This is a genomic window from Butyricimonas sp. RTP31003st1_G1_RTP31003_210430, from assembly GCF_040920905.1.
GTDB classification, from domain to species: domain Bacteria; phylum Bacteroidota; class Bacteroidia; order Bacteroidales; family Marinifilaceae; genus Butyricimonas; species Butyricimonas paravirosa.
This window is the reverse complement of the sequence record NZ_JBCOSQ010000032.1, coordinates 7,650-52,678: the sequence shown is the minus strand read 5'-3', so window position 1 is coordinate 52,678 and position 45,029 is coordinate 7,650. Positions and strand designations below refer to the sequence as shown.

33 protein-coding genes are annotated in these 45,029 nt (G+C 43.3%); 27 read left to right on the top strand and 6 right to left on the bottom strand.

The window, feature by feature from the left end:
• From AB5542_RS11440 to AB5542_RS11380, 13 genes are all read left to right on the top strand, one after another.
• Positions 1 to 2,859, top strand: a 2,859-nt coding sequence (locus AB5542_RS11440) for a SusC/RagA family TonB-linked outer membrane protein (RefSeq protein ID WP_368243066.1), incomplete at its 5' end; no start/stop codon positions are given.
• Between the two features lie 20 nt (positions 2,860 to 2,879).
• A complete protein-coding gene (locus tag AB5542_RS11435; protein WP_087420888.1) occupies positions 2,880 to 4,304 on the top strand; it encodes a SusD/RagB family nutrient-binding outer membrane lipoprotein in 1,425 nt (474 codons plus the stop codon).
• 9 nt (positions 4,305 to 4,313) lie between these two features.
• Entirely contained in the window at positions 4,314 to 4,847 is a 534-nt protein-coding gene (locus AB5542_RS11430) for a hypothetical protein (protein ID WP_087420889.1), read from the top strand.
• A 38-nt stretch (positions 4,848 to 4,885) separates the two neighbouring features.
• Complete coding sequence (locus tag AB5542_RS11425) at positions 4,886 to 6,283, top strand: calcineurin-like phosphoesterase C-terminal domain-containing protein (protein ID WP_368243065.1); 1,398 nt, start codon at positions 4,886 to 4,888, stop codon at positions 6,281 to 6,283.
• A gap of 361 nt (positions 6,284 to 6,644) precedes the next feature.
• A complete protein-coding gene (locus tag AB5542_RS11420; protein ID WP_279037606.1) occupies positions 6,645 to 7,226 on the top strand; it encodes an RNA polymerase sigma-70 factor in 582 nt (193 codons plus the stop codon).
• 129 nt (positions 7,227 to 7,355) lie between these two features.
• On the top strand, positions 7,356 to 8,483 hold the full coding sequence (locus AB5542_RS11415; RefSeq protein WP_279037608.1) for a FecR family protein: 1,128 nt from the start codon (positions 7,356 to 7,358) through the stop codon (positions 8,481 to 8,483).
• A gap of 158 nt (positions 8,484 to 8,641) precedes the next feature.
• Complete coding sequence (locus AB5542_RS11410; protein ID WP_279037609.1) at positions 8,642 to 11,977, top strand: SusC/RagA family TonB-linked outer membrane protein; 3,336 nt, start codon at positions 8,642 to 8,644, stop codon at positions 11,975 to 11,977.
• Between the two features lie 16 nt (positions 11,978 to 11,993).
• The gene (locus AB5542_RS11405; RefSeq protein ID WP_158572037.1) at positions 11,994 to 13,475 is read left to right on the top strand and encodes a RagB/SusD family nutrient uptake outer membrane protein; all 1,482 of its coding nucleotides are present in this window, start codon (positions 11,994 to 11,996) and stop codon (positions 13,473 to 13,475) included.
• The gene (locus AB5542_RS11400) at positions 13,472 to 14,227 is read left to right on the top strand and encodes a DUF4843 domain-containing protein (RefSeq protein ID WP_279037612.1); all 756 of its coding nucleotides are present in this window, start codon (positions 13,472 to 13,474) and stop codon (positions 14,225 to 14,227) included. Before AB5542_RS11405 ends, AB5542_RS11400 begins: the two co-directional genes overlap by 4 nt.
• A 20-nt stretch (positions 14,228 to 14,247) precedes the next feature.
• A complete protein-coding gene (locus tag AB5542_RS11395) occupies positions 14,248 to 15,807 on the top strand; it encodes a PKD-like family lipoprotein (protein WP_279037614.1) in 1,560 nt (519 codons plus the stop codon).
• A gap of 66 nt (positions 15,808 to 15,873) precedes the next feature.
• Complete coding sequence (locus AB5542_RS11390; protein WP_279037615.1) at positions 15,874 to 17,313, top strand: peroxiredoxin family protein; 1,440 nt, start codon at positions 15,874 to 15,876, stop codon at positions 17,311 to 17,313.
• 27 nt (positions 17,314 to 17,340) lie between these two features.
• A complete protein-coding gene (locus AB5542_RS11385) occupies positions 17,341 to 18,546 on the top strand; it encodes a TlpA disulfide reductase family protein (RefSeq protein ID WP_279037617.1) in 1,206 nt (401 codons plus the stop codon).
• A gap of 9 nt (positions 18,547 to 18,555) precedes the next feature.
• A complete protein-coding gene (locus AB5542_RS11380; protein ID WP_279037620.1) occupies positions 18,556 to 20,385 on the top strand; it encodes a protein-disulfide reductase DsbD domain-containing protein in 1,830 nt (609 codons plus the stop codon).
• Between the two features lie 76 nt (positions 20,386 to 20,461).
• On the opposite strand, the gene AB5542_RS11375 is transcribed toward AB5542_RS11380, so the two are convergent.
• The gene (locus AB5542_RS11375; RefSeq protein WP_279037623.1) at positions 20,462 to 22,009 is read right to left on the bottom strand and encodes an ATP-binding protein; all 1,548 of its coding nucleotides are present in this window, start codon (positions 22,007 to 22,009) and stop codon (positions 20,462 to 20,464) included.
• 155 nt (positions 22,010 to 22,164) lie between these two features.
• On the opposite strand from AB5542_RS11375, the gene AB5542_RS11370 reads away from it, so the two are divergent.
• Positions 22,165 to 22,677 carry a DUF4494 domain-containing protein gene (locus AB5542_RS11370; protein WP_087421295.1) on the top strand — a complete coding sequence of 171 codons (513 nt, stop codon included), beginning with the start codon at positions 22,165 to 22,167 and terminating at the stop codon, positions 22,675 to 22,677.
• Positions 22,678 to 22,970: 293 nt separating this feature from the next.
• Here AB5542_RS11370 and AB5542_RS11365 read toward each other — a convergent pair whose 3' ends face one another.
• Positions 22,971 to 23,948 carry a hypothetical protein gene (locus tag AB5542_RS11365; protein ID WP_087420901.1) on the bottom strand — a complete coding sequence of 326 codons (978 nt, stop codon included), beginning with the start codon at positions 23,946 to 23,948 and terminating at the stop codon, positions 22,971 to 22,973.
• A 351-nt stretch (positions 23,949 to 24,299) separates the two neighbouring features.
• Between AB5542_RS11365 and AB5542_RS11360 the strand changes: the two genes are divergently transcribed.
• The 7 genes from AB5542_RS11360 (at position 24,300) to AB5542_RS11330 (ending at position 34,615) form a co-directional block, all read left to right on the top strand.
• Positions 24,300 to 25,895, top strand: a complete 1,596-nt coding sequence (locus AB5542_RS11360; RefSeq protein WP_279037627.1) for an Mfa1 family fimbria major subunit — start codon at positions 24,300 to 24,302, stop codon at positions 25,893 to 25,895.
• Between the two features lie 36 nt (positions 25,896 to 25,931).
• On the top strand, positions 25,932 to 26,948 hold the full coding sequence (locus tag AB5542_RS11355; protein WP_279037629.1) for a FimB/Mfa2 family fimbrial subunit: 1,017 nt from the start codon (positions 25,932 to 25,934) through the stop codon (positions 26,946 to 26,948).
• 3 nt (positions 26,949 to 26,951) lie between these two features.
• The gene (locus tag AB5542_RS11350) at positions 26,952 to 28,367 is read left to right on the top strand and encodes a hypothetical protein (RefSeq protein WP_279037631.1); all 1,416 of its coding nucleotides are present in this window, start codon (positions 26,952 to 26,954) and stop codon (positions 28,365 to 28,367) included.
• 20 nt (positions 28,368 to 28,387) lie between these two features.
• Positions 28,388 to 30,706: an FISUMP domain-containing protein gene (locus tag AB5542_RS11345; RefSeq protein WP_279037633.1), complete on the top strand. Its 2,319-nt coding sequence runs from the start codon at positions 28,388 to 28,390 to the stop codon at positions 30,704 to 30,706.
• A 21-nt stretch (positions 30,707 to 30,727) separates the two neighbouring features.
• Positions 30,728 to 32,365 (top strand): hypothetical protein, encoded by a 1,638-nt coding sequence (locus AB5542_RS11340; protein WP_279037635.1) that lies wholly within the window; start codon positions 30,728 to 30,730, stop codon positions 32,363 to 32,365.
• Positions 32,366 to 32,649: 284 nt separating this feature from the next.
• The gene (gene aspA, locus AB5542_RS11335; RefSeq protein WP_279037636.1) at positions 32,650 to 34,062 is read left to right on the top strand and encodes an aspartate ammonia-lyase; all 1,413 of its coding nucleotides are present in this window, start codon (positions 32,650 to 32,652) and stop codon (positions 34,060 to 34,062) included.
• Between the two features lie 70 nt (positions 34,063 to 34,132).
• Positions 34,133 to 34,615: a DUF3332 domain-containing protein gene (locus AB5542_RS11330; RefSeq protein ID WP_087420910.1), complete on the top strand. Its 483-nt coding sequence runs from the start codon at positions 34,133 to 34,135 to the stop codon at positions 34,613 to 34,615.
• A gap of 451 nt (positions 34,616 to 35,066) precedes the next feature.
• On the opposite strand, the gene recG is transcribed toward AB5542_RS11330, so the two are convergent.
• Positions 35,067 to 37,169 carry an ATP-dependent DNA helicase RecG gene (gene recG / locus AB5542_RS11325; protein WP_279037886.1) on the bottom strand — a complete coding sequence of 701 codons (2,103 nt, stop codon included), beginning with the start codon at positions 37,167 to 37,169 and terminating at the stop codon, positions 35,067 to 35,069.
• A 123-nt stretch (positions 37,170 to 37,292) separates the two neighbouring features.
• On the opposite strand from recG, the gene AB5542_RS11320 reads away from it, so the two are divergent.
• The 4 genes from AB5542_RS11320 (at position 37,293) to AB5542_RS11305 (ending at position 39,540) form a co-directional block, all read left to right on the top strand.
• Positions 37,293 to 37,913: a hypothetical protein gene (locus tag AB5542_RS11320; RefSeq protein WP_279037638.1), complete on the top strand. Its 621-nt coding sequence runs from the start codon at positions 37,293 to 37,295 to the stop codon at positions 37,911 to 37,913.
• Between the two features lie 90 nt (positions 37,914 to 38,003).
• A complete protein-coding gene (locus tag AB5542_RS11315; protein WP_087420913.1) occupies positions 38,004 to 38,555 on the top strand; it encodes a cob(I)yrinic acid a,c-diamide adenosyltransferase in 552 nt (183 codons plus the stop codon).
• Between the two features lie 23 nt (positions 38,556 to 38,578).
• Positions 38,579 to 39,268, top strand: a complete 690-nt coding sequence (locus AB5542_RS11310) for a DUF2461 domain-containing protein (protein WP_279037641.1) — start codon at positions 38,579 to 38,581, stop codon at positions 39,266 to 39,268.
• A gap of 98 nt (positions 39,269 to 39,366) precedes the next feature.
• Positions 39,367 to 39,540: a hypothetical protein gene (locus AB5542_RS11305; RefSeq protein ID WP_162613761.1), complete on the top strand. Its 174-nt coding sequence runs from the start codon at positions 39,367 to 39,369 to the stop codon at positions 39,538 to 39,540.
• On the opposite strand, the gene AB5542_RS11300 is transcribed toward AB5542_RS11305, so the two are convergent.
• On the bottom strand, positions 39,521 to 40,096 hold the full coding sequence (locus AB5542_RS11300; protein WP_087420914.1) for a Fic/DOC family protein: 576 nt from the start codon (positions 40,094 to 40,096) through the stop codon (positions 39,521 to 39,523). The two genes, AB5542_RS11305 and AB5542_RS11300, sit on opposite strands and share 20 nt — an antisense overlap.
• Positions 40,097 to 40,325: 229 nt before the next feature.
• Between AB5542_RS11300 and purD the strand changes: the two genes are divergently transcribed.
• Together purD and AB5542_RS11290 are read left to right on the top strand one after the other, a co-directional pair.
• Positions 40,326 to 41,594: a phosphoribosylamine--glycine ligase gene (gene purD / locus AB5542_RS11295; RefSeq protein WP_279037645.1), complete on the top strand. Its 1,269-nt coding sequence runs from the start codon at positions 40,326 to 40,328 to the stop codon at positions 41,592 to 41,594.
• An 8-nt stretch (positions 41,595 to 41,602) separates the two neighbouring features.
• Positions 41,603 to 42,577 (top strand): hypothetical protein, encoded by a 975-nt coding sequence (locus tag AB5542_RS11290; RefSeq protein WP_140402579.1) that lies wholly within the window; start codon positions 41,603 to 41,605, stop codon positions 42,575 to 42,577.
• Position 42,578: 1 nt separating this feature from the next.
• Here the strand turns inward: AB5542_RS11290 and AB5542_RS11285 are convergent, their stop codons facing one another.
• The gene (locus tag AB5542_RS11285; protein ID WP_279037647.1) at positions 42,579 to 43,910 is read right to left on the bottom strand and encodes a dihydroorotase; all 1,332 of its coding nucleotides are present in this window, start codon (positions 43,908 to 43,910) and stop codon (positions 42,579 to 42,581) included.
• Between the two features lie 174 nt (positions 43,911 to 44,084).
• Positions 44,085 to 44,840 carry a polyprenol monophosphomannose synthase gene (locus AB5542_RS11280; RefSeq protein ID WP_087420918.1) on the bottom strand — a complete coding sequence of 252 codons (756 nt, stop codon included), beginning with the start codon at positions 44,838 to 44,840 and terminating at the stop codon, positions 44,085 to 44,087.
• Positions 44,841 to 45,029: the final 189 nt, after the last annotated feature.

Here is a 45,029-nt window from a genome sequence, read left to right as displayed (position 1 = left end):
AATGAAGTCATGCGTGCGGTTTCTTCTAACTGGTCACAAGGTTTGGTTGGAAAGGTGGCCGGGCTTAGTATTAATTCTTCGGGAGGACCATTAGGATCTACGAGAATAGCATTGCGCGGGGATGTTTCGTTGAATCAAGGGGGAAACAATGCATTGATTGTCGTGGACGGGGTTCCCATGAGTGCCCCCATGATTAACACGGGAAATGCGCAAAGTGCATCCGGAGAAGCCTCAATAGATTTTGGAAATGGTTTTTCAGACTTGAATCCGGAGGATATTGAGAGTATCCAGATTTTGAAAGGAGCCAGTGCAACCGCTTTATATGGTTCCCGTGCAGCTAATGGGGTGATAATGGTTACCACCAAAAATGGAAATGAACAGGAAAAAAGATTAGGAGTTACTTTCACGTCAAACACGAGTGTTGAAAATGTGTTAATGTGGCCGGATTATCAATATGAATTCGGACAAGGACAACCAAGTAATATAGGGCCAGAAGGTAGCGTTTACGAGGGACAACAATACTATTCCTACGGGGATTTCCCAGATGGTTCAATCAGTGGAACAAGCGGGACAAGTAGCGCTTACGGGCCGAGATTTGAAAATCAGTTGTTTTATCAGTATGATAAGGGAAAACAAGACCGAGGAGATAATGCAACTCCGTGGAGAGCTTATAAAGATAACCGCAAGGACCTATTCCGTTTGGGGTATACGACCACGAATTCTCTCGCCGTTTCGGGGAAAAATGATAGGGGATCACTGAGGGCATCTTTAACATATATGAAAAATAACTGGATTCTTCCTAACACGGGATTTGAACGTGTTACGGCAACAATCTCCGGTATGCAAAAGGTTTCCAGGTTGTTGAGCGTTAATTACCGGACCAGTTATACGTGGCGGCAGAGTGATAATCTTCCGGCATTAGGTTATAGTAGTAATTCGATCTCTTATTTTTTGATTTTTCAGAATCCCAATGTTAATTTGGATTGGTATCGCCCGATGTGGAAAAAGGGAGAGGAAAATGTTACTCAATTACAACCTTTCAGCAAGCTTATCGGGAATCCATACGTGACTTTGTACGAGTCGTTGAACCCGACGGAAAAGCATGCGACTATATCCATGATTTCAGCTAATTTGAAACTTAGTAATCATTTTGATTTTATGGTTCGTTCGGCTTTGCAGATGGAGATAGATATGCGTGAACAGCACCGTCCGATGAGTGATGTGATTTATCCCAAAGGGTATTTTAAAAAGCAAAATATATTCAATTATGAATTGAATAGTGATATTTTATTGACGTATCACAATAGTTTCCTTGATGGAGTTACGCTGAATGCTGCTGTGGGAGGTAACATGATGACCTCTAAATTGGATATGTTATCTAATGCTGCCAACGGGTTAATCACCCCTGGTGTTTATAAACTTGCGAATGCGATTTCAGCCATTGAATTTAATCAGAAGATTCTTAATAAAAGGGTGAATAGTGTTTATTTCACGGCTAATCTTGCTTATAAAAATAAGTTATTCTTGGATATTAGTGGACGGAACGATTGGTCTTCGACTTTACCGGAAAGGAATAATTCTTTTTTCTATTCTTCTGTTTCGGCAAGTGTTTTATTTAATGAATGGTTTAATATGCCTCGGGAAATTAACTTGTTGAAGTTAAGAGCTTCATGGGCACAGGTCGGAAATGATACTGATCCTTATAAAACTTCTCGGTATTACGAGACGACTAATTTTGCCGGTTCTGTAAAACTCCCGACGACTTTGTTTAATGCTGATTTTAAACCTGAGATTTCAACCAATTATGAGGTTGGAATGGATATAAGGACATTTGGAAACCGTTTGAATGTAGACTTCGCGTATTATTACAACCGGACAAAGAATCAGATTTTGGATGCCCCTATGGACCCGACAACCGGTTATTCCAAAGCGACAATAAATTCGGGAACCGTGCAGAATATGGGATTCGAAGTGGCATTAAATTTTATTCCTGTGATTACAAATGATTTCAGATGGACGAGTAGGGTCAACTGGTCGAAGAATAAAAATAAGATCTTGTCTTTATCAAAAAGTGCAGATGAAAACCAGTTGATCAGTAAGATCGGAGGAGCTTCTATTATCGGGAGAGTTGGCGGAACGATTGGTGATATTTGGGGATATAAATTGAAAAGGACGACGGATGGACAGGTGATTGTCGATGCTTCCGGACTTCCTGTAACAACGGATGAGATTGAGTATGTAGGTTGTGCTTATCCCGGTTGGAAGGCTGGTTGGTACAACGAGTTCAAGTATAAAAATTTCACTCTTGGTATATTACTTGACGGACAACATGGAGGAAAAATATATTCAACAACAAATGCAAAATTAGGTATTCAAGGGAAAAGTAAAGCTACTTTGAACGGGCGTTTACCTGGCACACCTCTTTATATTTCCGGTGATGATTCCCGTTTAGCTCAAGCTGGTTTGCTACCGATGGGTGGAACGTATATCATTGCCCCGGGCGTGGTCGCAAATTCGGATGGATCTTATACCCCGAACACGAAACCTGTTACGGCACAAGTGTATTATGGCGAGTATTATAAAGTGGAGAACGTGGAAACGAACTTGTTTGATGCTTCATTTTTAAAAATTCGGGAAGTTCGTTTGGAATATGTTTTTACGAAAAGACAACTGCGAAAAACGCCGTTAAGTTCAGCATCGATCGCTTTGTACGGGAGAAATCTTTTCTGTTTTACGGATTACCCGGTATTCGATCCGGAAACTGGGGCTCTGAATGGTGGAAATATCGTGCCTGGTGTTGAGGCTGGTTCTTTACCCACGACCCGTTCAATGGGTGTAAGTTTAAATGTGAGTTTTTAATCTGACAAAATAATACGTACATGAAAAAAAGTATTCGGAATATTTTATTGGGAGGAATTTTTATAGGAGGACTGTTTTCAGCATGTACTCCATTCGAGAAGTTGAACACGGACCCGACTCGACTTAATGAAGCTAATCCTGGTTCGTTTCTCGATCCGATCTTGTATAATGTATCTTCTTTTAGCTGGAAACGTTTTAATAACTATACTTACGAGTTGATGGGAAACATTATTTCTTATCGTAATACGAATGATATAGGCTGGTGGTATGTTTCTGATAGTGAAGGTGACGGTAGCTGGAGTACTTATTATCAATGGTTGGCAAATGCGAAAGCTATGGAAAAAGAGGCTGAAAAACTTGGAGAGGTCAATTATCAGGCTGTGTCTAAAGTATTACAAAGTTATATGTTTGATGTGTTAGTTTCTGCTTTCGGGGATGTACCGATGGAGGAGGCATGTCGCGGAGACGAGCAATTATATTATCCGGTTTTCGATAAACAACTGGCCATATATAAAAATATATTACAAGAATTGGAAACGGCTAATATTTTGTTTGATGTATCTGGTAGTCTGAAGTATAATACTTCGGGAGATATGCTTTACAAGACGGTCGACGGCGAGGGGATTCTCAAATGGAAAAAGTTTTGTAATTCGTTGCGCTTGCGTGTTCTTCTGAAAATGTTGAATGTTGCGGAATATGATGCTAGAAGTGAAATACAAAAAATGATCAATACCCCTGAAATGTATCCTGTATTTGAGTCTAATAGCGATGCGGCATTAGTTGAGATTTCCGGGGTTTATCCCCAGGAGGCTCCTCTTAATAGGGCTAATGATTTTACTTCTTATCGGGCTTGTTCGGAATTTCTTGTTAACACGTTGAAATCATGGAATGATCCGAGACTTCCTTTGTTCGTGTCTAAACAGAAGGATGACTACATCGGGTGGCCTGCGGGTTTTGCTATACAACCGGCAGGAAAGGCTTCGACTCCCAATAAGGCACTGGCCGTTGCCCCGATGAAATTACCATTAATGTCTTATGCAGAGTTGGAATTGATTAAGGCCGAATTGGCCCAGAAAGGCATCGTAACATTAGATGAACGGATAGCTTATGAAAACGGGGTAAGAGCTTCTATCGAACAGTGGGGAGGTGAAATTCCGGAAGGGTATTTTAATAATCCGGTAGCAGGCTATGACGGGACTTTGGAAAGAATTATGCTGCAAAAATATTTCGCCTTGTATTTTTGTGATTATCAGCAATGGTTTGAATATAATCGAACGGGTTTACCCGCAATTCCTAAGGGGGACGGTATTCCCAAAGATCAGGAAATTCCCCGTCGTTTTAAATATCCGTCTGTTTTACAGAGAACAAATATGAAAAATTATCAGGCTGCGAAAGAGTCTATGGGAGGCGATGATTTGACGATAAAACTTATTTGGCAACAATAAAAATAGAATATGAATACAAGAGTGATTATTATTTGTGTTTTAGGATTGTTATATCCTTATTGTGGTTTTGGGCAGGCGTTAAATGCGATTTCAGGAAAGGAATCCCTTGTACATACCGGGGCTGGTTCTGAGAAAACTGAAAAAGAAAAATACGTGTATCATGTATATGAAACGACGAGTAAGGTAGCATTTGAAATACCTCATTATTTGGGAGAGCCTTGTACGGAAAAGTGGAGTAGATTTCAAGCTAATTACACTCGTACATACGATCAGAATGTCGGTTTTTCCAGCACAACAGTAGAATTTGCCAAGCCAGCTATTTATCATGCTGTTAATAAGATAAATAAATATATCGTGAAAGCAGTCAAGAAAAAAAATGTAACGAGAGAGGAAGCCATTCGTTTACTGAGTCACGTGCTGGACTGTGCGAACACGCTTTTATATGAAGACGATACAACTCAATTGGAGAAAAGTCTGGCTTCAACAAAAGAACCGGAACTGTTAATTAAAATATTCAAGCAAATCAAGCTTGTTAAAGCGTAATAAGTGATAGATTGTTATATAACGTAATAAGTTTTAGAATGATGAAAACATTGAAATTATTATTGTTCTCTTGGATCAGTATGTTTAGTTTTTGTGCTGTTGGTCAGACGGAAGTAAACATAAAGGGTAAAGTGATGGATTTACAACATCGTCCTATTCCGGGGGTTATTGTAAATAATGGTATAAATTTTACGATTACCGATCAAAAAGGGGCATATCATTTGCTTACCGATACTGCTAAATGCCGTTATGTCAGGATTACCGTGCCTTCTAATTGTCATGTACCGGTTAACGAGCTTAATTTGATAGAATTTTACAAGCCAATTGAAAAGCAAAATTTGTCTACTTCGTATGATTTTATTTTGAAAAAAAGGGAACAGGCTACGGGGAAATTCACGTATCTGGTTTTTTCTGATCCCCAACCTAAAGATGATTTTCATTTTGTTCGTTTTTTCACGGAGACAGTACCCGACGTGAAAAAATTTTTGAGTACAATAAAAGGAGAGGTTTATGGTTTTGTCGAGGGGGATATCGTGAGTGATGCATTACATTTATACCCGTTGTATACCAGTGCCGTTGCGTCATGGAATATTCCGATGATGCATGTTATAGGGAATCATGATTTTGATAAACGGTATGCAGAGGCTGGCCGGACTCTTGATAAAACGAAAGGTTATGGCGAACAAACGTACGAGGCTTTCTTTGGACCGACTGATTATTCTTTGAATATCGGGAATATTCATGTTATTTGTATGAAAGATATTGAGTATTTAGGGGATAAAAAGTATTATACACAATTGACGGCAGAACAGTTGGAATGGCTGAAGAAAGATTTGAGTTACGTGAAAACCGGAACGACTGTATTTTTAAACGTACATGCTCCTATATTTAATATTGCAAATTCCAAGCAAGTATTGGATGTCCTCAAAGATTATAATGTACATATTTTCTCCGGCCATACGCATTTTCATAAAAATGAGATTCTGGCGGAAAATATTTACGAGCATAATGTGGGGGCAGTATGTGGATTCCACTGGCAGGGAAATGCGAGTCGATGTGGAACCCCGAATGGATTTATGAGTGTTGAGGTTGACGGGAATAATGTCCAATGGCATTTTAAATCAACCGGGCATGATTTAGATTATCAATTTAAGGTGTACAGGCCTGGTGAGTTCGATTCTCAACCTGAATATGTCGTTGCCAATGTTTGGGATTGGGATAATTCCTATAAAGTGAGATGGTATGAAGACGGTGTTTTAAAGGGAGATATGGAACAATTTTCGGATATAGATCAGGATTTTCTGGATTCTGGTAGAGTGAAGGTTTATAGAACTGATCATTTATTCCGGGTCAAACCTTCGGTTACGGCAAAAAAGATTAAAGTTGAAGTTATCAACAGATTCGGGGAAACTTATGTGAAAATGGTTAATTTGTAGCTTGAGTTTAGTTGAATTTTGAAAAGGTCGTGCTTTATTTTGGGGAAAGCACGACCTTTTGTTTTTCGACAATCTGGAGAATGTTTTTGCCATCTGAAACGATTCATTATGAAAATCTTTTGATATTGGAGAAGAAGTTGACAGATCGCCTTTTCAATATGCTCTTGAAGTTCTGATTTTGTATAATGTACCTAGGTGAACAACTTGGTAATTTTGTAGGATCTGTTCTTGGAGTTTGTTACGTGTGTCTAGTTGTGCCAAATAATTATTCTAGTGGATATCGTATATTCGTGATATTATTTTGGATTATTTTTTCCATCTGATTGTTCGAGAATCCGGATTTTTATATAAGTTTGTCTCCATGAGTGGTGAGAATTGTATCATGGAAGAAGTTTTCGCTAAAATAAAGAATGGAGACCAAGGGGCATTTGAACAAGTGTTTAGAATGTTCTATATGCCATTGTGCGATTATGCAGTCATGATTCTTGGTGATCAGGCGGAGGCAGAAGACGTGGTGCAGGATCTTTTCACGTATCTCTGGAGAAGTCGGCAGGAGGTTCAGGTGCAGGAGTCCGTGAAATCTTATCTTTTTACTTCGGTACGTTTCCGGGCTTTAAATGTGTTGAAACATAAAATGATAGAGCGAAAACATGGGGCGTCATTGATGGCGTTTATTGAAGATCTACAAAATTCCGGTTACTCGGAAGAGGAGATGCAACGTGTGGAGCAAATAAAAGAGGTTCTGCAAACTTTACCTGCGCAATGTCGGACGGTATTCACAATGAGTTGTTTAGACGGGAAAAAATACAAGGAGATTGCGGATGAATTGGGAATATCGGTGAATACCGTGAAGTCTCACGTGATGAAAGCGTATCGGGATATTCGAGCTAGGGTAGGTGGGGAACATTCTCCCGTGTTGCTTTTTATAGCTTTGCAAGGATAAGGATTGATGAGAGATATTACTCTTGATAATCAGATTGTTTTTTTTATGTGTGATATTTTTTTGAAAAAAGTTCATTTTTAACTCACCTTCTTTTGAAGGATGATTGTCGTATAGGAAAATAGATACGAAATGAACGATTTTCTGGAAAATAATTGGGAGCGTTTGACTTCTCTGTGGCGAAGGCCGGAGGAAGGAGAGCTATCTCAGGAGGAAAAAAAGATATTGCAACAACAATTCGAGATCCGGCAGGCCATGCACGGATTGGAGTCCCATCGTTATGACGTGGATAACGCTTGGCGGAAAATACAACCGAAAAGGGGTAGAAAATGGATGTTGTCGGTTTGTAAATATGCAGCCATGTTTGTATTGGGTGTTTCTTTGGTTTATGTCGTTACCCGTCCGGAGCCGGAGGAAAAAATTGTACGTGCTGAAGTGATAAAACCCGGTAGGTTACAGGCGGAATTGCGTTTGGGAACGGGAGTACGGTTAGCGTTAAACGAGCATCAAGGAGTTTATTCCTCGGAAAATGCGGGCGTGGAGATTGTGAATGACACGGTGGCGGGGAAAGTTTCCTATCATGTAAATAAGACAGGAATGGAAGATTCTTTGGTTTTTAATACCTTGATTGTTCCGAAAGGTGGGGAGTATTCTTTAGAATTACCAGATGGAACGGTGGTTTGGGTTAATTCTGAATCTTCTTTACGTTTTCCGGAGAAATTTACTTCCAACCGACGAGAGGTATTTTTGGAAGGAGAGGCTTATTTCGAGGTGAAAAAAGATGCGAACAGACCTTTCTATGTACACACGGAGGCTGGAAAAGTTCGGGTATTAGGGACAGCTTTCAACGTGTGTGCGTATTCGAATGATCGTTTTTGGCAGACTACTTTGGTTGAAGGTTCCGTGATGATTAATCAAGAGGAAAAAGAAGTTTTACTGAAACCGAACGAGCAATACCAGATTGATGTAAGAACCGGAAAAGCTGGACTGAGAGAAGTTTTGCCGGAATTGTACACGTCTTGGCGAGATGGGAAATTCTATTTTAAAGCATACACGTTTGAAGAATTGGTCGAGAAATTAGAGCGGTGGTATGATTTTAAAATGTTTTACATGAACGAGGAGATTAAAACTCGACGTTTTTCGGGAGTGGTCAACAAGTACCAACCTTTAGAAGAAATGTTTAAATTCCTTCAGATGACTTCAGATGTACAATTTAACGTGAAAGGAAATGTGGTAACGGCAAGTTTGAAAAATAGATAAACATATACGAGATCAAAAGAACGAGAGATTGCGGCTCCCGTTCTTATCTTAACCCGTATGGATTAATAAATATTTAATGTAACTACAAATTTATGGAAAAAAATGAGGATGTAGGTTTATTTTACTGGAAAAGTAGAATAAAAAAAATGTTATTGCTTATGAAGCTGATTTGTTTTTGGATTCTAGTCGGGTTGATGCAAGTGCATGCAACCGCTTATGGTCAGGCCGAGAGTGTGGCTTTCGAGAAGAAGAGTCTGACGATTGATCAAGTGTTTAGTACGATAACCACGCAGTTGAAATACGACATTTTCTACAGCGATGATGAGATTGACGTGGCTAAGGTGGTTCGGCTCCCAAATTTAACAGTGAATGTGGAAGACGTTTTACGTTTGGTTCTTGGGGAACATTTTACCTATCAATTTGTCGGTAAGACTATCGTGATAGCTCCAAAAACTGAAATCCCACAGAATCAAAAGGGACTTCAACTTAGAGGTTTTGTATCAGACACGAAAAAACAACCTATGCCGGGCGTGACGGTTAAGTTAGTTGGAACTTCTATCGGGACAGCAACTAACATGGACGGATGGTTTCAATTGCCGGATATTCCTGCGAATGCGGGAACTTTAGAGTTTTCTTTTGTTGGTTATAAATCACAAAAAGTAGATTTTACAGCCAACACGAGAGATACTTTACGGATTGTGATGGAAGAAGATGTTACAGAAGTTGATGAGGTCGTGGTTACCGGTATGTTTACGCGCAAAGCGAATAGTTTTACCGGTGCAGCCCAATCGTTTTCTCGGGAGGAAATTCGTCGGGTAGGAAATACGAATGTATTGCAGAGTATCAAGAATCTTGATCCTTCCTTTCGTATCGCTGAAAGTCTTGCGAACGGTTCGAATCCGAATCAGCAATACGAGATCACGATGCGTGGGCAGTCCGGTTTCCCGGATTTGAAAGGAGAATATTCATCGAATCCTAATAATCCGTTATTTATTGTTGACGGTTTTGAGCAATCGCTAACTTATGTGATGGATATGGATATGAATCGTGTGGCTAGCGTGACACTTTTGAAAGATGCCGCGGCCAAGGCCATATACGGATCGAAAGCTGCCAATGGGGTGGTAGTTATTGAAACGTTACAGCCGGAAAAGGGAAAATTGAGAGTGAGTTACACGGGCACAATGAACGTTCAACTTCCTGATTTGACCAGTTATGATCTTTGTAATGCAGCAGAAAAATTGGAAGTAGAATTCAATGCAGGGAAATATACCTATTTCAGGGATAACGGTTCGTCTATATGGGGAAATCCGGTTGAACAATATTCATGGGATCAGGTCTATAACGGACTGATGAAAGAGGTGATTGCCGGGGTTAATACTGATTGGAAGTCGATACCGTTACGAAATGGTATTGGGCAGAAACATGCTATCTACCTTGAAGGAGGGGATGATTTTTTCCGGTATGGTCTGGATGTTTCATATAATAATGTGGTTGGTGTGATGAAAGGTTCTAATCGGAACACGTTTTCTGGAGGTGTGACACTTTCATACCGGTATAATAATATCATGCTAAAGAATAGTTTTTCAGTAACCTATAATAAGGGAGAGAATTCTCCGTATGGTTCATTTAGTGAATATACCTCGATGAATCCTTATTATCGTTGTTGGGATGATGATGGTAACGTTATAAAAATACTTGGAGAACGTCTTGGTACATATCAAAATACGAATGTTTATAATCCTGTATGGAACGCCACGATCAACACGAAGGACTTTTCCGAATACACGCAGTTTGTAAATAATTTCTACGTGGAATGGACGCCTGCACGAGGATTTAAATTTACCGGACGGGTGAGTTTGAACAAGAGCGATACGGGTAGTGAAATATTTCATCCTGCATCACACACGGATTTTATCGGTTGGGAAGAGGATGAAGAAAAGATTTATCGACGCGGCAGCTATATCTATGGTGACGGAAAATCTTTTGCGGTGTCTGCAGACGTGCTGGCAAACTATTCCGTGCAGCTAGGTGAAAGACACATGATTTTTGCTAACGTGGGATGGAGTTTGAATAATTCTACATCGGAGTCGGTGACCTTTAAAGCAGAAGGATTTTCTAATGATAAACTTGATAATTTAGCTTTTGCACGACAGTATTATAAAGATGGACGTCCCTCTGCTTCCGAATCTACTACTCGTGATATTGGTTTTGTCGGTGCTGCGAACTACTCTTACGATAATCGGTATCTTTTTGATGCGTCGTTTCGTTTGTCCGGTTCATCTCAATTCGGTAGTGATAATCGTTGGGGTACATTCTGGTCGTTAGGCTTAGGATGGAATCTGCATCAAGAAAAATTCTTTCATTCATTGACGGATTCAGGTATCCTTTCACAGTTGAAACTTCGTGGTTCTTTGGGATACACGGGTTCACAAAATTTCAATTCGTACCAGTCGATTGCAACTTATTCCTACTACACGTCCAGTGCTTACAACGGTAATATCGGAGCTGTATTGGCTGGGATGCCCAATTCTCGTTTGAAGTGGCAAAGAAAATATGATCGGAATTTCGGGGTTGATTTTGGTGTGTTTAACGGGAGGTTACAGGGGCGTTTTGATTACTATTCGACAGTTACAGACGATTTATTAACCGATGTAACGATTCCTTCTTCTACTGGATTTACTTCATATAAAGAGAATTTGGGAAAAGTGGAGAATATTGGTTATGAAATCAGTCTTAAATACCGGGTTTGGCAGGAGCAGTCGAAGGATGCTTTCCTGAATATATTTGTGGCCGCATCACATAATAAAAATACGATCAAACAGATTTCTAACTTTTTGCAGACGTATAACGATACCCAAACGTCCTCTGTTTCCAATAAACCGATTACTCGTTATGAGGAAGGGCAGTCTATGTCAGCGATTTGGGCGGTGAAATCAATGGGGATCGATCCTGCGTGTGGAGATGAACTTTTTATTACATCGGAAGGAACACGCACGTATGAATGGGATTCCGATAATCTTCAGATTTGTGGGGATACAGAACCGACACTTCAAGGGAACCTTGGATTTAATTTTGATTACAAGGGAATTAGTTTGAATGTGACTGCCCGTTATCAGTTCGGAGGACAAGTGTATAACCAGACATTGGTTGATAAGGTAGAAAATGCGAACTTGGAAAACAACGTTGATCGTCGAATTTTTTCCGATCGTTGGGTAAAAAAGGGAGACGTGAGTTTGTATAAAAATATAAAGAATGAAGAGACAACTCAAGCAACTTCCCGCTTTGTCGAGGATGATGATCAGTTTGTGATTTCATCTCTTAATCTTTCTTACGAGTTGACGAGAATTGAGGCGATTAAACGTATCGGGATGGAACGTCTTAGACTTTCGTTTGATATGACTGATTTCGGACGAATGCAGTCCGTGAAAATAGAACGAGGAACTTCCTATCCGTTTGCACGTACGTTCTCGTTTTCGCTTCAGGTAATGTTTTAATTAAAACCGCATGACAATGAAAACAATAAAAATTATTCTTTCTTTTATCATCATCTCGCTTTTCTCTATTTCATGCGATGATTGGCTTGATGTGAAACCTAAAACTCAGGTTGAGTCGTCGGAGTTACTGAAAGATGAAGCCGGTTATAAAGATGCTCTTTGGGGTGTTTACACGTTGATGGTACAGAAATCAATGTACGGGTTAAACATGACGGTGTCATTGGATGCCATGGCAAAAATTTATTCCCGTGTCGGGACGTCGGCTACTCAATATCCTCTCAGTACGTATAGTTATACGAGTACGAAGGCCAAATCATTGATTAACGATGTTTGGCAAAAGACTTACACGACAATAGCTAACGTGAATAATATCATCGGTAATATTCGAGAGGCAGATCCGGCCATGTTTTCAAGAGACAATTATAACGTTATTTATGGTGAGGCTTTGGGTTTGAGGGCATTTCTTCATTTTGATTTACTGAGGCTTTTTGCTCCCGCGTATGCAGATGATCCGGAGGCCCAAGGGATTCCTTACGTGGATCGTTTTGATTATAATATCACGGAGGTACAGACTGTTAGCAAGACTATAGATCTTATACTGAAAGATTTGGAAGATGCTGCAGCTCTTTTAAAAGTGGCGGATCCGCTTTGTACCGGACGAGCGATCACGACTTCCGATGATAATGGTTATTTGCTTGATCGTACGTTTAGATTTAATTATTATGCCGTGGTGGCGACGATGGCGAGGGTGTATATGTGGAAGGGGGATAAGGTTAATGCAGCATTAAAAGCAAAAGAGGTTATTTCGGATAGTGATTGTAAGTGGACTTCGATTGATGATATTGCGATAGCCGAGGAAAAGCGGGATCATACATTTACTCCGGAACATATTTTCAGATTGAGGGTTGAGGAGATGGAAAAGAATATTGAATACGTATTTTCGATTACAATGGCATGGGCTACCGGGTATTCATTTTCAGTGATGGATCGGGATGCGGCAATAATCTACCCGCATGCGACAGATTGGCGCGGTTGGAATACCCGTTACGGTTGGAGTGAGGATTTGGGACTGAGTTCTTCCTCTATTTATCGTTTGCCGAATAAGTTTTGGCAATATGAGGATATGCCTGCCGAGTTCAAAAATTTGATGCCGATCATCCGGTTCCCGGAAATGAAACTGATTGTGGCCGAATGTAATCCTACCACTGAAGGTGCTGAGATTATTAATGAGATACGTTCTCACCGGGGAATTACGGAAGAATTTTCAGCAACTTCAACTGAAACACAGGTGTTGGATGAGATTTTAAACGAGTATCGACGGGAGTTTTATGGCGAAGGACTCATGTGGTATTATTATAAAAGGCTGAATAAGAAAAGTATTCCTTATTTAAGTTATGGATATTCGTATTCGATGGCCATGGATCAGGCTAAATATGTATGGCCCATGCCGGAAGAAGAAATTGAGTTTGGAAATAGAAATAAAGAAAATGAGTTATGAAAATATTTAAATATGTAATTCTTGGTGCGATATTGATGGCTCTGTTCGCTTGCGAGAATGAGAAAAATACTTTCAGCGATAATCCGTCAATTTACATCGGAGGTGATAAAGAACAGAATGCAACGGCAGACTCCGTTATCTTCTCGTTCAAAAAATATGATGATGCGATACAATCTTATGATTTGAATCTGATGGTTTATGTAACCGGGGTGGTTTCTGATAGAGCGCGTACTTTTGCTTTAGAAGTGTTGGAGGACGGAACGAATGTTTCTTCCAACGATTACACGTTGGGAGATATGGAGATTCCGGCCGGAGCTTATTATGCGACGTTACCCGTTACTGTGAAACGTAAGGTGGAGGGAATAGATCTTGCAGAACAGGTCGCTTCGTTGACCGTTCGGGTAAAGGCAAATGAAAACTTTGAGGAAGGACCGGAGGAATATGCTGTTTATAAATTTGTTTGGTGTGATTATTTGATTCAGCCGGCTTGGTGGCAGGCCGGTTTTACGAATGTTGCGGGGCCTTTCACTCAAGCTCGTTATAAATTTATTCTGGATTATTACGGTGATGTGGATTTGTTCGAGCTGGGAATGATCGATCCGAATACAGGTTATTCGGATGATGGTAACAAATTATATGCTTTCATCGCTGAATTGATCGATTTATTGAACGAGTACAATGCGACTCATGACGAGCCTTATATGAATGATAATGGGGACCCGTTGGAAATCGGTTCCGGATTAGCGAATTAATCATGAGAGGAGAAGTTATTATGAAAAAATATACATCGATAAAAGTTATCTTTCTGTTGTTCGTCATGGGACTAACGGCATGTTTGGATGACGAGGGGAATTATAATTATGCCGACCTCGGAAATTTTTACGTGGATACGGTGGGGATACAACATACGTATACGATCAAGCAATTTAGTTCTTTCGCGTTGACGCCCAAGTTTATTTATGATGGGGATAAAAGTGTACTCAAATATAAATGGGAACTCTACAAATCGGATGAGCCATATATAGGGCCTTCGTCATACGGAACCGGTTTTTCACATGATTATACACGTGATGACTATCCGGATTACACGATTTCGACCGAGAGAGAATTGAACGTGAAGATCGAGGCAATACCGGGTGCGTATTATTTGGTATTTACAGCTACTGATACGACGAGTGGATTGAAAACCACAATGGATTGGCGATTGACGGTAGAGGGTGTGATTGGTTCCGGGTTAGCTGTATTATATAAAAATGCAGGGGGAAGTGATATTGATATTGTGTACTCTCCGCTATTTAATGGTTCGTTGACAGAGACCTCTTATAATCGTAATGCTTATTCTACGGTAAATCCCACCCGTCCGCTTACCGGAGAACCGAAAGAATTGGTGAGTGCAATATATGCTTCTTATGATCTTTATTATTTATATATGACATCCGGGGAGGACGTGGTTCGTCTTTCGTCAATAGATATGAGTATTGCAGATGAGTTTGATGGACTTTTTGCCGGGAAGATTCCTGCTGTTAAAGATCTGAACGGAATTTTTGTTCGTAACTATAATACTTTCTTTATCAATAACGGTGTGGCTTATAAAGCGAATTCGGGAGGTTTACAGTTAACGCCGATGGCCATGAAAAATGATGATTATTATGCGGTGGCCGGAAATACAACTTGGCAAGTGAATTCGTTGTTTTACGATGGTCTGCATCGTCGGTTTATTTTCTCCAAAATGTGGAGTGCTGAAATTGACCCGGTTATTAATTCGGCTGCACATTTTGATTTTGGCAACGTGGGAAAGGATTTGATTCATTGGTCAAATGGTTATTGGCAAAGTGACAATCAAATAAATTATTGTTTCTTCAAAAATCCCGTTGACGACGGCAAACGTTATATGTATGTATTTGTTGCGGATAAATCGACAGCCAGTGCCTATACTTCTAAGTGTGCGATGGATATAAGTGCTTGTCCGGACATCGCTTTGGCCCATAGTTTTGCGACGGGGGAACGTGGTCCGGTTGTTTTTTATGCTACTGACGCTAACGTATATCGAATGAATTACAATGTGGATGACGCAACTTCAAGTGCAACTGCGGTTTGGACTCCTGCTGCCGGGGAAGTGATTACACGCATCGAACTTTTCAAGAATGCAGGTTTGAATCTGGAAAATAGTACAAAGGATAAGTATTTGCTTGTAGCAACTTATAGCTCGACGGGTAAAGGTAAGATTTATGTGATCGAGTCGGATATTTCCAGTGGAGTACTCGGTGCGGAGCCGGTTGCCGTGTATGAATTTGACGGTCGTATTGCCGATTTCGATTTTATCGCTCAATAATCAGCTAGTGAAGGTTGCCTAAGAATTTCTTAGGCGCCTTCATTCATAAATTTAATTCGTATTGTTATGAAAAGTATTGTATTGACGATATTATATATCGTTTTGGCTTTGTGTGCTATGGCTCAGCGGCCGATGAATGAAAATCAGAAAAAAGCGTTAGAGGCTCAAAAAGCCGGAGGCGAGACGTTGGCTCGTTTTAAATCGGAACTTCTCTATAAGCTTAAAGGAAAAGAGGAAAGTGTCTATTCGGACGTGGCACAGTGTTTCTATTATTTGGGAATGGAGGCTACATTTGATTCAATACAAAATGTGATTGTAAAAAAATTCCCTCATGGGGTTTTAGCCAGAAATCGCTATTTAAACACCTATATCTACTCGGAAATGAATCCGGAGAAACAAGAGGTATTATTCAAAAAATGGATGAAACGTTTTCCACCGGAAAAATTGGGAGAAAGTATCGTGTATGATTATGCCCGGAGTAGCGTGGCGGGAACATACGCGAGAAATGGTAATTGGCAAAAGGCAAAGGAGTATATTGATAAGATCGTTACGAAGGGATGGTTGGGAGAACCGTGTTCTGTGGTTGCGGGTGCTTTAAGTAAATGCGGGGATATGGAACATGCTCTTATGTTTTACAAGCTTGCCGTGGATAACTGCGAACAATTGCAAAAAGAGGGTGATAAGGCAAGTTTAGCCATCGCGATGAGAGGTTATCCCTCGTATTTGTCTAATTATGCAACAGCTTGTTACGAGGCGGGTTTACATTCAGAGGCGTTAGCGACTATGGAAAAAATGCCTCCCCATAGACGTGATAAATCTTACGCTTTGTTAATGGCAGAAGCCGGACGACCGTTGGAATCATTTTTGTGTTTGGCGGATATGATCAAAGCGGGGCAGGCAGACGAAGAAGTGAATCATAAAATAGAGGAACTTTATATACAACTAAACGGTAGTGAGAAAGGGTGTGATACTTATATCGGAAGATTGCGGAAAGCTCGTGCTGATCAACGAAACGAGGAAATCATTAAGAGTATGATTTCCCGGTCTGCCCCGGATTTCACATTGCCTGATGCGGAGGGAAAGGTTGTAAAACTTGCAGACTTGCGTGGAAAAGTTGTCGTGTTGGATTTTTGGGCTACTTGGTGTGGCCCGTGTAAGCGTTCGTTCCCGGCGATGCAAAAGACCGTAGAGAAATATCGAGATGATCCGAATGTGGTATTTTTATTCATCCACACGTGGGAAAAAGAGAACAATGCGACTGAAGAGGCCGTGAAATATTTGAAAGATAACGATTACTCGTTTCGTTTGTTGATGGATTTAAAAGACCCGAAAACGAAAGCAAATGAAGTAGTGAAGAGTTATGGCGTAACCGGGATTCCTTCAAAATTTGTGATCGATCCACAAGGACAAATCCGGTTTCACGTGACTGGGGCTGCAGGGAGCGATGCTGAGATCGTGGCCGAATTATCTCAAATGATTGAGATGGCACGTGAAAAAAAGAATTAAAAGAAATAGTGCTTTAAAATATTAGGTATGAAATATTTGCATTTTAAGTATATTAATATATCTGTTGTTCTTATCCTGTTATTTATTGGAGGAGGATGTGAGACATCTGACGGCTATAAAATCACCGGAATGCTCTATGGTTTTGCCGACAATACGAAAGTTAGCCTGACATTGGCAGCCACGCATCAAGATGAGAAAAAGGAAATGGAAACAACTGTACAGGATGGGAAATTCACATTTGTAGGAAAATTGGTGGAACCTCGTTATTATATGTTGACAATCGAAGAACCGACAGGAGTACGGGGTACTTACGGGTTTATGCTGGAAAATAGTGATATTACTTTTTCTGCGGTGAGAGGGGAACAACAAGAAGGAAGGCCATACGTGGAACTGAAAGATGTTCAATTGAAAGGCTCTGTGACGGATCAAATCTTCCGAGAGAAGATGGCTTTTCGTGAAAAGTTAGATCAAATGTTTGTCGATTATCGGGAGGCACATGCAGGGACGATAAAGAAACTATCGGAATTAAGGAAAAATGGAGATCGAAAAGTGATAACTGATTTTATGCAGACAGATGATTATAAGAATCTGGTGAAAGCTGAAAGAGAGGCTTTCCAAACGCTCGAAAAAGTCATTCATGATAGCGTGGCTGCAAACGGAGATTCATTTTGGGGACCTCTTTTATTGCTGAATAACAGGGCTTATTTCTCGTCAAATGATACAGAAGCTAAGGAACTATTCAATGGTTTTTCGGAAGAGGCGAAGAATAGTTTTTACGGTCAGGCTTTGAAGAAACAAATATTTCCCAAGACTTTGAAAGGAAAGTCAGTTCCGGAATTTTCTTTACCTGATCGGAATGAAAAGGTATATTCAATGAAAGAATTGAGTAAGGGAAAGAAATGCGTATTGATTGATTTTTGGGCTTCGTGGTGTGGACCTTGTCGTAAGTCGATTCCATTCTTGAAGAAAATGTATCAGGACCTTGTTGATCAAGGATTGGAGATAATCAGTATTTCAATCGATAAGAGTAATGCTGATTGGTTGAAAGCTCTTGACGAAGAACAATTACCTTGGCCTTGTTTAATTGATACGGAAAATGTTTTTGCAGAAAAGTTTGACGGTAGGGCGATCCCGATGTTTATTCTGGTGGATGGAAATGGTATTGTCGTTGAAGATAATCTTCGTGATCAGGCTTTAAAAAATAAAATTGAAGAGTTGATTCGGAATAAATAAAATTCGGATATGAAAATAATTCTATTAGGCTTGTTATTTCTGTTATGTCTTGATTTGCAGGCAGGGATAAGGAAAAGTAAACTGAAAGTGCTTTATGTTGGAGGATCTTCGGACGTGTATGCTAATATAAACAGAGGCAAGGTGGATTCTGCATTATTGTTGGAAGGGGCTAAAAAACGGACTGTGGCCTTCGAAAAACTGCTGAAACAATATTTTAAATATGTGACGGCTATTGATGCGAAAGACTACCAGCCAGTGTTGTCTGAGGATTACGATGTTACCGTGATGGACGGATTACCTCAACCGATAGTTCCTCCGACTACGCAAGAAGATCCCTTTGGACGGTTTTACGGGGAGAAAAGAGAAGGATATTTACCACAGGATTTTGATAGACCCATGTTGTTGATTGCAGAATTGAGTAGTTTAATTGGTACTCGTCTTGGGTTGAAAACGGACTGGTGCTGTCTGTGCTTGGATGCAGATGCTCATCACATACGTACAGAACATCCTATGTTTAAAGGACCATTCCCCGTTAAAATGAGTATGGTAATGAAACCTACACCGGAAAGTGCTAAATCTATTGCGAAATCCGAAGGAGAGGTCGTGCCTGATTCCATTTTGATGTGGCGAGTGCAAAAAGAAGGATATACAACGAAAGCCATACGCCCGGGGATGATCTCCAAGTCTGCCGGTTTTCTGGATTCTCCTGATGTAGAATTTATTTCAGGTGGCGTGTCTGCAAAGGGCTTGGAGGAAGTGGCCATCGGACGGCATGGGAATTTCTTACATTGGGGATTTTCAGCCTCACCTGAAGAGATGACGGAGGAGGCAAAATCAGTATTTGCCAATGCAATTGTCTATATTTCCCAATTTGCAGGGCAGACCCCGATAGCTAGGAAGTTTAATCCGTTTATCGTGACCGGGAAACACTTAAAATCAACGATTTTACGGGCTACTCGTGCTGCGTACGAAGAGCGGGTTTCTACATTAAAAAGGATCGGGAAAGAAGAATCGACTTATGGAGAGTATTTAAAGAGTATGTTCCCGGAATTGTATTTTTCATTTGGTACGGATGAAAAAGCGTACAAGGATTATTATATGAATAATGCCGGTTATTTTATGCCTCGACCGGGCCGGGTTTCTTTTCTTCTGGATGAGGATGCAAGAAGTCTGGGTATCTCTAATCATGACATTCGTCTTTTAGATGAAGCGATCCGTTTGTTGGAAGAGGGAACAGACGTGGCGAAAGGACTCCGTTTGTTAGAAAGATACACGCTTTGTCGTTTCGAGACTCCGGCAGAATGGCGTACTTGGTTTGAAACAAATAAATCTCGCTTATTTTTCACGGAATCCGGAGGATGGTTCTTTTTAGTAAACACCCGGGATAAAAATGTGCCGGGAAACGATTATCGTGTTTTGTGTACGGAATCAATTAAAGAACCAATCGAGAAAAAAACGTTGAAAGAAGAGGAAACGGATGAAAAGGAACCTGTAAAAGTACAGGCTTTTACAAAGAAAATGTCGAATGGGAATCGATTGATTACAATTCGGATGAAAATCCATCCGGGGTATCGAATTTATACCCAAGTGGATAAAAGTGCTCCCTATCTTCCCACGACAATAACTTTTGTTTTACCGAAAGGAGTTGAAAAGGTGGGAGAGTTAAAGCGGCCTTCAGGACGGGCGTATAATAGTGCCGGAACCGTTGTTGTGGAAGAAGAGGCGATATTTACTCAAGAAGTTCGAGGAACGGGGAACGTGACTTGTGTCATTGAATACCAAAGTTGTAATGATCAAATGTGTATGCCGCCTGCAGAGCTAAGTTTAATTGTAAAATAAATAAATCTATTTGTTCTACTCCTCCCATCCGAGATTGATCGAATGGGAGGTAATTCTTTTAGTCGATATAGAGAAGTTATTCCACAATCCACCTCTCAATATTCCGAGTATTATTATCAAAGTTAATCCCGATTTTGAACAATTGTCGGGAATCCGCTTCAAATGGTCGGGCGTAATGTTTCGTTTCGATTTGTTGTAAGGCTTCTTCGGCAGAACCTTCCAGTTTGAATTCCATCACGTAGATGTAACGGTCGGTTTGCAGTACGAGATCCACCCGGCCCTCGGATGTGTGATATTCCGCTTTCACGTAGAAACCTACAAGACGAAAAACAATAAAAAGTACGTTTTGATAGTGTACTTCCAAATCCCGGATCAATTCGTAAGGTGTATCAGCAAAGAAGCTTTGCAGGCGACGCAGGAAGGCATCCGGTTGGCCGGATTCAATCTCTCGTGTGAATTGTTGTATCTCGAACGGGGATTCCACTTTGTTCACGTTCGTGTAGAAGGGCATTAGGAATTTGATAAATCCTTCCTCGACTTCTCGGTTCGGAAATCCTAAAATATAATTCTCGAATCGGGGATCGTAATCCTTAATCGTGAGATACCCGCTTTGATAAATCACGGGGATAGGACTTTCATCGGCATAAATGCTGTTGAGTACCTCGGAATTCGTCTCTTCATGAGACATCTGTTCGAGGTTATAATGATTTTGTTTCAATAATTCGACCAAGTAGGTGGGAGTACCTGTTTCGAACCAGTAACTACCGAATTCCTGTTTGGCAAAAGTGTTTAACACGCTGAACGGGTTGTAGATCCCTTCGCTGTTTTGACGGAAATGATAGCCGTCGTATGCCTCTTTTAATCGGGTGCAGGTTTCCTCGTAAGTCATATCCTGTGCCGTGGCTAATCTCCGTAAATCATCTTCAAAATAGCGATGAATCTCTTCTTCTGTCATTCCGCATAGAGAAACGTATTGTTTATCCATGGAAATATCGTTCAAGTTATTGAGATCGCTGAACACACTGACCTTCCCGAACTTGGTAACCCCGGTCAGTAAGGCAAATTTAATATCCCCGTCCATGGTTTTCAAGGCACCGTAGAATGGTTTCAACGTGTTTCGGAATTCCCGTTGTAACTCTTCATTATTAATCGCTTGCAACATGGGTTTATCATATTCATCGACAAGGATCACCACCCGTTGCCCGGTTAATTCATGAGCCCGGCGGATAATTCCGGCAAAACGCAGGGAGAAAGAGGCTTCTGACGGCTCGTCCCCGTAGATTTTTTCCCAACGGGTTAAAGCGTTGTTAAGAATATTTCCCAAGCTTTCGATCGAGTCATATTTTTCGATGTTCAAGTCGAGGTGTAGAATGGGATGTTGTAACCACTCTTTCTCTAGTTCTTCCATGGCAAGGCCTTGGAAAAGTTCTCGCTTGCCTTGGAAATACGCTTCGAGCGTTGAAATGAGCAAGCTCTTCCCGAAACGGCGGGGACGACTTAGGAAATAGTAACGTCCTCTCTTGGCTAATTGGTAGATCAGCGCAGTCTTGTCAACGTAAAGATACCCGTCTTTCCGAAGACTTTCAAAATTTTGAATACCGATTGGATACAGTTTCTCGCTCATGATTTCTCTTGCTAGTAAATTCTTCAAAGACAAATTTAGCTAAAAACAATGATTCGTACGTGTTATATGCGGAATATTTTTGTGACCCGTGGAATAATTTTGGGGAGATTATTTTACTTTTGCTGTAGAATTAAACACATAAAAAATAGAGAAAAATGACAGCAAATTGGTTTGAAGCGAAGGTAAAATACGTGAAAGTGGGCGAGGATGGAAAAGAGAAAAAGATGTCCGAGTTGTATTTGTTAGATGCGATGTCCTACACGGAGGCGGAGAGCCGGATCACGGAAAATCTGCGGGAGATGATTCAGGGAGATTTTTATATCGTGGGGTTGAAAAAATCGAATATCACGGAGTTGGTGGAGTCGAATGACGGGAATGACGATAAATGGTTCAAGGCGAAAGTGGCGATTATTGATGCGGACCAGATCAGTGGTAAGGAGAAGAAATCTCACCAGTATTATTTGGTGGCGGCAGCGGATATTGAGAAAGCATTGGCTAATTTGCAGAAGAGTTTGTCAACCTACGTGGTACCTTTCGAGATCAGCTCTTTGACCGATACGAATATCATGGATGTGTTCCCTTATTTCTCGGATGATGCGGATCAAGAAATCCCATCCAATCTGAAACCGCTGGGTGATTTTGAACATGAGGCAGAGATAGACGCTTAGTGTAAAATATATTGAAATAATGGGGCTGTCCCAAAAGTCATTTTATTAAAAAACTCCTCCGTCACTTCGTGCCACCTCCTCTATAAACAGAGGAGAAGCTGGTGATTCACTCCGAAGATGGGGGGTGTTTCAACTCTCCCTCTGTTTATAGAGGGAAATCGGCGAGTAAGCGAGAACAGACAGGGAGTTTACTCGTTGTCTGTCGAACGAGAGCCGATTCGAGACTGCTTGCAGGCTCAATACCCCGAAGGGGGGAGGGAGTTTGAAGAATGACTTTTTGTACAGTCCCATCATTATTTTAACACCTCGTCGATAATCCGGTATTGCGTGTTGAAAAACAACCGTCTCTCGATGCGTCCGCTCCTAGAAAGAAGGGTGGAAATATGGCATAAGGAATTGATCCATTCTTTTATTTTATTAAAATTGTCTTCCGAATCCTGTATCATCGAAAAGCTGAAATTAGTTTGGAACAAGGCGAGATGCCTATTGCCGGAAAAGAAGTAACTGCTGGAAAAACCCACATTGATCGAGGATACGAGAAAATCTGTTTCGGGTGGAAAGGGGATGCTAGGAGTACGTGTTCCGTTTAGTGTCTTTTCTAATTGCGACAATATAAGTTTGAGTTCATTTTTGATGTCCTCTTTTTCCTGTTCGGAAATAATATGCGTTTTGTAGAAATTACTTATTTCTTTAGATAATGCCCAAATCAGCGAGCTATCCCAAATATAAAAAACGTGCTGAAAGTTATAAATGTCATTGTATTTTTCACTGATAGCTGATAACCTGGGAGGAAGTTTCCACTGGGAAAAATTGTTATACTCGTCGGATTGTACGAAATAGTACCCCCATTTAAAGAACATGAACTTCATTATAAGCGGGGAATGTACGAAAAATTCCAAGGGTAGCGAGTGGTAAACGTTTCCGCTGGTACCGGGTTCATCTTGGTTAATCTCCTCGATTTGTTTAAAATTAAGATCTATCATATCGCATAAAGCATCAATGGAGTGAAACTTTAACGGGGTTTCCAGTATGAATGGGAGCCATTGAATATCTTCTTCTTGGTATAAAAGACTATCGAGAGAGATGTTTAAAATTTTGGCCAGTATGCCCATTTCCCGGATGGAGAAGTTGACTTTACCTGCCATTCTCCGGTAAACTGACTCTTTTTCCAGTTTCAGAATGTCTGATACCTGATTAATAAGTTCAGCTCTCTTGGAATTTCTTTTGTGTAGTTCCTCGATGAATTTATCATGAAGATCTTTTTTTCTCATGGTGGTTCTATTTAGTCATATATTTGATACTGGTAATTGTGGAACAATAATCAAATATAAACATAAATCCAGAGGAATTTTTAAAATATTACGTTAAAATGCGGGCTGTTTTAAGAATAGATGCTTTGCCTTGAATGATTCTCCGTTTCGGAGAATGTCAAGAATATAAATCCTCTAAGATGGAGGAAATACAATGTTTACCTCTATTTATTGTATGGATAAAATCAAAAATGATGGGGATGTCGCAAAAATGTATGATCACATCCGGGAGAATGGACTAAAGTTGTCTTTTTCAAGCAATACCGATGGTCTACTTTTGTATTTAGAATATAATATTATAAAAGTAAGCAGATGAAAAATAGGATGGTTCTAAGGTTAGCATTGGCGGCAATCGTTTTTGCCGGTTGCGTGGAAGAGAAGGAAGATAAGTCATTGACAAGTGGCGGGATAGCTGATGTGGCTTACATTTCTCTCAAAGTTAAGACAGAAAAAAACGAGGCTCGTTCCTCGGGTGAAAATGTGGGAATGAATGAAAGTGATTTGAAGACTCTCTACTTGATAACTTTTGACGAAACAGAAAAAGTGGTCGGTATTCCCAAGACAACAGAATACTATACCAAAATTGAGGATGCGGCGTCAAAACCGGATGCGATCAAGATTTCAGCAGCTTCAGAAAAACTATTGGTGATTGCCAATCCGGGGGATGAGCTGTTGGACGTGATTGAAAATATCAACGATCGAACCACGTTTTCCACGATAAATGCAGCGGTAAAAGGGGTTACTATGGCAGAGATTACAGATAACGTGAATGCAATAACCAGGGGATTCACGATGATTAATAGCGGGGATGAGAGTAACAAGCAGGCCGGGGAAAAAATTACTGATCCTTTGATCAGTCTTGTTGGGAAGATTCAAGTTGTGTCGAAAGATCTGGAAAAAGAGGATGCTATTAGAGAGGCTGAGGATGACAATAACCGGGTAGACGTGAAAATTGAACGTCTGGCTTCTAAGGTGGAGTTAAAGCTTAAAGAGTACAATAATGATAAGATCGTTGTTGAACCTACCGGTGCGACCTTTACTTTTAAAAATTGGACGATTGACGTGATAAACAGTACGTTTTACCCTTTTGCCGATAAAACTCTACTTACCGTGATTCATTCGTCCGGGGGAAGTTACGTCAGTAACTTTTATACCAAGGACCCGAATTTCACGAATGCCACTGGTATAGTGAATGCTACCGTCAACGAAACGACGTATGAACCAGAGTTGGTAGCCCCTTACACCTGGATGGCGGCAGCGACCGGAACTTATTGCATTGAGAACACGATGGGTGCGAATGATCAGATATTTGAGAATGCCACTCGTGTTGTGATTAAAGGCGTTTATTATCCTGAAAATCACGTGGGAACAGGCGATTGGTTTAGTTTTGCCGGTAAAACCTATGCTAATTTTGATAAGCTGAAGGAGGCATATAATGCCATTGACGTGGGCCCTAACTTGAAAGCAGCCTGCGAGAAAATGTACGTGAGCGTAAGGGCTTATGCGGATAAAAATAGTGGTGTGGATCTTATCGGGACATCGTTCAAAACGTTGGAGGTGTCTGATTTAGCACAAATCAAGAATGGAGGAGAGGTACTTAAAGACGGGAAAAATCCGATCATCCGGTGGTATCAAGGAGGGCTTTGCTATTACTATTACGAGATTCGGCATGATAACGATACCGATGAGCATATGGCTTTCGGAAAATACGGGGTTGTGCGCAACAACTGGTATAAGCTGACCTTGGGTTCCGTGAAAGGGGCAGGAACTCCTTGGTTCCCGGATGTGGACAAACCTGGTCCCGGTGATTCGGATCCGGATGATCCTATCGATACTTCTACCGGGTATTTGGGAATCACCGTGGAGGTCGCACCGTGGATTATCTGGGAAAACGAGATCGATATTTAGTGATTGAGAAACTGGATTATTATAAAATTTCAACGTATGAACACGGGGAGGTTATATCGGGATTGGAGCCAAAGGATAGGTATCGCGCTGGCGTGCTTGTTTCTGTGGTCATGCGACGTGATGAAGGAAGATACGGACAACTGTGGCGTGTACTTGGAATTTATCTATAATTATAATATGGAATATGTCGACTCGTTCGATCCGTGGGTCAACACGGTTGACATATTCGTGTTTGACGCTGATGAGCGTTTCCTTTTTACGAAACATGCCCGGCGGGAAGAACTCGTCGGGGGGAAGCAAATGTTACTGGCTGATAATCTACCCGTGGGACACTACAAGATCTTGACCGTGGGAGGTTTGACCAATCATTTCCGGGTATCGGATGTGTGGGGGAATGCGCTTTCCTCGGGCGAAACGATGTTGGAGGACGTACGGATCGTTTTAGAACGGATCTCTCAGACCGTGTCTCATGAATTTTCCCCTTTGTGGATCGGGAAAATGATAGAGATTGATTATAAAGCGGATCGGGGCGTGTACCCGGTGTCTTTGGTTAAAAATACGAATCATTTTCACGTGTTACTGGCTGAAGTGGGTGGTAGTAGTGCGGGACGTGCGGACCGTCCCGTTTTTATTTTTGAAATCCTGACACCCGAGGGAGCGGTCTACGGACATGATAACGCTCCCCGGGTGCAGGAATCCGTGACTTACATGCCCTATTCCCTAATGGCGGGCGAGGGGCCGGAAGTCTTGTCAGAAGGCCACGTGAATACGGTTAGGTTACTTTACGATGAGGATTACGATTATAAACTGATCGTCTATGATACACGGACCGGATTGCGGGCATGGGATTATGATTTGATGAAACTCTTGGAGTCGAGAAAACCGATGCTACGTCCGGACGGGAGTACGCTCCCCGTGCAGGAATTTCTCGACCGGCAAAGTGAGTGGCGTTTAGTGATCCTGTACAAAGAGGGGGAGAACCCGTCCGGTTTCGTGGCTTTGAGTATTGAGGTTAACGGGTGGATCGTTTGGCGTAATGACATAGGAGTTTGATGTATGAAAAGCAATATGTTACATATCGTTTGGGTTCTGTTCTTTTGGGTGGCCTGTATCGGGGAGCGTTCGGAGGATGGTGGGAGAGAATCTCTCGGTTCGCGAGGAAAGATCGACGTGGAAATACTCGTGCGGGGGGCCGATGAACATGATTTTGTTCGAACGGTTCGTTTTGTCGTGTTCGATGATGCCTCTGTTTCCCCGACGTTGGACATAAACGAGTTCGTAGTCTTGGGTGACGAGGAACGTGATGCAACCCGATTTAAAACCACTCTGGAAGTGAAGACGAATCCGGATAAAATGCTTGTCGTGGTAGTGAACGAACCTCAGGTCATGACGAGTGTACTGAATGCGGTCATTGTCCCGGAACAACTGGAAGAGATGCTTTTCCGGATGGATGATGCCTTTAGTTTTGATCACGTGCAACCCTTGATGTTTGGGATCCCGATGTCCGGGGTGAAACGGAAAATCGTGGTGGAGGAAAACGTCACGGCCAACGAGAAGATCACGATTGAACGGGCTGTGGCCCGTGTCGAACTCTGGTTGAAGAAAGCCGACGAAATCGCTTTCGCCCGGCTTTCCACGTCCATGAATTCTAGGGTACTCTTGGAGAATACTTACGGGAAGGGCTATCTGGTGACGGGGACAGAAGCCGATAAAACCCGTTTCCAGACCGGCTTAGAGATCGAGAATAATTTTGGTTATATGCAAACACCCACTTCCGGTTTCGAACACGTCGTTTGGAATTACCGAGATGCAAACGTGTTGGAACTATCGGATGCCCCGCGACGGATATGTATGTTCTACACGCCGGAACGAACTTACGAGGTTGCCGATGATCGGAATAAATTGTTTTTGGACATCCGGGGAATCACTTCCCCGGACGGAGAGAGAGGAACCCGAACCGCACTCACGGAGTTTACTCCGGAAGGTGGAGGCACCCCACGGGTGCTTACCGAGATCCGGCGTAATAATGTCTACCGGATCATCGGTACGGTGAAAGAAAAGACGGTACAATTTGAGCAGGCCGTACTTCCGTGGACCGAGGCGGGACAAGGAACAATCATTGATCCCCAGTATTACCTGCGGGTAAGTCGGGATGTTCTTCATGTCGGGCTTGCGGGTGATGCTGTCACGATCTCGGTGGAGACGAATTATAACAGGGGTGACCGGGGATTTCCGAAGGGGGTGCGGTTGGGTGAGATTAGTTACTATGATAAAGATAATCATCCCTTGGAGGCTACCGCCGGGGGACGGGATTGGCTGGCGGTTAATATGTCAGGCGTGGACGGGGATTTATCTCGGAATATCGAGTTTATCGCAAAGACAAGTTTGAATAGTGTTCCCGCGGGGTATTACGCTTTGGTTGAAATTAAAGCGGGAAACCTGATTAAAATAATTCGGGTTACCCGTTCATGATAAATTACGAGTAAAATATGATGGAACGATTCATAATATGGAAACGGTTTAGCTTGGTGAGAGTGTTACTCTTGGCGGGATTACTGGGGTGTGTACATGATAAGTTGGATGGACCGGATCAGTTAGGGAAAGTTATAGATATAGAACTAGTTATTCCGGGATTTGAAGTCCCCCTTACCCGCTCGATAGAGGGGGATAACGGGGAGGCTGCGGTACGGGAGTTGGATCTTTTGTTCTTTGACCAGTCTACTCCATCGGCAAAACTATTTCGACATCTGAACGTGATCGATTTTAGGCAGGAATCATCGGGGGCAGACTATAAAGTGAAATTTAGTCTGAACCTTACCAAAGATGACCAAGTCGGTTTAATCGTGGTTGTCGTGAATGCAGCGGGGGCGGTTCGGCATGCCTTGGAAAGTAATCCGGCAGATGCGGAAAAACAGGATATATTGAAAGCTCTGACTTTTAATACATTCAAAGATGAGAATGATTCTTATAAATGGAACGTGCGTGTACCGGGATATACCCCGCTACCCATGTACGGAGAAGTGGTAATGGAGGGACTTGTGCCGGGTTATATAGTGTCGGTTTCGTTGACTTGGATGTTGGCTCGTGTGGACGTGGAAAACAAGGTTAGCGGAGAGATCTTCAAGTTGGAAGAGATTTATTTGGTGAACTATAATACTTCCGGGTATATCGCCCCGAAATGGAACGAAACGGATGGCGTGCTTGTTCCGAATCCTTATGCGACAAATGAGAATCCGATGATCCCCGTCCCTTCCGGAAAACAACCGGGTGTAGAAGAAGCGGCAATGAAATACGAGTACAAACAGGCCATTAACGCCCCCGGAGCCTTGATGGCGGGAGAAATCTATACCTATGAGGCTGTTAAAAACGTGAAAGATGATCCGGGTAACGGGGTTTGCCTGATTATTAAAGGAAAATACATGGGCGAGGATTATTATTACCGGGTGGACTTCACGCTGGAATCTGAATTGCCGATAGATATTGCATATATGCCGCTGTATCGTAATCACAAGTATGTTGTTACCGTAACCGATGCCGAGGGAATCGGTTACCGGACTTTTGAGGAGGCTCTTCGCTCGTTTGGCGTGTTATCGAATTTGAAAACGTCAATATTGGTGGTGAATCTGGAAGGGATAAACCACATTGTTTATGACGGTCAATTCTTTATGGGAGTGGAAAGTCGCACGCTGGACCTACCTTATGGTGTGAGTCGGCAACTCACGTATCGGGTAAGTTCTGATTATCATGGGGCTTGGGAGGCAAAAGTTCTCCATTCGGAAACAAATACTTGGTTGCGCTTGGCCGGGGGACAGTCCGTCACGAAGGGGGCAGATATAAACGGGAGCGGTTTGGAACTGGTGATTTCGTCCGTGTTCTCCCCGGGTAGCGGGCGTGATTACGTGACGGGGCAGATCGAGTTCACGGCAGGGCGTCTGCGGGATACCCTGACCGTGAGAAGGGTTCCGATTGCGGAAATGTTTGCCCGGAGCAATGTCGTGTTAAATGCCGGGGTACTGACTTTTGCCGTGACTGCCGAAGATAACCGGGATATTCCCGCTTGGTCCCAAGGGGTATTTTTCAAATGGGGGTCACTGATTGCGTTGGCTTCTGCCGGTAATCCTTATGACCCGGAGGTGCAAGCCGTTTATTATCCGCCCCATCTGAACCCGTCTGATTGGAAAGGTGGTTTGATCGGGTGGGATAAAATCCCATACGCTCATTCGAATTTCAACTTTTCTATGCCTTCTGGTACTGGCGAGGACGTGGACGCTTTTGCGGGTTACTCCGGTAATACCGGGTTCAATGAAAACGTGGGTGTCGGTGATATATGTCGCTATATTTCCAGTGGGCCGGGAGGTAAAGGATGGGTTGAGGGTGAATGGCGTTTACCGACAAATGCCGAACTGGAATTGTTGTACGAAGAAACCGGGATAAAAACGGTATCTATGGGTGGGTTTGTTAACATGACGGCCGAGTTGAATCGGGATGCTGGAAACTATTTACATGGGAACTTCGACCCCGAAAGCGGTTGGTTTCTGGGGGCGAACGTGACTGGATCAATGGCAACACCTGCCAATAGAACAACTCCCCCTTCTGGGACGGTCTTCCTGCCCTCGGCCGGGCAACGTTATCCGGATGGTAATGGGGATGTGGTACATGTGGGAGCCTACGGTTATTATTGGGCCTCTACACCCTATTCGGTGAATGGCGGGTATATTGCTGACTATCTTTTTATATATAAAAGCGGGGTTGATTTTAATGCCGCTGATCGTTCGTACGCTTTTCCCGTTCGTTGTATTAAAGATTATTGATATTCACTAACATAATGATATATGGTAAAGAGATTATTCTTTTGCTTGTTTATGTGGGGAATGTGTTCCGGTTTATCGGCGCAGACCCTTGAAGGACCACTCCCTTTTTTCCGGTCGTTTTTAGATGGTAACCTGACTAAAATCACGTTTCCCGAACCCAATGAACCCGGGGCTTCCGGTTGGGATTCAAAAGGAAACTACAAGAGAAAGAACCGAGCGGCAGAAAGTGTTTGGGGATTACAATTAACGGAAGGTAAGGAAGAGATCGGGGCATTTTATTTACCGGAATATATTTTCTCCACGGAAGACGGGTTGTTGATCGAGTTCGAGTATATTATGATGTACACGAACGTGGGAGAGGCAGGTGTTACAGATGGTATTTGTATGTTTCTTGTCGATGCGACCACGAATGAATATATAGGTGCGAACTTAAAATACGGGGCTGAGGGGGCCGGGTTTGGTTATACTCATCGACGGTCGGCACACACGGATATTAGATATGGTGTAACTTCGATTACCGGGATTAAGGGAGGATTCCTTGCGGTGGCCTTGGATCAGGGACATTTTAAAAATTGGCGTTTCGACAATTACGAAATGAGAAACGGGATACCGTACGGGAGTGCCGGGATCGCTAATATTCAGTCTGAAACGTATAATACCCGGAGTAACGTGACGATTCGGGGAGCCGCGGGAAGGGACGAAAAAGTGATAACCACGTCTCAAAAAACTCACCGAATACAAGATGGTCGCTGGGGTTTTCCCGTTCTCATCACTCGCCACACGGGGTGGAACGAGAAGACCGGCCTGGAAGACCCTTATTCCGATGGGTTGAGAAACAAGGCCGGATTCAGGTTGAACACCCAAACCGGGGAATATGAACAGTACGTGACACCGAGAATCGATAAACCTTTCTGTATTGCCGGGGGAAAGGAATTTCATCATTCCGGTGAAAGTGCTTACCGGAAAGCAATTATTGCCTTGGAACCGAATATCGTTGGGGGTGGATTCCGGATCACGGTAACCATCCAGCATGAAACGGAAAAAACGGTCGTGATTGAGGATTACACTTATCCCTCCTCTTTGCAATATACCGAGAATGGCCTTCCTTTCCAGCTTGTTGCCGGTGAATATCCCACGGTAGTTTATTATTCGAATCCACCCCAAACCGAGCTGGCGCTTGAAAGACCTTCGAAACTGGTGATCGGTTTCATGGCATCGACGGGGCAGCTCACGGCTTACACGAATATTATCCGGAATCTACGAATAACCCCCTTGTACGGGGCTAGTTCTGAGGATGATATTTATGACCATCGCCGTGGTCCCGTTATCGTACGTCCTTTGGATAACGACGTGGCTTACCAGCTTGGTGGAGACCGACCGAATGCCAGTTATGATAATCTTGATTTAACGAGCTTTAGAATGTGGATCGATGAGAAACATTGTCTGGGGAATGGCGTGTTCGAATATGAAGAAGAGGGTGTCGGGAAATGGAAATACGACCCGGAATCGGGTGAAATGATGTTTTTCCCGGAAAAAGGAGTAGGGGGAGAAGTCGTTATTTGGTATGATGTTAAAGGGAAACATACGCCTTATGCCGAGGAGAAATACCGTTCGTCACTGGCAAAAATCGTGATAAATCTTATCGATGACGAGGGGTAAGTTTACCTCTGTTATCGAAAACGTTTGTAAAAAAGGATTGCGGCGAGCTTTATTTTGTTAAATATTTGTATATATGATTGATTTTTAGAGATATGTATTTCTAAAAACGGAGCGTAAATTATGGGTTAAAATTTGGCTTTATACTATTAACTTTATACCTTTGCCGGATTAATTTTCTTCGGGTCGTTTGTTATGGACGAGAGACATTTAGTTATTGTTTTTAACGATCGGGTGAAACTTGAAAGAAATTCAAACGTATTTGGAAATAATTAATCTATAAAGTTATGAAAACAAGAATAGAACATGATTTACTAGGCAACAAAGAAGTGCCAATGGATGCGTATTATGGCGTTCAAACTTTGAGAGCTATCGAGAACTTTGCTGGTATCAGTAATTACACGATCGGAATGTTCCCGAACTACGTGAAGGCTTTGGCTATGGTGAAATGGGCTGCTGCAAAAGCAAACTTTGAATTGGGATTGATTCCTGCTGATATTACAAATGCCATCACCGCAGCTTGCGAGGAAATCATCGATGGTAAGTTGGCTGACCAGTTCCCGGTAGATATGGTTCAAGGTGGAGCCGGAACTTCCACGAATATGAATATCAACGAGGTCGTTGCCAATCGTGCTTTGGAACTGTTGGGACATCAGAAAGGTGAATACCAATATTGCCACCCGAATAATCATGTGAATCTTTCTCAATCAACGAATGACGCTTATCCTACATCATTCCACTTGGCAATTATCCTGACCAATAAAGAAGTGGTAGCTGAAATTAAATTGTTGGTTGATTCTTTCAGAAGAAAAGCAAAAGAATTCGAACACGTGTTGAAAATGGGGCGTACCCAACTTCAGGATGCCGTTCCGATGACTTTGGGCCAAGAGTTCGAGGCATACGCTTACACGTTGGAAGAAAATATCGAGCGTTTGAATGCGGCTGCTAAATTGTTCTTGGTAGAGAATATGGGTGCTACGGCTATCGGTACAGGTATCAACTCAGAACCGGAATACGCTGAAATCTGCGCTCGCGAACTTCGTATCATCAGTGGTGAAGAGTTCATTTTGGCCCCGAACTTGATTGCTGCAACTCCTGACACGGGTGCTTGCGTGTCTTACTCTTCAGAATTGAAACGTTTCTGCGTTCAATTGTCTAAGGTATGTAACGATTTGCGTTTGTTGTCCAGTGGTCCGAGATGTGGTTTGAACGAGATCAATTTGCCCCCGATGCAACCGGGATCTTCTATCATGCCGGGTAAAGTGAATCCGGTTATCCCGGAAGTGGTTAACCAGGTTTGTTTCCGCGTGATCGGTAACGACACGACCGTGATGATGGCTGCCGAGGCCGGTCAGTTGGAATTGAACGTGATGGAGCCGGTAATCGTTTACGCTTTGTTCAACTCCATGCAGATGTTGACCAAGGTTATGGATCGTTTGAGAATTTTGTGTATCGACGGCATCACTGCTAACGTTGACCGTTGTAAAGATATGGTGATGAACAGTATCGGTATCGTTACTGCTTTGAACCCGACTTTAGGTTACGAAAATTCATCTCGTATCGCCAAGAGAGCTTTGACAGAAAACAGAAGTGTTTACGACTTGGTTTTGGAAGAAAAATTATTGACGAAGGAAGAGCTGGATAACGTGCTCCGTCCGGAATTAATGATTGCTCCGAAAAAATTCTACAAGAAAAAATAACAAAAAGTGCTTTAGTTTCGTAACAAAAAGCGTTACCTTCGTAAAACTAATTAAATTTAAAGCATAGGTTATGAAAAAAAGTTTTAATCAAATGATTGCTGTTGTGATGATCGCGGTGTCATCAGTAGCTTTCACAGGATGTTATGGTTCTTTTTCTTTGACTTCTAAGTTACATAACTGGAACGGACAAGTGTCTAACGCTAAATTCGTGAACGAGTTAGTATTCTTGGGATTGTGTATCCTTCCGGCGTACGAGTTGTGCTGCTTGGGTGATGTCTTGATCTTCAACTCTATCGAGTTCTGGGGTGGCCAGAATCCGGTTGCTATGAAAGCCGGAGACGTGGAAGAAGGTCAAGTAATGTACGCCGGACATCCTTACCATGTAACTAAATCTTTGAATAAGATGGTAGTTGCAAGTGAAGAGACTGATGCTGTTGCTGAATTCCAATATTTCCCGGAAGAAGAATCTTGGTATTTAATGGATGGTCAGAACAAGGCTAAGTTGATGAAAAACACGAAAAAGATGATGAAAGCTGTTGTAGCTATCGACTAATTTTTTTCGGTTCAGATAATGAAAGGACGTCTTCGGGCGTCCTTTTTTTTGTGCCCTTTTGTTGCGTGATAACGGGAATCTATTCGCCGTTTTTGTATTGGCACGTTGAAGGTAAAGGGAGAGTTCGTTGCCTGTAAATGGGGACGTGAATAAAGAATGCATTTATACTAACTGATAAAATTCGGATGAATACCGGATATAGTATTTTAATTAAATTGTAAATATACTTTATGAACCTTATTATATATAAGGTTCATATAAGGTTTCTATAAGGTATCTATAAGGTTCATGACGGTATTCGTCCGGAACAGATCTATTCATTATTATGAAATATGCCATTGCTTAGTCGCTGACTCCCATCGTCTTAGGCTTGTTCTGCTTGGATTGTTGGGTTGAACGGGCGGGGTACTTGGATGATAGTGAAAATGGAGACGTAACTATTTTTGGGGTTTTAACTGATATATCTCCAGTTGATTTTGGTTTTGAAAAGACGTTTGACTTGGGTGGCAAAGGTTTGATTCTCTTCTTTTTGTAGGAGGGGATCGTCTTCCAGAATAATCGTGGCCGCTTGGGCTGCCTCGTTCAGGATACGCCCGTCCTTACCGAGATTGGCAACTCTCAGGTTGCAAGTCAACCCGCTTTGTTGTGTTCCTTCGATGTCTCCCGGACCGCGTAGTTTTAAATCGACTTCGGCAATCTCAAAGCCATCATTCGTGGAGGTCATGGTCTCGATCCTTTTACGGGACTCGTTAGACAGTTTGTAGGAGGTCATCAGAATACAGTATGATTGTTCGGCTCCCCGTCCTACACGCCCGCGCAGCTGGTGCAATTGGGATAGTCCGAAACGTTCGGCACTTTCAATGACCATGATGGAGGCATTGGGAACATTCACCCCGACTTCGATCACGGTGGTTGCCACGAGAATACGGGTTTCTCCCGATACGAAACGCCTCATGTGTTCCTCTTTCTCTGTCGGTTTGAGTTTCCCGTGAACGATGTCCGCCGTGTATCCCAAGGGGGCGAAATAACTCATCACGTGTTCATAGCCCTCTTCCAAGTTCCGGTAATCCATCTTTTCCGATTCGGAGATCATGGGGTACACGATGTAAGCCTGCCTGCCGAGTTCCAGTTCTTTCTGGATGAATTTATAGACTTGCAGGCGTCTTGCCTCGAATGCATGATGTGTGGTGATAGGTTTCCGGCCGGGAGGAAGTTGGTCGATCACCGATACATCTAGATCGCCGTAGAGGGTCATGGCGAGAGTCCGGGGAATGGGAGTGGCCGTCATGACCAGCATGTGTGGGGGAATTGTGTTCTTTTGCCACAGTTTAGCTCGCTGGGCAACACCGAAACGATGCTGCTCGTCGATAACGACAAGTCCCACGTTTTTAAAATTCACCACGTCTTCCAGTAGAGCGTGAGTCCCGATCAGGATTTGCAGACGTCCGTCGGACAGGGCCTCGTGAATGATTTCCCTTTCTTTTTTCTTGGTGGAACCTGTGAGTAGGCCGACGCTAATCGGGGTGTCCTTCAGAAGCCCGGATATGGTTTCGTAATGTTGGGTGGCGAGAATCTCCGTCGGGGCCATGATGGCGGCTTGGTAACCGTTGTCGAGAGCGATCAGCATGCACATCACGGCGACAAGGGTTTTGCCGCTTCCCACGTCTCCCTGCAACAGGCGGTTCATTTGCTTGCCGGAACCACAATCGGAACGGATTTCTTTAATAACCCGTTTCTGCGCGTCGGTCAGAGGAAAGGGTAGGTGATTGTGGTAAAAATTGTTGAAATAATCCCCGACCGTGGTAAAGAGATGGCCTTGGAAGGCTGCCTTGCGGTTAAATTTCAGTTTCAGTATATTGAGCTGAATGTAGAACAACTCTTCAAATTTAAGCCGGTATTGTGCCTTGCGGAGCATATCCGGGTTTTCCGGGAAATGGATGTTGTACAAGGCCTCGTGCAGGTAGATCAAGTTGTGTTTTTTGATGAACCATGCCGGGAGGGTTTCTTGAATCCTGCCGTTGATAGCTTTGAAAATATTCGCTTGTATCTTGTTGATCAGCCGGGAGGTCAGGTAACTTTTTTTCATCTTCTCCGTGGTCGGGTAGATGGCTTGGAAACCTACGAGTTGCTTGGCACTCGTTTCGTACAGGTCCATTTCCGGGTGGACGATGTTCATCTTGTGGTTGAAGATGGTGGGTTTGCCGAAAATCAGGTACTCCTTGTCGGGGGTGATTTGGCTGGAGAGGTATTTGTGGCCCGTGAACCACACGAGTTCCAATTCCCCGGTTCCGTCGTAGGCCGTGGCGACCATGCGCGTCTGTTTGCCCACGCCGACGGACGTGAGGTTCGTGATTTTAGCTTTTACCTGAATATAGGGGAGGTCTGATGTAAGTTCCCGGATCGTGTAGACACGGGTTCGGTCAATGTATTTGTAGGGGATGTAATAGAGCATATCCTCGTAGCTTTGGATGCCCATTTCCTGCTCCAGCAACGAGGCTCTTTTCTCTCCAACACCCGGTACGAATTTTATGTTCAGTCCTGCCAGTTCCAAAATACAAGTTTTCGATGGTTCATTTCTCGAACGAAAGTAAAAAAAATAGATGACTTTAGTTGAGCATATCGGGAATAAATTTTAATTTCGTGGAATAAATAATTTGGACAGACAGTTTACCGGGAGATGTATAATTATTTAAAACAACGATTTAAACATGCCATTCGTTTTCGACATAAAAGGGGATACGGGGTACATTCCCCGTTCGTTTTTGATTTGATCACGAATGTCATAAAGGAAAAAGCGGTTTATTACGATTTTGAACGAATTGAATCGAAGGGAAATATTCGGGAGAAAGAGCGGAAATTGTATCGTTTACTTTTTCGGTTGGCAGAATATTTTTCTTACCGGAACGTGCTGTGTGTCGGGGTTCGATCGCCGTGGGTTTCCATGTATCTGGCGGCTGTTTCGAAACAGATGGTGTTGTTGAACGGGGGATGTGCATGTCCGGGGGCCGAGTACACGGAACAGGTGAAGCCGGGAGATTTGAAAGGTCGCGAGATCGATATGGTTTTCTTGGGGAGAGCGTTCGAGGAGGATTGGGATGAAACTTGGGAAGAGGTTTTGCGAGTGCGCAGGCGAGGCCCGCTATGTATAGTGATTAAAGATATTTACAAGGGGCATTTTAATTCGTTGGCATGGCGACAATTAAGGCAGGAGGGGACTGTTTCGATCGACATGATGTGGTACGGGATCGTGTTCTTTGACACGAGATTGCAGAAGGGAAAGTATAATGTGATTATTTAAGTTAAAAGATAAAGACTAAAAGATAAAAGTTAGAATGGAAGGGGTAGGGTTTGTGCGGTTGGAATCTAAAATTTAAAATCTAAAATCAGTATGAAAGTTTACACGAAAACAGGAGATAAGGGGACGACGGCTTTGATCGGGGGAACCCGGGTGGCAAAGAATAACGTGAGGTTAGAGGCTTACGGGGGTGTTGACGAGTTGAACAGTCATTTGGGGATGATTCGGTCGTACCCGATTGATGGGGAGAGTGTGAAACAGTTGATCGAGATTCAAAACGTGCTGTTCGTGGTCGGGGCAAACTTGGCGACGGACACGGCTGTGAGTAATATGCAGAAAAAATTGCCTTGCACGGATGAGGACGTGGCTTTTTTGGAGAGGGCGATAGACAAGATGGACGAGGAGTTGCCGCCACTGCAATATTTTGTGTTGCCGGGAGGACGGCCGGAGGTGTCGGCTTGTCATATTGCCCGTACGGTTTGCCGTCGGGTGGAACGCCGGATTATTGATATGAGCGAGGAAATAGAGGTGGAGGATATTATCGTGCGGTATGTGAATCGCCTTTCCGATTATTTGTTCGTGCTGGGGCGTAAGCTGGCAAAGGATTGCGGGCTGGAAGAGGTGAAATGGGTGCCGAGAAATTGAAAATTGAAAATGGAGAATTGAAAATGAAAGAACCTGTAACTTGTAACTTTTCAATGGCGGAAGTGTTCCGGTTTTTGGAAGAGTTGAGGGAGAATAATAACCGGGAGTGGTTTAATGCGCATAAAGAGTGGTATTTGGCTGTAAAGGCCGGACATGAGGATTTCATTAACCGGGTAATTCCGGCATTGGCCGTGACGGAGCCGGACGTGGACGGGTTGACGGCGAAAGATTGTATTTTCAGAATTTACCGGGATGTCCGGTTTTCACCCAATAAGGAACCTTATAAGACGCATATCGGGGCATACATGGTGAAGGGTGGTAAGCAAAGTCCCCGGGCGGGATATTACGTGCATATAGAACCGGGGAATTGTATGATAGGGGGTGGTATTTGGTGTCCGGAACCATCGTTGCTGAAGGCTTTGCGGAAAGACGTGTATGATAATATAGATGAGTTTACGGGAATTATCCGGGATGCGGAGTTCCAAAAACATTACGTGTTGGAGGGGGAGAAGTTGAAAAAGGTGCCTGCACCTTTTTCTGCCGATTTTCCGGAAGGGGATTTGTTGAAATACAAATCTTACACGGTATCGAATTATGTTCCCGATTCGTTTTTCGAGGGGGAAGACGTGGTTGAACGGTGTGTGGAGCGACTTTTACTGATGCAGCCTTTTAATCGCTTTTTGAATTACACGGTGGAGGAAACGTGGAGGTGATCGTAGGGTGGTTACAGGTTGCAAGTTTCAGGTTAAAAAGAGGGGAATTTGTGGATGAATTGCTTTGATAATAAGGGGAAAAGTCGTATATTTGTAATATGGAAAAAATAAAAGAAAAGATGCCGCAGCTTGTAAAAAATGCCACGGTTCGGGAAGAGATTTTGCAAGGAATGATTGCCTCGTTTCAACTGGAAGGGATAAAGATTTCCCAAGAAACTGCTTATACTATTTTGGAGCGGGTGGATTTGAAGCTTAAAATGTGTAAGCGATAATCTGCTCCATTCTGGAGTAGTCTTTTCGTGCTACTTGCTGAACAGCGATAATATATTCATTAAAATCAATCCTTTTGAAGTTTAAGCCGGGATAACCTTGTTTTCGTGCCATGAGGTTGGCGAGAATACGAGATGTTCTGCCGTTGCCTTCCCGGAACGGGTGGATGAAGAGTAATTCACCGTGTACTTTGGCGATGTCTTTTATCAGAGCTTGTTGACTGGTGTAGTGATCAGGGAGTTGGGAAAGAATTTCTTCTTCGAAAATGCGCATACTATCCGGGATAAATCTTCCGGCCGGGAACACGAATCCGCCTTTGGAAATGTTGACGGAACGGAAACGCCCGGCAAAGGAGTAGAGTTCTTTTAGCGCCGTGCGGTGAATGTCACAGATGTATTTGACTGAAAATTTTGTCTTGGGCGTTAGCTTTTCCGTGAACAAGATTTCTGCCATCAAGAAGCCTTCGAACTCCGCATTGTGAAGAGTCTCTTCGTCCGTGATTCCGAGTAAATTCGGGAGAATTTCTCCCTCTTCGCCATTGGTAGTGTATCTGTTCATGGCCTTGATTTTTAACAAAGTTATAGAAATCCGTCAATTACTCCAAATTTATTTGTGATTTATGATTTATGATTTATGCTAAAGCCTTATCTTTGTGTTTTCGGCAAGGCCGAGTTACAAGTTGACAGGTTGTATGTTACAGGTTCTTGGGAATAATAACGCACCTGCCGATGAACGTGTCGGGATTCAACTTGTAACCTGTAACTTGTAAACTTGTAACTAAAATAGGATGAAAGTATTATTATTGGGTAGCGGTGGACGCGAACATGCGTTGGCGTGGAAAATAAATCAGAGTGAAAGATTAACAAAGTTATATGTTGCTCCGGGAAATGCCGGGACGGCAGAGATAGCTGAAAATGTAAATATCAAGGTAACGGATTTCGAGGCGTTGGCAAATTTCGTGGAACATAACGCTATCGATATGCTAGTTGTCGGACCGGAAGATCCTCTGGTGGAGGGTATTCGGGATTATTTTGAGGCAGACGCTCGTTTTGCCCGACTGATGATCGTGGGACCGGGAAAAGCGGGTGCTATTCTGGAAGGAAGTAAGGATTTTGCGAAGGAATTTATGTTCCGCCACCATATCCCGACAGCCGGTTATTTGACGGTGACGAAGGATAATCTTGAAAAAGGGTTTGCTTTTTTGGAGACGTTGAAACCGCCTTACGTGTTGAAAGCGGACGGGTTGGCTGCCGGGAAAGGCGTGTTGATTCTGGATAATTTGGAAGAGGCGAAGAGGGAGTTGGAGTTGATGTTGGGAGGAAAGTTCGGGAAGGCCGGGAATCAGGTGGTGATCGAGGAGTATTTGAAAGGTATAGAGCTTTCCGTGTTCGCACTGACGGATGGGAAAAGTTATAAAATATTGGGTTCTGCCAAAGACTACAAGCGTATCGGTGAGGGTGATATGGGGTTGAACACGGGTGGTATGGGGGCCGTTTCCCCGGTGCCGTTTGCCAATGAAGAGTTCAACCGGAAGGTGGAAGAGAGGGTGGTGCGCCCCACGATCGAGGGATTACAAAAAGACGGGATTGACTACAAGGGATTTGTCTTTTTCGGCCTAATGAATGTTGGTGGTGATCCTTACGTGATCGAGTATAACGTGCGTATGGGTGATCCGGAGACGGAAGTGGTGATGCCGAGATTGAAAACGGATATTTTGTCTCTTTTCGAGGCGATGGCCAAAGGGGAGCTGGAACAGGCGGCGTTTGAACTGGATGATCGTTTCTGTACGACCGTGATGCTTGTTTCTCAGGGGTATCCCGGGGATTACAAGAAAGGAAAGGAGATCACGGGTGTACCGGACGTGAAGGGGAGTATCGTGTTCCACGCGGGGACGAAGTTGGCAGACGGGAAGGTCGTGACGAACGGGGGACGCGTGATTGCCGTGAGTTCGTTCGGGAAGACAATGCGGGAGGCTTTGGCCCAGTCTTACGAGAACGTGGCCAAGATTCATTTCGACGGGATGAATTTCAGAAGAGATATAGGTTTTGATTTGTAAAATGGTGGATGATGAGATTTAACGCCATTTTAAAAACCAAGAGGGTTTATATGCTGTATTTGCTGCCATTTATTTTGGCAGCAATTGCATTTCTACGTTTTACTTTCGGACCGGATGATTTTTCCGTTTGTCCGGATTTGGGCGTTATTTCCATTCCTGCTTTCCAGGAACAAGGCGGTTTGTGGTGGAAGGAAATTGGGGTACTGGCTTTGTTATGCTTGTCGTTTCTGGTATTCTTTGTTGCCGATCGGTATAAGTTTTTGTCTCATATCACGGTTCTCCCGGCGGTGGTTTATGCCTTGTTGTGTATCGGTGTGATTTGTCGTTACGGGGTGAGTAATTATCTGGTGGCAGCTTTGTGTGTTGTGTTGGCCGTGGCTCGTTTGCAATCGGCCATCGTGAACACACAATCCAACTCGCCGGTGTTTGGTTTCGGGCTTTTTTCCACGCTGGCGGTTTTGCTTTGCCCGAAATTGATCATGCTGATCGTTTGGGCGATTATCGTCCTACCTTTTTCGGGAAGGGCGGCGTTGAAGGATTTGGTGGCGCTGTTTATCGGGATCTTTTCCGCGTTATTTTTCACGGGATGTTATTACTTCCTGACGGATCGGTTGGCAACATTACCGGATGTGTTCGTGCAGGCATTGACAAGCGGACAAGTGTTCTGGAAAATAATGCCTGAGAAAGTGGTCGCTTTTGTCGTGATCGGTGTGCTGATCGTTGTATCCTTGTATAATGTTGTGGTGAACTACCCGATGGCGATCGTGGCGCAACGGCGGGGTATGTTGTCGATGTTGTCCATGTTGCTTTTCGTGGGGAGTTCTTTGTTTTTTATCCCGTTTAATTGTCACGGGATCACCTTGATTACAGCGATCCCGTTATCTTATATGTTTACTCAATACTTTATTTCACACCGAACCCGTTGGCTGGGGAACGTGTTGTTCCTGTTGTTCATTGCGGCCTGTGTGCTTTTGGTTTTGTAGATTAATAGAACGTTAGCATTTCCCCGCGCACGTCGTCATTGATCTTACCATGATCGTACACGATTTGCCCGTTCACGAGCGTCATGCTTACCCGGTAGGTAAAGGACATATCTTCGAGTGGTGACCAGCCGCATTTGTAAAGTAAGTTTTCTTTCTTCACGGTCCACGGGTGTTTTTCGAAAATAGCGATGTCAGCCTTGTAGCCTTCCCGCAGGTAGCCTCTTTCTTCGACATGGAAAATGTCGGCAGGGGCATGACACATTTTGTCCACGATGTTTTCAAGCGTGATCTGGCCTTTCTCCATGAGTTCTAACATGACGGTCAGCGAGTGTTGTACCATCGGGCCACCGCTGGCTGATTTGGTGTACACTCCGGCTTTTTCTTCCGGGAGATGGGGAGCGTGATCCGTGGCGATGATGTCCAAACGGTTGTCATTCAAGGCTTGTAACAGGGCTTGCCGATCCTCTTCGGTTTTGATGGCAGGATTCCACTTGACGAGGTTGCCTTTGGTGTGGTAGGCCTGATCATTGAACCAAAGATGGTGAACGCATACTTCCCCGGTGATGTGTTTTTGGGTGCGGGGACCTTGATCTAGTAATTCCAATTCTTCTTTCGTGCTTAAATGAAGTATGTGCAGGCGGCTGTTGTGTTTACGTGCCAGCTCGGCTGCCAGCGAAGAGCTGGTGTAGCAACACTCCCGGCTGCGGATCAAAGGATGGCAGAAAGGAGGAATGTCTTCCCCGTACTGTTGCTTGTATAGTTCCAAGTTACGGTCTATCGTGGGCGAATCCTCGCAATGGGTTGCGATAAGAATGGGGGATTCGGCAAATATCTTTTCCAAAGCCTCCCGACTATCCACCAGCATATTACCCGTGGAGGAACCCATGAAAACTTTAATGCCGCAAGTCGTGTGCGGATCGACCTTTTTAATCTCGTCGATATTGTCAACGGTGGCACCGAGGTAGAACGAGTAGTTGACAGCCGCGTTCTCCTTGGCTATCTGTTGTTTTTCCCGAAGTAATTCGTTGGTTACGGTGGGTGGTTTCACGTTAGGCATATCCATGAAAGAGGTCACGCCCCCGGCTGCTGCCGCCCGGCTACCTTCCCGGATGTCTCCTTTGTGCGTGAGGCCGGGTTCGCGGAAGTGTACTTGATCGTCAATCACTCCCGGTATAATATATTTCCCCGTGGTATCGATAACTTTGATGTCCCCAGGAACTGAATCCAATTCGCCTTCTATGATTTTCTCGATACGATCGTTGTGAATCAGGAGATCCCCTTTGAAGGTTCTCCCCTCGTTTATGATGGTTCCGCCTTGAAGTAATATACGCATATTGATTTTAGATTTTAGATTTTAAATTTTAGATTCCGGCCGCACGAGGCTGACGCTTTAACTACCCCCTCTGGCTCCCCCTTGCACAAGGGGAGAAACGAACGCGAGAAGGCGCTTCAATGTTCCTCTGCGGCACATCCTCCCCCTGTGTAAGGGGGAGTTAGAGGGGGTAGCTTAATTTTCCATTCTCCATTCTCCATTTTCAATTTTCTTACGTTTTCCCAAGCTCCGGAGTTTCATCGTGATGACACCCCAAAAGGCCTCGTTGAAGATGCCACCGCTCATTTTGGACGTGCCGAGGGTACGATCTGTGAAAATGATGGGGACTTCTTTCAACTTGAATCCCAAGGTCCACGCTGTGAATTTCATTTCGATCTGGAAGGCGTAGCCTTTGAAACGGATGTTATCGAGGTCAATGGATTCCAAGACTTTCCGGGTGTAACAAACGAATCCGGCTGTGGCATCATGTATTTTCATGCCCGTGATGAATCTTACATATTTGGAGGCAAAATAGGACATGAGAACCCGTCCCATGGGCCAGTTCACGACGTTAACACCTGTAACGTAACGGGAGCCGATCGCCATATCGCCTTCCCCGCTTTCGCAGGCGTGATACAATTTGACCAGATCATCGGGGTTATGGGAGAAATCCGCATCCATCTCGAAGATGTAGTTATACCCGTGTTCCAGAGACCATTTGAATCCGGTGATATAGGCCGTTCCGAGTCCTAGTTTTCCTTTACGTTCGATCATGTGAAGTTGTGGGAACTCGGATTGCAGACGTTTTACAATCTGGGCCGTGCCGTCGGGAGAGTTGTCCTCTATCACGAGCACATCAAACTTCGGTTCCAGTTTAAAAACATAACGGAGAATGTTTTCGATATTCTCTTTTTCGTTATAGGTCGGTATGATGACAACTCTGTCGTTCATGGTCTGTTGTTTTATAAGTATTCTGTAATCCTTTCCAGTTTATTTCCCCGTGAACCTTTTATCAAGATAAAAGCGTGGCGGATCTCGTTCGCTTTGAGATACTCGATCAGCGTGTCCGTGTCGGGGAAGTAACGCGTAAAGGTATAGTTATTTGCGATGGATTCAAAACTCGACCCCACGAGGAATACC

What these genes read in the sequence shown, in the direction of transcription:
- AB5542_RS11405 (WP_158572037.1), top strand. Translation starts at nt 11,994, where the DNA reads ATGAAAACAATAAAAATTATTCTTTCTTTTATCATCATCTCGCTTTTC.
- AB5542_RS11365 (WP_087420901.1), bottom strand. Translation starts at nt 23,948, where the DNA reads ATGAGAAAAAAAGATCTTCATGATAAATTCATCGAGGAACTACACAAA.
- aspA (WP_279037636.1), top strand. Translation starts at nt 32,650, where the DNA reads ATGAAAACAAGAATAGAACATGATTTACTAGGCAACAAAGAAGTGCCA.
- AB5542_RS11290 (WP_140402579.1), top strand. Translation starts at nt 41,603, where the DNA reads ATGATGAGATTTAACGCCATTTTAAAAACCAAGAGGGTTTATATGCTG.
- AB5542_RS11390 (WP_279037615.1), top strand. Translation starts at nt 15,874, where the DNA reads ATGAAAAGTATTGTATTGACGATATTATATATCGTTTTGGCTTTGTGT.
- AB5542_RS11395 (WP_279037614.1), top strand. Translation starts at nt 14,248, where the DNA reads ATGAAAAAATATACATCGATAAAAGTTATCTTTCTGTTGTTCGTCATG.
- AB5542_RS11315 (WP_087420913.1), top strand. Translation starts at nt 38,004, where the DNA reads ATGAAAGTTTACACGAAAACAGGAGATAAGGGGACGACGGCTTTGATC.
- AB5542_RS11345 (WP_279037633.1), top strand. Translation starts at nt 28,388, where the DNA reads ATGGAACGATTCATAATATGGAAACGGTTTAGCTTGGTGAGAGTGTTA.
- AB5542_RS11360 (WP_279037627.1), top strand. Translation starts at nt 24,300, where the DNA reads ATGAAAAATAGGATGGTTCTAAGGTTAGCATTGGCGGCAATCGTTTTT.
- AB5542_RS11300 (WP_087420914.1), bottom strand. Translation starts at nt 40,096, where the DNA reads ATGAACAGATACACTACCAATGGCGAAGAGGGAGAAATTCTCCCGAAT.
- AB5542_RS11320 (WP_279037638.1), top strand. Translation starts at nt 37,293, where the DNA reads ATGTATAATTATTTAAAACAACGATTTAAACATGCCATTCGTTTTCGA.
- AB5542_RS11430 (WP_087420889.1), top strand. Translation starts at nt 4,314, where the DNA reads ATGAATACAAGAGTGATTATTATTTGTGTTTTAGGATTGTTATATCCT.
- AB5542_RS11370 (WP_087421295.1), top strand. Translation starts at nt 22,165, where the DNA reads ATGACAGCAAATTGGTTTGAAGCGAAGGTAAAATACGTGAAAGTGGGC.
- AB5542_RS11375 (WP_279037623.1), bottom strand. Translation starts at nt 22,009, where the DNA reads ATGAGCGAGAAACTGTATCCAATCGGTATTCAAAATTTTGAAAGTCTT.
- AB5542_RS11285 (WP_279037647.1), bottom strand. Translation starts at nt 43,910, where the DNA reads ATGCGTATATTACTTCAAGGCGGAACCATCATAAACGAGGGGAGAACC.
- AB5542_RS11355 (WP_279037629.1), top strand. Translation starts at nt 25,932, where the DNA reads ATGAACACGGGGAGGTTATATCGGGATTGGAGCCAAAGGATAGGTATC.
- AB5542_RS11330 (WP_087420910.1), top strand. Translation starts at nt 34,133, where the DNA reads ATGAAAAAAAGTTTTAATCAAATGATTGCTGTTGTGATGATCGCGGTG.
- purD (WP_279037645.1), top strand. Translation starts at nt 40,326, where the DNA reads ATGAAAGTATTATTATTGGGTAGCGGTGGACGCGAACATGCGTTGGCG.
- AB5542_RS11350 (WP_279037631.1), top strand. Translation starts at nt 26,952, where the DNA reads ATGAAAAGCAATATGTTACATATCGTTTGGGTTCTGTTCTTTTGGGTG.
- AB5542_RS11400 (WP_279037612.1), top strand. Translation starts at nt 13,472, where the DNA reads ATGAAAATATTTAAATATGTAATTCTTGGTGCGATATTGATGGCTCTG.
- AB5542_RS11310 (WP_279037641.1), top strand. Translation starts at nt 38,579, where the DNA reads ATGAAAGAACCTGTAACTTGTAACTTTTCAATGGCGGAAGTGTTCCGG.
- AB5542_RS11280 (WP_087420918.1), bottom strand. Translation starts at nt 44,840, where the DNA reads ATGAACGACAGAGTTGTCATCATACCGACCTATAACGAAAAAGAGAAT.
- AB5542_RS11435 (WP_087420888.1), top strand. Translation starts at nt 2,880, where the DNA reads ATGAAAAAAAGTATTCGGAATATTTTATTGGGAGGAATTTTTATAGGA.
- AB5542_RS11425 (WP_368243065.1), top strand. Translation starts at nt 4,886, where the DNA reads ATGATGAAAACATTGAAATTATTATTGTTCTCTTGGATCAGTATGTTT.
- AB5542_RS11380 (WP_279037620.1), top strand. Translation starts at nt 18,556, where the DNA reads ATGAAAATAATTCTATTAGGCTTGTTATTTCTGTTATGTCTTGATTTG.
- AB5542_RS11340 (WP_279037635.1), top strand. Translation starts at nt 30,728, where the DNA reads ATGGTAAAGAGATTATTCTTTTGCTTGTTTATGTGGGGAATGTGTTCC.
- AB5542_RS11420 (WP_279037606.1), top strand. Translation starts at nt 6,645, where the DNA reads ATGAGTGGTGAGAATTGTATCATGGAAGAAGTTTTCGCTAAAATAAAG.
- AB5542_RS11415 (WP_279037608.1), top strand. Translation starts at nt 7,356, where the DNA reads ATGAACGATTTTCTGGAAAATAATTGGGAGCGTTTGACTTCTCTGTGG.
- AB5542_RS11410 (WP_279037609.1), top strand. Translation starts at nt 8,642, where the DNA reads ATGAAGCTGATTTGTTTTTGGATTCTAGTCGGGTTGATGCAAGTGCAT.
- AB5542_RS11305 (WP_162613761.1), top strand. Translation starts at nt 39,367, where the DNA reads ATGGAAAAAATAAAAGAAAAGATGCCGCAGCTTGTAAAAAATGCCACG.
- AB5542_RS11385 (WP_279037617.1), top strand. Translation starts at nt 17,341, where the DNA reads ATGAAATATTTGCATTTTAAGTATATTAATATATCTGTTGTTCTTATC.